We start from the raw sequence: 55177 nt of genomic DNA on the forward strand, positions 1-55177 counted from the left end.
CCGCCATCGCGGAAGGCCTCGCGCGAAAGATCGTCTCCCGCGAGGTTCCCGAGGTGCTCTCCGGCGCCACGATCTTCTCGCTCGACATGGGCGCGCTCCTCGCCGGCACGCGCTACCGCGGCGATTTCGAGGAGCGGCTGAAGGCGGTGGTCACGGAACTTGAAGAGCATCCCGACGCCGTCCTCTTCATCGACGAGATCCACACCGTGATCGGCGCGGGGGCGACCTCTGGCGGCGCCATGGACGCGTCCAACCTGCTGAAACCCGCGCTGCAGGGGGGCAAGCTTCGCTGCATGGGCTCCACGACCTACAAGGAGTTCCGCCAGCACTTCGAAAAGGACCGTGCCCTGTCGCGCCGGTTCCAGAAGATCGACGTGACAGAGCCTTCGGTCGAGGATTCCATCAAGATCCTCAAGGGCCTCAAGCCCTATTTCGAGGAGCATCACGCGATCAAGTACACCGGCGACGCGATCAAGTCGGCCGTGGAACTCTCTGCGCGCTACATCAACGACCGCAAGCTGCCCGACAAGGCCATCGACGTGATCGACGAGGCCGGGGCGGCCCAGCATCTCGTTGCGGAAAGCAAGCGCCGCAAGACCATCGGCGCGAAGGAGATCGAGGCCGTTGTGGCCAAGATCGCGCGTATCCCGCCCAAGAACGTCTCGAAGGACGATGCCGAGGTGCTGAAGGACCTCGAAGGCTCGCTGAAGCGCGTGGTCTTCGGCCAGGATGCCGCGATCGAGGCGCTCAGCTCGGCGATCAAGCTCGCCCGTGCCGGCCTGCGCGAGCCGGAAAAGCCGATCGGCAACTATCTCTTCGCCGGCCCCACCGGCGTGGGCAAGACCGAGGTCGCCAAACAGCTCAGCCAGATCCTCGGCGTAGAGATGCTGCGCTTCGACATGTCCGAATACATGGAGAAGCACGCGGTCTCCCGCCTGATCGGCGCGCCTCCGGGCTATGTCGGCTTTGACCAGGGCGGTCTGCTGACCGATGGCGTGGACCAGCATCCCCACTGCGTGCTGCTCCTGGACGAGATCGAGAAGGCGCATCCGGATGTCTACAACATCCTGCTGCAGGTGATGGATCACGGCAAGCTGACCGACCATAACGGCCGGACGGTGGATTTCCGCAACGTGGTCGTGATCATGACCTCGAATGCGGGTGCGCAGGAGCAGGCGAAAGAGGCCATCGGCTTCGGCCGCGACCGGCGCGAGGGCGAGGATACCGCCGCCATCGAGCGGATGTTCACGCCCGAGTTCCGCAACCGCCTCGACGCCGTCATCTCCTTCGCCCCGCTGCCCAAGGAGGTCATCTTCCAGGTGGTCGAGAAGTTCGTCCTGCAGCTCGAGGCCCAGCTTCTCGACCGCGGCGTGACCATCGAGCTCACGCCCGAGGCCGCCGCCTGGCTCGGCGACAAGGGCTACGACGACAAGATGGGCGCGCGTCCCCTGGGCCGCGTGATCCAGGAGCACATCAAGAAGCCGCTGGCAGAGGAACTCCTTTTCGGCAAGCTCGCCAAGGGCGGCCTCGTGCGGGTGGCGGTCAAGGACGGCGCCATCGACCTGCAGGTGCAGGAACCCGGCGCGCCCCGGCTCTCGTCGAAGAAGCCCCCGCTCCTCACCGCGGACTGACCTTCCGGCGCCGCGCGGCCCCTGCCGCGCGGCGCTGCACTGCGCCGCCGCCCTGGCGCACAGGACGTGCCCCCACCCCATGACCTCGCGCGCCCCGCTACATACGGCGGAGAGTTCGGCGCGCAACCATAGCGCGACCCGATCCGGACCCGGGGCCAGCCGCGAACCATCTCCGACGCCCCTGCCCTTCCCACGATGAAAGGAGCGCCGCGCCTCCTCCTCATCTGGCCGCGAAGTCTCCCTGTCCGGGGCGCAGCCCCCGCCGGATCGCCCCGGCGCAGCCGGGGCGAAACCGCGACTTTCCCCAACCGCGCGCCGGCCCTATGGTCCGCCCATGCGCCACCTCGCCCCCCTCGTCGCCCTCCTCGCGCTCCCGGCCGCAGCCGACATCGTCCTGGTTCAGCCGCTCGACTGCGCCCTGGGCGAAACCTGCTTCATCCAGAACTACGTCGACCTCGACCCCTCCCCCGCCGCCCGCGATTTCAACTGCGGGCCGCTGACCTACGACGGGCACAAGGGCACCGATTTCGCCCTCCACACTCTCGCCGACCTCGCCGCCTCTCCGCAGGTGCGCGCAGCCGCGGCCGGGACCGTGACCGCCACCCGCACCTCCGAGACCGACCGCGACATCTTCGCCCCCGACCCGCCCGAGGTGACCGGGCGGGAATGCCCCCTCGGGACCGTGGGCCTGACCGGGCAGACCGAATTTCCGCACCTGCACTTTGCCGTCCGCCGCGACGGGGCGGTCGTCGATCCCTTCGCCCCGGCCGCGCAGACCTGCGGCGCCGCGCCCTCAGACACGCTCTGGCAGGACCGCCCGCCTATACCCCCGGCGATCTCATCGCCGCCGGCTGGGCCGAGGCCGTCCCCGACTATGCCGCGATCAAGGCCGGAACCGCCGATCAATCGGCGATGCTCACCGCCAGTTCCCCGGCCCTCGTCTTCTGGGCCTATGCCTTCGGCGGGAGAGCGGGCGACCTCCTGCGCATCGCGATCACACGGGGCGGGGAAACGCTCGTGGAAAACGACTTCGTTCTCGAGCGCGACCAGGCCCAGTTCTTCCGGGCCACGGGCCGGCGCACGCCGGCGGGCGGCTGGCTCCCGGGCACCTACACCGCCACGGCCAGCCTCGTGCGGGACGGGACCTCCCTCGGAACCCTCACCGGCACCCTGACGCTGAACTAGCGCTCCGTCAGCTTCAGCTCGATCCGCCGGTTCGCCGCTCTTGCCTCTGCCGTATCGGCGGCAACCAGCGGGCGATGCTCGCCAAACCCCGCCGCGACCAGCCGTTCGGGCGGGAAGGACAGCGCCTCTTCCATGTAGCGTACCACCGACAGCGCGCGGGCCTGGCTCAGTTCCCAGTTGTCGGCATATTCGCCCTCGCCCGAGAGCGGCACGTTGTCCGTATGCCCGTCGACCCGGATCACCCAGTCGATCCCCTCGGGCACCTCGTCCGCGATGTCCTGCAAGAGGCCCACGATCCCGGCGATCTGCCCCTGCCCCGCCGCCGACAGCTCCGCGCTGCCCGGCGGAAAGAGCACCTCGGACGAGAAGACGAAGCGGTCGCCGACGATCCGCACATCCTCCCGGCCCTCGAGCAGCCGCCGCATCTCGCCGAAGAAGTTCGAGCGGTACTGCTCGAGGTTCTCCGCCTCCGCCGCCAGTCGCTCTGCCTCGGCCTCGGCCAGCTGGCGCGCCTCTTCCTCGGCCTCGCGCGCACGCCGCTCCGCCTGCGCCGCCCTGGCGAGCGCGGTGTTGAGCTGCGCGCCCAGCGCATCGACCTGCACCTCGGCGGTCCGGTCCGCCTCTTCGGCCAGATCGAGCAGCGCCTGAAGGGAGCCCACCTGGTCCCGCAACTGACGCACCTGCTCGTTCAGCAGCTGCACCTCGCGTTGCGCCTCGAGGCTCAGCTCCTCTTCCTCGCTGAGCTGCGCCGTCGCAGTCGCCAGCAGCGCCTCCCGCCGTCGCGCCTCGGTCCGCGCATCCTCCGCCGCCTGCTCCGCCCGGTTCTGCGCGGCCAGCGCCTCGGCGAGCCGCGTTTCGAGGTCCTGCTGCGCTGCTTCGAGCGCCGCCGTCTCGTCGCTCAGTTCGGCCTGGGAGAGGATCAGCTCCGCCAGCCGTTCCTCCAGCGAGGCCCGCTCCGCCGCCGCGGTGGAGGCCTCCACCCGGGCCGCGTCCCGCTCCGCCTGCAATGCCTCCTGAGCCAGCACAGCCGAGGCAAGCCGCCGCTCCGCCTCCCGTCGGTCCGCCTCGCTCTGTTCGAGCGCCGCACTCAGCGCCTCTTGCGCCGCCGCAAGATCGTCCTCGGCCAACTCCCGCGCGGTCAGAGCGGCCGCGAGGCGCGCGTCGAGCGAGGCCACCTGCGCCGACAGGTCTGTCGCGGCATCGGTCCCTTCGATGGCCCGGGCCAGCGCGGCGTTCACCTCGGCCTCGGCAGCCTCCCGCGCCAGCACCGCCGCCGCCAGCCGCTCCTGCATCTGCGCCCGGCTCAGTTCAGCGTCGCGCAGCGCCTCGTCCAGCGCCGCCCTGGCTGCCTGCAGGTCGCTGTCCGCCGCCTCGCCCGCCGCCAGGGCAGCGGCAAGACGGGCGTCCAGATCGTCGATCCGCGTCGCGGCTGCTGACAGCTCCTCGCCCAGCGTCTCCTGCAAGCCAATCGCGTCCGCCAGCCGGGAGGCCAAGGCCGCCTGTTCTGCCCGGGCCGCCTCGCGCTCCAGCACCGCCGAGGCGAGCCGGGTCTGCAGATCCGCGACCTCTGTCTCCGCCTCCGACAGCGCCGCCACCCGCTCCTCTTCCGAGGCCAGCATCGCCGCAAGCCGCGCTGACAGGTCCTCCGCCTCGGCCTCGGCACCCTCCCGCGCCAGAATAGCCGCCGCGAGCCGGTCGCGCAGCTCGGCTTCCGTTACCTCGGTCTCCTGCAACGCGGCCTCGGCCGCAGCCAGGGCGGCCTCCGCCTCCTCCCCTTCGGCGAGCGCCGCCGTCAGCCGCGCCGCCAGACCCTCGGCCTCCGCAGCCGCCGTTTCCCGGGCAAGAACCTCTTCAGCCAGTCGAGCCTGAAGCGCCGCCTCCGTCGTCTCCGCCCGCGCGATGGTGCGTTCCAGCAGCGCCTGCACCTGCGCCAGCCCCGCCGTCGCCTCCCCCTCCTCCGAGAGCGCCACCGCCAGACGCGCACTCAGCGAACTGCGCGCCGCCTCCGCCTCGTCCAGCGCCTCCCGCGCCGCCACCAACTCAGCCTCGTTGGCTTCGACGTCGAGAAGAACGGCCGCAAGTCGCGCTTCGAGTCGGCTCGCCTCCTCCTGCCGCTCGGCGGCCAGCGCCTCCGCCTGCCGCTGGGCCAGAAGGGCCGTTGCCAGCCGGCTGTCGAGATCGGCCTGCTCGGCGGCCATCGATGCCAGCGACGCCTCGGCCGCCTGCAGTTCCTCCTCGGTCGAGGACACGAGATCGAGCGCCGCCAGAAGCCGCGCGTCGAGCCGGTTACGCTCCGCCGACAGCCGCTGCACCTGCGCCTCCTGATCGGCCTGAAGCGCCAGCGCCGCCGACAGACGCGCGTCCAGATCCTCCCGCGCCGACCGGGCGGCGGCGAGGAGCGTCAGCGTCTCCTCCGCCTCGCGGCGCTGTTCCTCCAGCGCCAGCGTCATGGCGGTCAGCTCCGCATCCGCATTCTCGAGCCGCTCCCGCAGGGCCTCCGCCGCGGCGGCCTCCGCCAGCCTTTCCCGCTCCAGCTCCGACAGGGCCTCGGCATCCTCCGCACGCGCCGCCTCCAGAGAAGCCAGCGACTCCTCGGTCTCGGAGGCCTCGCGCCGCAGATCGGCCACCAGCGCCTCGAGCGCATCGCTGCGGGCGGCCGCCAGCCGAGCCTCCTCTGCGGTGGCGTCGATCTCGTCCCGCGCCTGTGCCAGCGCGAGGTTCAACGCCTCCTGCTCGGAAATCAGCTCTGCCTCCCGCGCCGCCGCGGCCTCGGAGGCGTTGACCAGCCTGTCCCTTTCGGCCGCGAGTTCGTCGCGCTCCTCGCTCAGGGCCTCGCTCTCGTCGGTCAGCGCCGCGATCCGGTCCTCCGCCGCGGAGCGATCGGCCAGAAGGCCCGCCACCTGCGCCTCGAAGGCGCTGATCGTCTCGGCCTGCTCGGCGATCTCGGCCTCGGCCATGTCACGGTCCCGACGCAGCCCCGCCACCTGCGCCTCGAGCCCCGCGATCCGGGACTCCTGGGCCGCGCGTTCCTCGCCCAGCGCGTCGAGCGACGAGCTGAGAGAGCCGACCTCCGCGGCCAGATTGGCAGACCGGTCCCGTTCGAGGCCCAGCGCGTTCGACAGGCTGGAGACCTGCTCGGTCAGTTCGACAATGCGGCTGTCCTGGCCCGTAATCGTCTCGCGCAGGGTGTATTGCAGCACCATGAAGATGGTGATGACGAACATCAGCACCAGCAGGAGCCCCGTCATCGCATCGACGAAGCCCGGCCAGATCGAAGCCTGGAAACGCGATCCCGACCTGCGGCTCAGTGCCATGCCGTCGTCTCTCCCCGGGGACCCGCCCGCGTCAGCTCTCGCGCTCCGGAGCCCTCTGCCGCACTGCACGGCCCAGGGCCGCGATATCCGTCCTGAGGTCGGCCATCACCTCCTGCCGCCCCGCCGCCATCTCCTCGAGAATGCGCAGAAGCTGGACGTCGATGCTCCTTAGCCGCATCCGGCTTTCCGCGTCGATCCCCTCGATGCCACTGTCGGCGATCACCTTTATGAGACGATCCTGCCCGTCGGCGACGCGGCCGAGCTGATCTCCCAGGGTGGTGCCGGTCTCCATCTTCTGCGCCAGCGCCTCCATCGCCCCGGCAAGTTCCCCCAACCGGTCCTCCACCGCCGCCCGGCCCTCGTCGGTGCGGGTGAACATGGTCTGGAGGAGCTCCATCTGTTCCGCGAGGTTGTCGATGACCTGCCCCATGACACCGGTCTCGCCGCTCTCCTCGCTGAGGCCGACCCGCGTCAGGGTCGACAGCCATTCCTCGAGCTCCCGGTAGAAGCGGTTCTGCCCGTGCCCGGCGAAGAGCTCCAGAAGCCCCAGCACCAGCGAACCCGCCAGCCCCAGCAGCGACGAGGCAAACGCGACGCCCATGCCGCCGAGTTGCGTCTGCAGCCCCTCCTGCAGCCGGTTGAAGATATCCGCTCCGCTCTCGCCTTCCTGCGCCGTCAGCGAGCCGATCGTCTGCACGAGCCCCGGAACCGTGGTGGCGAGACCATAGAACGTGCCCAGAAGACCAAGGAAGATCAGAAGGTTGACGATGTACCGCGTGATCTCGCGGTCCTCGTCGATGCGCTGGCTGACCGAGTCGAGGATCGAGCGCGTGGAGGTCGCCGACAGCTGCATCCGCGCCCCGCGCGAGCGCAGCAGCGTCGCAAGCGGCGCCAGAAGGCCGGGCGCCTGCGTCAGATCGTGCCCCGCCCGTTCCGCGGCAAACCCCTCGATCCACCGCACCGAGCGGATCAGCTGAGCCACCTGCCCGAAGACCGCGACGACGCCCACTAGGAACACGAGCAGGATGAACCCGTTGAGATACGGGTTCGCCAGGAACACCGGACCCACCCGGGGCAGAGCGAACCACACGCCCACGCCGACCAGAGCCAGCACGATCAGCATGGAGACGATCTGCCTCAGGGGCTGGCTGAACTGCGGCGTGGCCTCGACGGCCCGTTTTGCCATGACGGATCGGTCCCGGTTAGCTGCTGCCGCGATCATAGGGACCGCGACGGGTCAAGTCCAAACGCAATAGCGGAAATCCCGGGACTGTCACCCTGTCATCTCATCTCGCTCAGGCGCGCGACGAGCCAGTCCATGTCCGGATCATGGATGCCGAGCCGATCCAGCTGCGCCGCGGTATTGCGCAGATACTCCACGTTCGGTCCCCGCCCACCCGTCGCCCGTGCGATCATCTCGGCCTGTGTCTCGAGATCGAAGCTGACATATTGCCGATGCGCGGGGTCGATGACGTAGGCGAGCGCCGCAAGCCGGCGTCCGTCGGTCAGCAGAAGCTCCACATGCCGCTCGAGGTAGGCCGAGGAGATCAGCTCGCGCTCCCTCAGGTAGGCCAGCACCTCCGCCTCCTCGCCCTCCTTCGCCCTGAGGGCGAGCCCCGTGCAACTCGCGCCCTTCTGCTCGTCGAGCGCCAGCACGAGGCCCGGCTCTTCCTCGGTGCCCCGGTGATGGACCGACAGCATGCAGAACGACCGGTGATAATCGTCGAGATGGGCGAGCACCTCCTCGGCGGGCTCGAACCCCGGGTTCCACAGAAGCGAGCCGTATCCGAAGACCCACAGCGTCACGACATCCCTCCCCGTTCCGGCCAGACGCCCGACACCTGACACAAGACGCCCCGAGGCGACAGGGGAGCGGCGGACCGGGCCAGGATCACCGGTGCGCAAAAGGCGCCCCTTCAACCCTCGGTGCGCGACACCCCCCCGAAAGGCCCGCTGCCCATGCACCTGCCCCCTCTGGACGACCCCCCCGCTTCGCGGCACCTAGGGCCCATGATCCGCCTCATCCTCGTGACCGCGCTGGCAGCGCTTCTCTATGCCGGCTACTGGGGCCTCGGCGCCCGCGCAACGCTGGCCGACGCCCGCACCCTCGCCGAAGATCTCCGTGCAGCCGGCTGGGAGGTCGACTGGAGCGACATCTCCCTCCGCGGTTTTCCCTCGCGCCTCGACCTGACCGTCGAGGACCCCTCGGTGCGCCTGCCCGGCGGTGACGGCTGGCACGCCCCCTTCCTCCAGAGCCTGCAGCTCAGCTACAGCCGCGACCGCGCCATCCTTGTCTTTCCCGACCGCCAGACCCTGACCCTGTCGGGCACCGAGATCGCGGTGGAGGACACCGCCCTGCGCGCCAGCATCCGCGGGTCCGGGATCACCGCCGAGGCCGAGACCCTTGGCCTATCCTGGCCAGGCCACCGCGTGACGAGCGGCCCCGTCCTCGCTGCCTTGCGCCCCGAGCCGGGTGCGCCGGACACGCTCCAGCTCTACCTCCGCGCCGACGAGGTCCGGGTCGACGGCGTTCCGCTCGGCACGCTGCTGATCGAAGGGCGCGCCTTCCTCGAGCCCGGCGACGCCCTCCCGCCCGGCCTTGCCGGCATCGAGCTCACAAGGCTGGACACCGCCACATCCGCGGGCCGTGCCGCGCTTGCCGGAGCGGTCGCCGCGATCTCCCCCGCCGCTGCTGCCGAGGTTCAGCGGCAGTAGGCGTTCGAGCGGTATCGGGCGATGTCGAAATGGAAATGGTCGCGGTGTGCGGCATTGGAAGCGGGTCCCAGCACGGTCCCGAAGATGCCGCAGGCGGACGAGTGCATCGCCCGCAGCACCCGCCCCTCGGCCCGGTTCCAGTCCCTCAGGACGCTGATCTCGCGCCCATCCGCCAGCCTTACGGCGCCGATGTCGATGGCATTGCCGAAGGAATGCTCCGACAGCCGGGCATTCGGGTTGTTGTTGCGCCCGCGGCACGAATAGCTCGCCATCACATGCATCTGCACCGGACCGCCGCCCGCGCCCCCGACCGCGGGCTTCAGCCCGCGCTCCACCCAGTTCTTCAGGGCCACGGCCGTGGGGCAATTGATCATCGCGGGCGTGGACAGCCGCACGCCGGAGACCGACCGCACCCGGACCGCGTTCTCGATCCCGCAGCGTCCGGGGCCCGAGACCTGTCCGATCGTCTCGCCCTGGATCGCAAGATCGCCGCAGACCGCGCCCCGCCGGAGCTGCTCCTGCGCGCGCTCGGCCCGGGCGGTGATCTCCGGCGAGCGGTGCGGCGGACGGAGCGAGCGCGAAGGCGCCAGCGCACTCACGTTGACGTCGAACCAGTCGGGCTCCGCGTCCTCCGCCGGGCCGAACCGCGCCACGGCCGCCCCCGCGATCTCGGGGGCGGGCGGCGGCACCGTCTCCAGCTGCGCGGACTGTCGCGCCTGCGGCCGAACCGAGGAGTCGGGCGCCAGCGCCGTGACATCCACGTCGAACCAGGCGTCTGCCTCCGGCGTGGCGGACGCCTCCGGCCCGGACACCGTGTCCGGCGCGGCGGCAGCTTCCGGCGCCGCCGCCACCGGTCGCGCCGCGGGCGTCACCGGCGCGGCCGGAGCCGCCGCCGTTTCCCCGCCCCTGGCCTGCGGCCGCAGCGAGCTTTCCGGTGCGTCCGCCCGCAAGGGTCCCGTCGCCACAGCGAGAACCGCCATTCCGAGCCAAACCCGCCTCACCGCTTCGGCACCCGGCCGAAATCGGGCGCGTCGGTATCCTGCCCTGCCTCGACGATCCCCCTCCGGATCGCCCGCGTGCGGGTGAAATAGTCCTGCAGATGGGCACCGTCGCCCAGCCGGATCGCCCGCTGCAGCGCGAAGAGCTCTTCGGTGAACCGGCCCAGGATCTCCAGCGTCGCCTCCTTGTTGGTCAGGAACACGTCCCGCCACATGACCGGGTCCGAGGCCGCGATCCGGGTGAAATCCCGAAAGCCCGCGGCGGAATACTTCACCACCTCGCTGTCGGTCACCCGGCGCAGGTCGTCGGCGACCCCGACCATCGTGTAGGCGATAAGGTGCGGCGTGTGGCTCGTGACCGCAAGGACGAGGTCATGGTGGTCGGCGTCCATCCGCTCGGTCATCGACCCCATGCCCTGCCAAAGCCGCTCGAGCCGCGCCACCGCCGCCTCCTCCGCGCCCTCAGGCACCAGCAGGCACCAGCGGTTGTCGAACAGCGCGGCAAAGCCCGCCGTCGGCCCCGACTGCTCGGTCCCGGCCAGCGGGTGGGCCGGAACGAAATGCACGCCCTCGGGCATATGGGGCGCCACCGCCTCGATCACCGCCCGCTTGACCGAACCCACATCCGTCACCGTCGCCCCCGGCGCCAGCGCCGGCGCGATCTCCTCGGCCACCGCGCCCATGGCCCCCACCGGCACCGCGAGCACCACGAGGTCCGCGCCCTCCACCGCCTCCGCCGCCGTCTCGCAGACCCGGTCGCAAAGCCCGATCTCCCGCGCCTTGGCCCGGGTCTCGGCCGTGCGCGCATAGCCCGTGACCTCCCCGACAAGGCCGCCGCGCTTCATCGCCCAGAACATCGACGAGGCGATCAGCCCCAGCCCGATCAGCGCCACGCGCTCGTAGATCACGCTCATGCCGCCGCCGCCCGCCAGCCGCGGATCGCCGAGAGCACCCGGTCGCAATCGGCCTCGGTGCCCACGGTGATCCTCAGCGCCTCCGGCAGGCCGTAATTGGCCGTCTTCCGCACGATGATCCCCTCGCCGCGCAGATGCGCCTCGCAGGCCAGCGCCGCCTCCGGCGCGGCGAAACGCGCCAGCACGAAATTGGCATGGCTCTCGTCGCAGCCGAGGCCCATGGCGCGCAGCTCCGCCACCATGCGCGCGCGCAGCCGCGCGTTCTCCGCCAGCGTCCGCTCGGCGAAGGCGCGGTCGTTGACCGCCGCCTCCGCCGCCGCCAGCGCCGGTCCCGACAGGTTGAACGGCCCGCGCACCCGGTTCAGCACGCCGATGATCTCCGCCTCGGCATAGCCCCAGCCCACGCGCAACCCCCCGAGGCCGTAGAGCTTCGAGAAGGTCCGCGTCATCACCACGTTGCCGCGCGTGCCCGCCAGCGCGGCGCCCCCGTCGTACCCTTCGGCATATTCCGCATAGGCCCCGTCGAGCACCAGCAGACAGCTCTCCGGCAGTCCATCAGCCAGCCGCGCGGCGTCCGCGAGCGGGATCATGGTCCCCGTGGGGTTCGCCGGGTTGGCGATGATGACAAGCCGCGTGCGCTCCGTCACCGCGGCAAGGATGGCGTCCACGTCCACCACCCGCGCCCGCTCGGCCACCTCGACCGGGGTCGCCCCCGCCGCCAGCGCGCTGATGCGGTACATGGCGAAGCCGTGCTCGGTATGGATCACCTCGTCCCCGGGGCCCGCATAGGCCTGGCAGAGAAAGGTCAGGATCTCGTCCGAGCCCACGCCGCAGATGATCCGCTCCGGATCGAGGCCGTGCGCCCGCCCGATCGCTTCGCGCAGCGCGCGGTGGTCGGTGGGCGGATAGCGGTGCAGCTCGCCCGCCGCCGCCACCAGCGCGGCCTGCGCGCTCTCGGGCGGCCCGGCGGGGTTCTCGTTGGAGCTCAGCTTGAGCACCTCCGCCCGCCCCGGCAGATGGCTCGCCCCGCCCTCGTAGAGCGCGATTTCCATGATGCCCGGCTGCGGTGCGATACGGCCCATCTGCCTGTCCCCCAAGGTTCCGCGGCCGGATACAGCACGCCGCCTGTCGAGGCCAGTCCCCTCCCCGCCCTGGGCGCCGCCCCGCCGCCCCCCTTGATGCACGCTCCCGTGTGCAGGCCGGAGCCCCCTCCCTGGCCCCCTCCTCATCCGGCTTCAAATACTCCCTTTGGGGAGTGCCCCCTGCCCAGGCTCCCCTGTCGGCTGGCGGGGGCGCAGGATCACGGGGGGTGCAGGCGGGTGCCCGCTCCCTGGCCCCCTCCTCATCTGGCTTGAAATACTCCCTTCGGGAGCGCCGCCTGCCCCTCCTCCTCCGGCAGACGGGACGACCCCCGCCGTCACAGCCGGGCCAGCGCATCCCGTCCACAATTCTTCGGCTCGCAACGATCCTGGGGGTCCGGGGGTGAAACCCCCGGCGGGTCGCCACGCCGAAGGCGTGGCGAAACCGAAGCGGCGCCCCTCAGGGCACCAGCACGTTCCGGAAGGACCAGGGCTCTCCCTCGTCGAGCTCCTCGGGAAAGAGCCCGGGCCGGCCCTCGAGCGGGGTCCAGTCGGTGTAATGGGCCTCGACGGGGCCGAGGTAGGGCCGCTGGATCTCGAGACAGCGCGCATGGTCCATCTCGTCGGATTCGACGATCCCCGCCGCGGGGTTCTCCAGCGCCCAGACGAGACCCGCCAGAACCGCGCTCGACACCTGCAGGCCGGTGGCGTTCTGGTCGGGCGCGAGCCGCTTCGTCTCCTCGTTCGACAGCCGCGAGCCGAACCAGAGCGCGTTCTTCTCGTGCCCGAAGAGCAGCACGCCCAGCTCGTCGATGCCGTCCTCGATCTCGTCAACCCCGAGGATGTGATGCTGCGCCTGCTGACCGGTGCCGAACATCTCGTGCAGGCTCAGCACCGCGTCGTCGCAGGGGTGATAGGCATAATGGCAGGTCGGCCGGAACTCCGGCGCGTCGCCGGTCCCGACGGTGAAGTAGTCCGCGATGGAAATGGCCTCGTTATGGGTGACGAGAAAGCCCCATTGCGGGCCCGGCGTCGGGCACCAGGAATGGACGCGCGTGTTCGCGCCGGGCCGGTTCAGCCAGATCGCGGCGCGGCAGCCGTGGTCATGACGATGCCCGTCCTCTGGCATCCAGGTCTCGTGCGTGCCCCAGCCCAGCTCCGCCGGCTGATAGCCTTCTGCGATGAAGCCCTCCACCGACCAGGTGTTGACGAAGACCCCCGGCGGCTTCGGCAAGGCGCGCACCTGGGTGTCGCGCTCGGCGATATGCACGCCCTTGACGCCGAGGGACTGCATCAGCCGCGCCCAGCCCTCGCGGGTGGCGGGGACCGGGTCGTCCCGGCCGAGATCGCGGGCCAGCGTCAGCAGCGCCTCCTTGACGAACCACGACACCATGCCCGGATTGGCGCCGCAGCAGGAGACCGCCGTGGGACCCCCGGGGTTCGCCGCCTTCTCGTCGCGCACCGCCTGGCGCAGGGCGTAGTTGGTGCGTTCGGAGTTCGGGGCGTCGTCGAAATAGAATCCCGCCCAGGGCTCCACCACCGTGTCGATGTAGAGGACGCCCAGCGCCCGGCAGGCCCGGATCATGTCGAGCGAGGCGACATCGACCGAGAGATTCACGCAGACGCCCCGCCCGTCCGGAAAGACCTCCTCCAGCACCGCGCGGTGATTGTCCGGCGTCAGCGCCAGTTCGCGGAACGCGACACCCTTCTCCGCACAATAGGCCGCCACCGACGGATCCGGGTCGATCACCACCATCTGCGCGCGGTCGTAGTCGAAATGCCGCTCGATCAGCGGCAGCGTGCCCTTGCCGATGGATCCCATGCCGATCATCGCGATCGGCCCCTCGATGCGGGCGTGGACGGGATGGTCGGTCATGGGCGGTCCTTTCGCAGGGGCGGGCTGAAACGAAACGGGCCGCGCTCATCGCGCGGCCCGCAGGGTACAGTCGGGCGCGCCCGGATCAGTTCTGGGCGTAGTATTCGATCACGAGGTTGGGCTCCATGATCACCGGATAGGGCACATCGGTCAGGCCCGGGGTCCGGACGAAGGTCGCCGTCAGCTTGTTGTGATCCACCTCGAGATAGTCCGGCACGTCGCGCTCGGGCAGCTGGATCGCCTCGAGGATCGCGGCCATCTGCTTCGATTTCTCGCGGACCTCGATGACGTCGCCTTCCTTCACGCGGTAGGAAGGGATGTTCACGCGCTTGCCGTTCACGAGGACATGGCCGTGGTTCACGAACTGGCGGGCGGCAAAGATCGTGGCCACGAACTTCGCGCGGTACACGACGGCATCGAGCCGGCGCTCGAGCAGGCCGATCAGAAGCTCGCCCGTGTCGCCCCGGCGGCGCTCGGCCTCGCCGAAGATGCGGCGGAACTGCTTTTCGGTCAGGTCGCCGTAATAGCCCTTCAGCTTCTGCTTGGCGCGCAGCTGCAGGCCGAAGTCGGACATCTTGCCCTTGCGGCGCTGGCCGTGCTGGCCGGGGCCGTATTCGCGGCGGTTCACCGGGGACTTCGGGCGGCCCCAGATGTTCTCGCCCATCCGGCGGTCGATCTTGTACTTGGCAGAGGTGCGTTTGGTCACCGTCTGATCTCCTTCTTGCGTGAAGGGCGTTGTCCTCTGGCCGAAGCCCGACAGGCATCCCCTTGCGGGGGCCGCCAACACCAATGAGCGCGCCGCCTAGCCCGCCGGTGCGGCGCTGTCAACCGGCGAGGGCAGCCAAGAGCCTTGACCCGGGGGCCGCCAGAGCGTCAGGGTGACGCAGGTCCGCGCCACCGCCGCTTGCCGAAGGAGACGCCATGCCCCGCCCGTTACCCCGCCCTGTCCTCTGCGCAGCACTGTTCGCCCTATGCGCCCTGCCCGCCGCAGCGCAGGACCCCGACCCCGCCTGCGATCTCGGCACGCCCGAAGCCTGGTCCGCGGTCGCGGACCATTATGAGGGCTTCTGGATCATCGAGCACCAGTCCGGCTTTGTCGCGGCCGGCGGCATGGTGTTCCCGTTTCCACCCGCTGGCGACTCGGACGTGCTCGGCATCGACTACCGGCCTGACGGCAGCCTGATCGCCACCCACCCCGAGGCGCAACAGCCCCTGACCATGCGCTGGGCCGACGAACCGGTCTGGCATTTCGAGGCCGAGGCCGCAGAGGATGGCATTCCGGCACCGATGCTCAGCTCGCAGGATATCGAACTCGTCATGGGCTGCCCCAACGACCGGATGGCGCGCCTGATCGGCACATCCACCGCCGTCATCGACGGCGTGCAGATGGATTTCACCTACCGGCTCATGGTCGTCAGCGGCGACCTGATGTATGGCATCATGCATGTCGGCGGCATCGCCCGCGGCACCGAGTTCAACGCCTGGCGCACGGTGGCCCTCAGCCGCTGACCCCTTACGCCGCCCGCAGGATCGCCGCCTCCGGCGGCGTCAGCATCCGCCGCGCATAGTCCCCGAAGGCCAGCAGGTCGTGCTCCAGCTCCGGCACGAGGTCCAGAAGCCGCGAGCGGTCCCCCGCGCCCAGCGCGTCGAGACCAACCGACGCGGGGTGGAAACTCTCCGTGGGCACGTTGTTGGCAAAGACGATCTCGTGCCGCTCCAGCGCGAGGTGGATATAGGTCAGCTGCCGCACCGAACGGTCCACCAGAACCATCCGGTCGTCGATCAGGTCGCAGGCCCGCACCAGCACCTCGGAGGCGGCGAAGACCGCCTCCGCCCGCGGCCCGGTCAGCAGAACCCGGTGATCGGGCGACACCAGAAGCCCCTCGTCCGGCACATGCTCGCCCAGCGCGCCGGGCCGGAGCCGCACCGGCAGCAGCTCGGGCATCGCATGGAGCCGCGCGCCGGAAATGCGCCGCCGCCCGGTCCAGAGCACCGGTGCACAGCCGTTGTCCATGGTCTGGACGAGGTCGCCCTCGCCGATCTCCTCCACCGCCCTCGGCCCCCGATCCGTGCGGATCATGGTGCCGGGGGTGAAGCAGATCACCGATTTCGGCGGCGCCGACCGGTCCTCGCCGCGCGGGCCGAGGGCCGCGTCCACGACCCACAGATCCGTCTCCCGCGGAGGCGGATCCCCGAGGAACATGCACAGCGGCTTGCGCCGCGGCCCGGTGGGGATCACCGTGACCGTCCACCGCGCCCAGCCGTCGGTGACGGTGAAGCCCTCCTCCGCCAGCGGTGCGTCGTCCTCCAGCGCGTCGAGCCGGGTCGCCCCGCTCTCCGCCGCGCGCACCAGCTTCCTGACTGCGCCTGCCGCGCGGCGCCTGATCTCCGCCATGCCCGCCGCCGGCCCGAGGGGAAGTACCCCCGGAGGACCATCGACCCGTACCGTCTCTCCCATCCAGCGCCACGCAGCACCCGCCCGCATCGAATGGGAGGGAGCGGACGGTTGCCCGTCCAGCGCGGTCTGGGTCCAGGAGATGACGAACGTGCCCGAAACACTGTTCTTCATGCTCGATCAACCTGCCATGTGCCTCGCGCCCGCCTCTTTTCGGACGGTGCGCAACGTTACGTTAACAGACCGTTGTTCGAGCGATCAACCCGGAGCTCTGAAACGATTTCGAGAAGTGTGACTTAAGGGCCGTTCCTGCCTCAGAACCTGAAGTTCAGCTTCGCGGATCCCAGCGTCTGACCGTCGGGCTGTTCCGCATATTCCTCGCTGAGATAGGTGAGCCCGTAGAAGAACGACATGTCCGGCCCGAACTGCCAGTGGACTCCGGCGCGGGCCCGCAGCCGCTCGGGCTCCGCCGTCGCCCGGCCGCCGTCCGGCAGGTAGATGCTGTCCTCGATCCGGGTCCAGTCCGCGCCCGCGACCCAGCCGAACCCGCTGTCCCCGGTCTCGATCCCGCGGATCAGGTGGCCGGTGACATGGTCCCGCAGAAACAGGTCGCCCTGCATCGCGGCCCCGAGAACGATGTCGGCGCCCCCGCGCACCAGCGTCTCGGGTCCTCCCTGTGTCTCCACGAAAGGCCGCACGATCAGGACGTCCGAGGGCCGCAGGGGCAGCGCCACCTCCAGGGTGCCGTGGATCCTGGTATCGTTCTCGATCTCGTTGCCGTCCTGGCCCACGCGCGGCGCGTCGATGATCTCGTGAAACCAGTTCTGCCTGTCGGCCCATCCGGTCTGCGGTCCGCTGAACACGAGATCGGCGCCGAGGCTCACATCGAACGGCCCCCGCGCGAAATGGGTGTGGGCGCCTGCGGCGAAGAGACCGGCATAGAGCCGGGAGCGCGAACCCGTACCGTTGAGCCGCTCGGGCGCGATGATCTCCGATCGAAACCGGAAGTCGATCACGTCGAGAGGTCGCTCGGGCCGGGTTCCGGCCCAGCCCCGTCCCCGCACGATGGACCACTGATAGGACCCCGTGCGCCACCGGTCCGAGCCGTCGCCCAGTAAGTCGTTGTTGAACTGCCGGCCGAAACCCAGCGTCACGCGATCCTGCGCCGGAGCCGCGCTTGCGGCGGCGGCCAGGGCGAACGCGAGCGCGACGAGACGAATGCCCATACCCTCTCCACACTGTCGCCCCCCGGCATTCCGTGGTGTAACCCGGAAATGATGGCGGGAGCGAGGCGGCGGGCAGTCACGCCGCGCGCTATGGCGCCAGGGACACAGCGCCGGGGTCCGGCCGGTCCGCCGCGGCTTCGAGCGCCGGATAGCGCAGGCCGAGCGTGAGGCCCCTCGCGGCGAAGCTGATCAGAAGGCCGATCCAGAGCCCGTGATTGCCGAACGCCGCCATCAGGGGGACCACCGAGACAAGGTAGACCGCCGCCGACACGACCATCATGTTGCGCATGTCCGCGGTCCGCGTGGCGCCGATGAAGATCCCGTCCAGCATCCAGGCCGCCGCACCGACGAGCGGCGCCGCGATCATCCAGCCAAGGTAGGTCCGTCCGGCCTCGCGCACCTCCGGCGCGGTTGCCATCAGGTCGATCAGGACGGATCCGGCCAGCCAGAAGGTCGCGGCCAGCAGCACCCCAGCGCCCAGTCCCCAGAGACTTGTCAGCCCTGCCGCCCGGCGCAGAGCAACACGGTTGCGTGCGCCCATCGCCCGGCCCACCAGCGCCTCGGCGGCAAAGGCGAACCCGTCCAGCGCAAACGCCGTGATGTTGAGAAACTGCAAGAGGACCTGGTTTGCGGCCAATGTCACGTCGCCGAAATCGGAGCCCCAGAACAGGAAACTGACAAAGATCGCCTGAAGCAGCACCGACCGGATCAGGATGTCGGAGTTCACCCTTGCCATGTTGACCAGCCGCTCGCGGTCGAAGACCCGGGGCCAGTCCCGCCACGCCGGAATGCCGAAGGCGTCGCGGCAGAACCACAGGCCCAGCGCCAGCCCGGACCATTCCGCGAGGAAGGTGGCCACCGCCACGCCCTCGACGCCCCAGCCGAAGCCCAGCACGAACAGCAGGTCGAGCGCGATGTTCACCCCGTTCATCGCCACCTGGAGCACCAGCACAGCGCGCGTCCGCTCCTGCGCGATGAGCCAGCCGGTGATGCCGTAGATCGAGATCAGCGCCGGCGCCGACCAGACCCGGATCGCCATGTAGTCCCGGGCCAGCCCCTCCACCTCCTCCGAGGCCGGGGAAAGGGCGAAGGCGCCCCGGAACAGCGGCCCCTGCAGCACGATCACCGCAAGTCCCCCGACGAGGCCGGTGATCAGAACACGGGTCAGAAGGGCTGCGACCTCGCCCCGGTCCTCCGCGCCCAGGGCCTGCGCCGCAAGGCCGGCCGTGCCCATCCGCAGAAACCCGAAGATCCAGTAGAGCGAGGTCAGGATGATCGCGCCAAGGCCCACCGCCCCGATCGGGGCGGCCTCTCCCAGCTGACCGACCACGCCGGTATCGACGGCGCCCAGGATCGGCACCGTCGCATTCGACAGGACGATGGGCCAGGCGATCGCCCAGACCCGGGCGTGGGTCAGCGGCCCCGTGGCCTCAGCCATCTCCGCCCGGCTCCGGCGGCGGCATCAGGAAATGCCCCGTCGCCTGCGCGAAGAGCCGCGCGCGGTTGTCCTGCCAGCCTTCGACGTGGACGCTCGCAAAGCGCCGGCCCGACCTGTTCACCCTCGCTCGCGCATAGGCGTCCCGCGGCAGGCCCGGCCGCAGGTAGTCCACCGTCAGGTCGATCGTCTTCGGCCAGCGCGGCGGCGGCGCCGCGGGCTGCCCGTGCTCCATCCCCTCCCAGATCATCCCCCAGGCGAGTTCCACCAGCGCCGCGGTCTCCAGAAAGGCCGCCGTGACGCCCCCGTGCAGCGCCGGAAGCATGGGATTGCCGATGAGGCTCTCGTTGAAGGGCAGGATCGCCGTCAGCTCGTCGCCGCGCCGGTCGAAGCGGATGCCGAGAAACCGAAGGTAAGGTACTTCCGCCACCAGCGAGGCCAGCGCGGCGTCGCGCCTCTGCTTGATAACCTGCACGGGCTCCGGCCGCCTCATGTTCCCCGCTCCACCGTGAAGGCGCCCGTGGCCGCGGCGATCCGCACCCCATCCTCCTGCCGCGCCTCGGCGCGCACGAAAGCGACGCTCCGTGTCATGTGGTAGCACTCCGCCTCCGCGACGATCCCCTGCCCCGGCGCCGCCGCGCGCATGTAGTCGATCCTCAGATCGAGCGTCGCGGTCGAGAGCGGCGCCTCGGGATGGGTCAGCACGGCCGCCCCGCCGCAGGTGTCCATCAGGGTCGACACGGCGCCTCCATGGATCACTCCGGTTGCGGGATCACCGATCAGCCGCGTATCGTAAGCCATTGCGATGACGGCCCGACCGGGGCCCGCCTCCCGCATCACCATCCCGAGCAGCCCCGCGTGGGGGATTGCCCTCACGAAAGCCTCGGCGATCCGCCGGGCGCGCAGGTCAGGGTCCGTCGATTCCATGTCCGCCACCTTGCCCGCCCGGCCGCCATCCGCAACCTTCGGAAACACCGGGGCCGGCCAATGCGTTGCGGGAACGGATCAGGACCTGTAGCGTCAGTGTCAGAGAGGGCGCCGATGGACGATAGCCAGCCGCTGACCTTCAAGGAGATGTGCGCGACGTTCGACGTCACGCCTCGGACCTTGCGATACTACGAGTATATCGAGCTGCTCTCCCCGCACCGCGAAGGCCGCGCCCGTCTGTACGGCCCGCGCGAAGTGGCCCGCATGACCCTGATCCTGCGGGGGCGCCGCTTCGGGTTCAGCCTCGAGGAAATCCGCCAGTGGCTCCAGATCTACGACCAGGAGGGAACCGAGGCCCAGACCCGGGCATTCATCTCCATGGCCGACCGGAAGCTCTGCGAACTGGCCGAACAGTACCGCCAGCTCGATGCGACGGTGCTCGAACTGAGAACGCTTCGGGACGAAGCCGTCAGCACCATGAACGACCGCCCCGATCGCGAAACAAAATGACGTCACACGACCGTTACAAACAATGTCCTTTCGTGAGTTCTGACCGCATTCCATAGTGACGCCGCGTTCCTCGCGCTGAAAACGGTGGCGCGCTTGTAGTCCCGGTCCAGTCTGGTCACCTCACGGGTGTTAAGGACAGCGGTCCATTCGAATGCGAGCGACAGGACATGACGACTTCAGACGAGACGATGACGATCCGAGAGATGTGCGACAAGTACGAGGTCACCCCCCGCACGTTGCGGTTTTACGAGGCCAAGGAACTTCTGGCGCCGATCCGGCAGGGGCAGAAGCGGCTGTTCACACGCCGTGACCGGGCCCGTCTGACGCTCATCCTGCGCGGCAAACGGTTCGGGTTCAGCCTCGAGGAGATCCGGCAGCTGCTCGACCTCTACAACCCGGACAACAACCGGGTCCAGCTCGAGCGCGGTGGCGAAATGGGACGGCGCCATCTCGAGGAAATGGAGCGGCAGCGCGCCGAACTCGACCGGGCGATCGAGGAGCTCAAGCGCGAACTGGCAGAAGCCGACTCGCAACTGCAGGCACTGAAGAACGGCGCCGCAGCCTGAGGACGGAGGCGCGGACCGAGGGCGACAAGGGGACGCAATGCCAAGCTATACGCCGCCGCTCCGCGACATGGAGTTCGTGCTCCATGACCTTCTGCAGGTCGAGACCCTCGACATCCCCGGTTACGCCGAGCTCGACCGCGACACGACGCGGGCGATCCTCGGCGAGGCGGGCCGGCTCGCGTCCGAGGTGCTGGCCCCCCTGAACCCGGTCGGCGACCGCGAAGGTTGCCGGCTGGAGAACGGCGTCGTGCGCACGCCGCAAGGCTTCCGCGAGGCCTACGAGCGGATGCGCGACGGCGGCTGGATGGGACTCGACGCCGATCCGGCCTACGGTGGCCAGGGCATGCCCTACCTGATGAACTGCGCCACGGGCGAGATGTTCGTCTCGGCCAACATGGCCTTCAACATGTATCAGGGCCTGACCCACGGCGCCTATTCCGCGCTCCATGCCCATGGCACGGAGGACCAGAAGGCCACCTACCTGCCGAAGATGATCGACGGCGCATGGTCGGGCACGATGAACCTGACAGAGCCCCATTGCGGCACCGATCTCGGGCTGATCCGCACCAGGGCCGAGCCGCAGCAGGACGGCAGCTACCGGCTCACCGGCCAGAAGATCTGGATCTCGGGCGGCGAGCACGACCTTGCCGAGAACATCATCCATCTGGTGCTGGCGAAGATTCCCGGCGGGCCCGAGGGCACCCGGGGCATCTCGCTCTTTCTCGTGCCGAAATACCTCGTGAATCCGGACGGCAGCCTCGGCGACCGCAACGCGGTCACCTGCGGCGGGCTCGAGGAGAAGATGGGCATCCACGGCAATGCCACCTGCGTGATGAACTACGACGGCGCCACGGGCTGGCTCGTGGGCGAGACGCACAAGGGCCTGAAGGCCATGTTCACGATGATGAACGAGGCCCGGATCGGCGTCGGGCTCCAGGGCCTCGCGCAGGCGGCGGTGGCCTACGAGAACGCGCTCGGCTTCGCGCGCGAGCGGCTGCAGGGGCGCAGCGTGACGGGCGCGAAGCACCCCGGGGGTCCCGCCGATCCGATCATCGTGCATCCCGACGTGCGGCGCGGACTGATGGATCAGAAAGCCTTCGTGGAGGGCGGCCGCGCCTTCGCGCTGTGGGCCGCGCACATGATCGACCGGGGACATCTGGCCGGAGACGTCGGCGCACAGGGGCTGATTTCCCTGCTGACGCCGGTGGTCAAGGGGTTCCTGACCGACAGGGGCTTCGAGAGCTGCGTCGCGGCCCAGCAGACCCTCGGCGGCTCCGGGTTCACCCGCGACTGGGGGGTGGAGCAGTTCGTCCGCGATGCGCGGATCACGATGATCTACGAAGGCACCAACGGCATCCAGGCTCTGGACCTCGTGGGGCGCAAGCTGGCCTCGGACGGAGGGGCCCATGCCATGGCCTTCTTCGCCCTGGTGAAGGCCTGGTGCCAGGAGGCCAAGTCCGATCCGGAGATCGACGCGGATTTCGCGCAGCCCCTGAAGCAGGCCTCGAAGGAGCTGCAGCAGGCGGCCGCCTATTTCATGGCGCAGGCGCCCAGGAGCCCCGACGCGGCCCTGGCTGGGGCCCATGACTTCCTGCACATGACGGGCCATGTCTGCCTCGGCCTGATGTGGGGCCGCATGGCGCAGGCGGCGAAGACAGCCCTGGCCGCGGGCGCCACCGATCCCGGCTTCTACGAGGCGAAGATCGCCACGGGCCGCTACTACATGGCGCGCCATCTTCCGCTCGTGGCGACGCATCTGCGGCGGATCGAAAGCGGCGTCGAGCCGGTGATGGCGCTGGACGCCGCGGCCTTCTAGACTGCGCCCGCTCGACCGGCCCTGACAGGCCGGCTCGCGCCCGACGCCGCCCAGCCCGAGAGGTCTTCGCCGATGCCCAGACGTTTCCGCCTGACCCGCCGCTTCCCGGTCGCCATGACCGAGGACGGCTACCGCCGCCTGAAGCGGTTCAGCCAGGAAGCCGGGCTCGACGAGGGCGAGGCGCTCTCGTTCCTCTTCGAGAATTTCGACAGCGTGATCGACACCGACACCTTTGCGCACCGTCTTCGCCTCTTCAATTCGGAGCTGGAGGCGCGGAAGCGATGAGACCTGCGCCCGCCGCACCGTTCGGCCGCCTCCGGCGGAAGTATTTTCGGCCAGATGAGGACAGGGGTGTCGCCCCGCCCCGGGGTCGCATGTGCCGGTTTCCCGGTTTACCCCCGAGGCGGGGCTTCGTCACCTGGCGCGGTCATCGGCTCTCCAGCCTGTACCGCAGGACAGGCTTAACCCGGCCCGGGTTAACGCCGTCTTACCCCTCCTCATCTGGCCGAAAATACTCTCCTTCGGGAGCGGCCTCGCCCCTCCGCGCCGTGTCCGGAGCAGCGCCGTGACCCTGAGGCTCACCTGTTTCGGAGAGAGCGGCAACGCCTACAAGGTCGCCCTCGCGCTGGAGCTCATGGGCGAGACCTGGGCGCCCGTCCATGTCGATTTCTTTGCCGGCGAGACGCGCGGCCCGGAATACCGGGCGCTCAATTCCATGGGCGAGGTCCCGGTCCTGATCGACGGCGGCACGGTGGTCACGCAGTCGGGGCTGATCCTCGAGCATCTCGCCGCCCGCACCGGCAGGCTCGCCGGCCAGACGCCCGAGGCGCGCCGCGAGGTCCTGCGCTGGCTCTTCTTCGACGCCTCCAAGGTCTCGGGCCAGGCCGGACCGCTGCGCTTCAACATGAACTTCCTGCCCGAGGCGGAACGCGACGCCGGTGCCAACGCCTGGCTCTCCATGCGGCTCCATTCGGCGCTCAAGGTCATGGAGGCGCATCTCGCGCAGCACGACTGGCTCGCGGATCGCCACGTCACGATCGCCGATTGCGCCGCCTGCGGCTATCTCTTCTACGACGAGCCCTTCACCTTCGACCGCGCCGCCTGGCCCGCCATCGACGCCTGGCTTTCGCGAATCGCCGCCCTGCCCGGCTGGAAACACCCCTACGAGCTGATGCGCCGGGCCTTCCCGCCCTGCGCCCCGGAGGCCCCATGACCGACGCCTATATCTATGACGCCATCCGCACGCCCCGCGGCAAGGGCCGCGCGGACGGCAGCCTGCACGAGGTCACCTCGCTGCGCCTCTCCGCCCTCGTCCTCGACGAGCTCGTCGCGCGGAACGGCCTCGAGGGGCCGGTGATCGAGGACGTGATCTGGGGCAACGCCACCCAGGCCAGGGAACAGGGCGGCTGCCTCGCCCGCACCGCCGTCCTCGCCTCCGGCCTCGACGAGCGCATCCCCGGCCTCTCGATCAACCGCTTCTGCGCGAGCGGCCTCGAGGCCGTGAACCTTGCGGCGAACCAGATCCGGGGCGGCGCGGGGGAGGCCTATATCGCGGGCGGCGTGGAAAGCATGTCCCGCGTGCCCATGGGCTCGGACGGGGCGGCCATCGCCGTCGACCCCACCGTCGCCATGCGCCACTACTTCGTCCCCCAGGGCATCAGCGCCGACATCATCGCCACGACCTACGGCATCTCCCGCGACGACGCGGACCTCTATGCCGTCGAGAGCCAGAGGCGCGCCGCCGCCGCCTGGGAGGAGGGCCGCTTCGCCCGCTCGGTGATCCCCGTGCGCGACATCAACGGCCTGACGATCCTCGACCGCGACGAAGCCCTGCGCCCCGGCACCGACATGCAGGCCCTCGGCGCGCTAAAACCCGCCTTCAGGGACCAGGGCGAGACGATGCCCGGCTTCGACAGGGTCGCGCTGATGAAATACCCCCATCTCGAGCGGATCGAGCATATCCACCACGCCGGCAATTCCTCGGGCATCGTCGACGGCGCGGCGGGCGTGCTCGTCGCGAGCAAAGAATGGGGCGAGGCCCGCGGCCTGAAACCCCGCGCCCGCATCCGCGCCACCGCCCGCATCGGCACCGATCCCACGATCATGCTCACCGGCCCCGTCCCGGTGACAGAACGCATCCTCGCGCAATCCGGCATGACCACGCAGGACATCGACCTCTACGAGGTGAACGAGGCCTTCTCCTCCGTCGTCCTGCGCTTCCTGCAGGCCTTCGACGTGGACCACGACCGTCTCAACGTGAACGGCGGCGCCATCGCCATGGGCCATCCGCTGGGGGCCTCTGGCGCGATCATCCTCGGCACGCTCCTCGACGAGATGGAGCGCACCGACCGCGCAACCGGCCTTGCCACCCTCTGCGTGGCCTCGGGCATGGGTGCCGCCACCATCATCGAGCGCGTGTAGGGAGCCAGACCATGACCGATTTCCGCATGGAGAAAGACGGCGACATCGCGATCCTGACCTGGGATGCGGAGGGCCGCTCGATGAACGTCATGACCCGGGAGGCCTTCGCGGAACTCGACGCCCTGATCGACGCCGCCCTCTCCGACGACAGCGTCAAGGGCATCGTCCTGACCTCCGGCAAGACGGATTTCGCAGGCGGCATGGACCTCGCCACGCTGGCCAGCATCCGCGACGAGGCCGGAGACGCCCCGGCGCAAGCCCTGTTCGACTTCACCATGGCCGGGCACATGGCGCTCCGGAAACTCGAGCGCGCGGGCCTCGACCCGAAGACCAACAAGGGCGGAAAGCCCGTGGCCTGCGCCATCCCGGGCACCTGCGCCGGGATCGGCACCGAGATCGCGCTCGCCTGTCACCGCCGCTTCATGGCCGAAGGCCGCGGCAGGATCGGTCTGCCCGAGATCAAGGTCGGCCTCTTTCCGGGCGGCGGCGGCACGACGCGCTATTCCCGCATGGTGGGCGCGCTTCAGGCCGCGCCGGTTCTGCTCGAAGGCCGGATGCTCGATCCCAGGGCTGCGAAATCGGCGCAACTGATCGACGAGGTCGTCCCCGCCGAGGAACTGCTGGACAGGGCCAAGGACTGGGTCCGCACCGCCACCGACGCCGATATCGTGAAGCCATGGGACAAGAAGGACTGGAAGATGCCGGGCGGCGCGCCCTACCACCCGGCGGGCTTCATGACCTTCGTCGGCGCCTCGGCCATGGTCAACCACCAGACGCAAGGCGTCTACCCGGCGGCAAAGGCGCTCCTCTCGGCGATCTACGAGGGCGCGCAGGTTCCCTTCGACACCGCCCTGAAGATCGAGGCGCGCTGGTTCACCTCGGTCCTCATGGATCCGACGTCCTCGGCCATGATCCGCACGCTGTTCCTCGGCAAGCAGGCGCTGGAAAAGGGTGCGAACCGGCCCGAGGCGCCGGACCAGTCCGTCCAAAGGCTGGGCGTGCTCGGCGCGGGCATGATGGGCGCGGGCATCGCGCTCGTCGCCGCTCAGGCGGGAATCGACGTGGCTCTCCTCGACCAGAGCCGGGAGGCTGCCGAGAAGGGCCGCGCCTACACAGCCGATTACGCGGAGAAGGGCATCAAGCGCGGCAAGACCACCCCGGAAAAGGCCGAGGCCATGCTCGCGCGGATCCACGCCACCGATGACGTGGCCGACCTTGCGGACTGCGACCTCATCGTCGAGGCCGTCTTCGAGGACCCGACAGTCAAGGCGGAAATCACCGCCCGCGTCGAGGCGGTGCTGGGCGAAGAGGCGATCTTCGCGACGAACACCTCCACCCTGCCGATCACGGACCTTGCGAAAGCCTCGAAGCGCCCCGACCGGTTCATCGGCATCCACTTCTTCTCCCCCGTGGAAAAGATGATGCTGGTGGAGATCATCAAGGGCCGCGAGACCGGCGACCGCGCCGTGGCCAAGGCGCTCGACTTCGTGCGCCAGATCCGAAAGACGCCCATCGTCGTGAACGACGCCCGCTTCTTCTACGCGAACCGCTGCATCATCCCCTACCTCAACGAGGGCGCGCGGATGGTCACGGAGGGCGTGGCGCCCGCGCTGATCGAGAACGCGGCGAAACTGCTGGGTTTTCCGCTAGGTCCCCTGCAACTGATCGACGAGACCTCCATCGACCTCGCGGTGAAGATCTCCAAGGCGACGAAGGCTGCAATGGGCGATGCCTACCCCGCCGACATGGCCCCCGTGGACGAGCTGATGACCTGGCTCGCGGGCGAGGGCCGCATGGGCAGAAAGGCCGGCGCAGGCTTCTACGCCTATGACGACAAGGGCAAGCGCACGGGTCTCTGGCACGGCCTGGCGGACCGGCATGCGCCGGCGGCGACGCAGCCCGAGCTCACAGAGGTTCAGCACCGCCTGATGTTCGCGCAGGTGCTCGAAGCGGTCCGCGCCCTCGAGGACGGCGTGCTCATGGACATCCGCGAGGGTGACGTGGGCGCGATCCTCGGCTGGGGCTTCGCGCCCTGGTCCGGCGGGCCGTTCTCCTGGCTCGACCTGCTGGGGGCGCCCTACGCCGCCGCCCGCTGCGACGAGCTCGCCGCGCGCCATGGTGACCGCTTCGCCTGCCCCGCCCTCCTGAGGGAGATGGCGGAGCGGGGGGAGAGGTTCGACCGCCGCTTCACCGCCCCCGGCGCGGATGCCGCCTGATGGCCACGCCGGCGGGTCTCCTCCCCTGGAGCATCGTCGGCACCATCGCGGGAACCGCCATCTGCGTCACTCTTGCGGCCGCCGCCCTGGACCCGCCGCTCGCCACGGCGGCGGCGGCGGGGCTTGCCGTTGGCCTTGGCGGCACCGTCATGGGCGGCCTCGTCCCGGCCGGGGTCGCGGCGGCGGTGGCCCTCGCGGCCATCGCGCTCGGTCTCGCGGGTCTCGATCCGCGCCTTGCCGCGCTCGCCCTTGCCGCCCTCGCGGGCTGGGAGGCCCACAGGCGCGGCGGCCGCGCGGCGGTCTACGGCATCCTCGCCACGGTGATGCTCTCCGTCGCCCTGCGCGACGGCGCCGGCACCTTGCCCGCCCTCCTCGTCTTCGCCGCCGCCGCTGCGGCGGGGATCGCCGTCGCGCAGGCGCGTCGGCTCACCGGTCTCGCCGCCCCTCCCCCCGAGGACCGGCGCGGCGGCGTCCAGATCGCGCTCTTCCTCGCGCTCGGGCTCATGGCGTCCCTGACACTTGTGGGCAATGCCGGAGAGCCGCGCGCGGTCTGGATCCTCTACACCTTCGTCCTGCGCGCGCTCAGCCCCGTGGCCCTGCTGGCCGAGCGGACCCTCGTCTATGCCCTCGGCGCCTGCCTCGGGGCCGTGGCGGCGCTTGCGCTCGAGCTTCTCGGCCCGCCCGGGCTCTGGCCCACCCTCGCCATCGCCTCGGTGGCGGTCCTGGTCGGCCTGCGACGGGCGGCGCTGCTGTCGCCGGTGCCGGGTGCGCTCTTCACCCTCGCCACGCTCCTCGTGGTCGCGCCCACCCCCGCCCATGCCGTCTTCCGGCTGGAGGTGATCCTCCTGGTCGCCGCCATGGTCCTGGCCCTGGCCGAGGGCCTGCGCCGGGTGCTCGGGCCGAACCGGACAGCTGTCCAGAAATTGCCCGATTAACCCTTTTCCATATTCAGTTCAAAGACTTGCCGAAGGTTTCATCGTGTAACGCGGCGCAACCAGTGGCCCGGACCCCCTTTCCGAAGACCAGACTGACGATCCCCGTGACCGCGATCGGGGCAAACAAGTGCCGAATTGCGGAATTGCCAGGTCATTCCCCTGCAATACCTGGTCGGCTCTGCCGGCTGGTCAGCCGCCGGAAACGCCCGGAGGATCGAAGATGTAGCCGAAGCGCGCCACATCCTCGGCGCAGAGCTGAGCAACCAGCGCCGCATCCCCGTCCGAGTAGAACCCGCGCCAGTCCCGCGGGCGCCTGCTCTCGTTTGCCCGGCCCGGCGTCGGATCGAAACCGAGATGGACCGCGAGCGGAGCCAGGTCCGTCCCGAGGCACTCGAGGCGCACGAAGAGATCCGCCCGCTCCCGCCCTGCCCCGTCCCGCATCGCCGCACCATAGGGATTTGCCCGCAAAGCGGCCCGGGTTGCGGGGTGGTTCAGAAAGCCGGCAAACTCCTCCTGCCGCGCCAGAGTGACCGCGGGATGATCGAACCGCTGATCACGAAGCCAGTGGTAGTAGCTGACCATCCTGTCCCACGGGTTGCGGACGAGCGTGAAGACGAAAAGCCCGTCCAGTTCCTCCCGCCGGTAGAGACCCTCCGCCTCGGCCACCGTCGAGTGCTTCCACAGCCGGCCCGCCGTCTTCACCCCCCGGAGACGCCCCTTCCTGCGCCGCGCCTTCGGCGTGTCGCCGATCAGGATGTCGTCCGCCATGGCGCGCGCCTCCAGCGCAAGTGCCAGCGCCGTGCCGCCCGTCTTCGGGATGTGGACGAAGAGGTAGCGCCGCCCCCGGGAGAGGATCATCGAGCACTCAGAACCATTGCCCCGGCTCCATGAGCCCGAGATCGAGAAGCTGCTGGGAGCGCCAGGTGAAGGGCACGGAATTGTGCCACCAGAAGCTCTGGATATCGAAGGTGCTCCCTGGGTTGCGCTTCAGCGCCTTGGCGGTCCGGAACGAACAGACCGCCGCGGTCAGGCTGTGATGCCAGGGGCTGGCATAGGTGTTGTACTCGGCGATGTTGAAGGTGTGGTCCTCCCGCAGCTCCAGCCCCGGCTGAGCCCGGAACAGCGAGATCCGGTCGATCCTGCGCCGCGACGGCGGGACATGCTCCTCGAAACGCCAGCGCAGCCCGCCGAAGAAATCCATCTGACGGTCCAGATGGTTGTTCCAGCGGTCGGTCCGGTTCAGCGCGTAGTAGCCCGACCGGTCGAGATGGGCTTCGTCGATCGACACGGCGGAGGGGCAGCGACCGAGATCGCCGGCGTAGAGATCGATGACGTAGGTGAGGATCGTGTCGCGACGCTCCTCTACGCAGAAGGCCGTCATCTCTCCCACGGTCCGGGTCTCGCAGAACGGGTAGTACAGGAACTCGGCATTGTAGCAGTAGTGGAACCAGACCTTCGGAGCAGCGGCGATGCAGGTGTTGACGGCCCGCGTCAGCGCGCCTTCGGACAGCGTGTTGTAGCTGACGTGGTGGATCGTGGTTTCGAATTCCGGTTCGAGGTCGATCCCGTCGGGCACGAGCGCGGCGATGGTGCGGAACCCGCGAACGAGGAGGTTTCTCAGGGTACTTGCCACCTCGACCTGGTCCTCTATCAGGACGAGCGCGACCGGTCCCTTCTCGAGCGCGCCCGAAGAGGCGAAACTTTGCAGGCCGTCGTGACGCATCCGATGCTTTCTCCGGGAGGCGGAGGCACGCTGCCCGGCGGCGGCGTCCATTGCAAGGGCCGGGCGGCTTGGTTAGGACGGCCGGGTGCCCCGGAGGACACGATGACCGCCGAGAAGAAGCTCTACATCAAGACCTATGGCTGTCAGATGAACGTCTATGACAGCGAGCGCATGGCCGAGGTCATGGGCGGTCAGGGCTATGGCGTGACCGACGATCCCGCCGAGGCCGACATGATCCTCCTGAACACCTGCCACATCCGCGAGAAGGCCGCAGAGAAGGTCTATTCCGAACTCGGACGGCTGAAGCCGCTAAAGGCCGCGAAACCGGGCCTCAAGATCGGCGTGGCAGGTTGCGTGGCCCAGGCCGAGGGCGAAGAGATCCTCGCCCGGGCGCCGATGGTGGACCTTGTCGTCGGACCGCAGAGCTATCACCGGCTGCCTGCCATGGAACGTGCCGTCACCGGCGGGGCCAAGGCGGTCGACACCGACTTTCCTGTCGAGGACAAGTTCGAGGACATGTCCCGTCCGCGGATGCGAAAAGGGCCGACAGCCTTTCTGACCGTACAGGAAGGATGCGACAAGTTCTGTTCGTTTTGTGTGGTTCCCTACACTCGTGGGGCCGAGATCAGCCGGCCGGCGGACAGGATTATTCAAGAAGCGGCCCAACTCGTGGCCGCGGGCGTCCGTGAGATCACGCTTCTCGGCCAGAACGTGAACGCCTATCACGGACATGCGGGCGGGCTTGCCGGCCTGATCCGCGCGCTGGCAGGCATCGATGGGCTGGACCGTATCCGCTTCACCACGAGCCATCCCAACGACATGGATGACGCGCTGATCGAGGCGCATGGTGCCTGCGACAAGCTGATGCCCTATCTTCATCTGCCGGTTCAGTCCGGGTCGGACCGCATCCTGAAGGCGATGAACCGCAAGCACACCGCCGAAAGCTACCTGCGGCTGATCGACCGCCTGCGCGACGCGCGGCCCGATCTGGCCTTGTCGGGCGATTTCATCGTGGGCTTTCCCGGCGAGACCGAGGCCGATTTCGAGGATACGCTGCGGCTGGTGGAGGACGTGCGCTATGCGTCCGCCTATTCCTTCAAGTACTCCCCTCGTCCTGGCACGCCCGCGGCAGAACGCGACCAGCTGCCTGAGGACGTGAAGACCGAACGTCTCGCGCGCCTTCAGACCCTTCTGGCCCGGCAGCAGGCGGCCGCTCAGGACGCCATGATCGGGCGGACAGTCGGTGTGCTGTTCGAGAAGCGGGGCCGCATGGAAAGGCAGGTCGTCGGCAAGTCCGATCACCTCATGGCGGTCCATGCCGAAGGCCCGGACTCACTGATCGGCCGAATCGTTCCGGTGGAAATCGTTGCAACCGCGCCCCATTCCCTTGCAGGGCGCTGTGTCGGCGACGCCTGAACTGTTTCCCACAATCCCCCGACGCAACGTTACTTTTTCTCCTTGTCCACAGGTTGGAGCTGGGCATGTGTGGGGGTTGTTTCCGATTCCGACACAATATCTGGCGGATTCTCCTTCCCAACCGCGGAATATTGGTTAATCTTTTGAACACAATGGCTCTCTTGCGCGCGCGTGCATGCAAGGCGGGCCTGGGAGAACAGACCAAGAGGGACAAGCACCGTGGCGACCAGAACCTTGCACCGGGTCGCGAGAAGCATGGCGGCCGTTGCCGCCCTCGCGCTCTCGCTGACCGTGAGCGCGGACCGGGCCGAAGCTCAGACCGGCCCGGTCATCACCGGACAGATCGAATGGGGCGTTTATGTGGCTCCCGATGGCTGCATGCGCTGGTGGGCAGACGGCGGCCTCGAAGGCTACATGGTGACGCGGTTCCATCCGAACACCAACCGGCCCTATTGCCTGCAGACAACGACCTGCCTGACAGAAAGCACCGATGTGCTCTTTGCCACGGACAGCCATCACCTGACCGATGAGGGCCGGGCCCGGCTGGAACGGTTCTTCCGGACGGAGAACGCGTTCGGCTACGCCGTTTACGGCCATACCGACGAGCGCGCGAGCCACGCCTACAACCAGGCCCTTTCGGAGCGGCGTGCCAATTCGGTTGCGCAGGTCGCCCGCTCGGTCGGCGCGGTCGTCGAGGCGGTCGCGGGCTTCGGCGAGACCCGGCCGAGGGCGCAGGGCCACAACGAGCATGCCTGGCGACAGAACCGCCGCGTCGAAGTCGTCTGCTACCACCTTCCGGAGTGACAAGAACAATGTTCCGAATGTTGATCCCCGCCGGCCTGCTCCTGACCACGGTGGCAGGCTGTGCTGCACCGCCGCAGAACCCCGATCCAAACGGTACGGGGGCGCCGCTGATCGCGCGGGCGACCGACAGCGCCATCGTCAACAGGGATACGCTGAACGACAAGATTCCGGCGATCGCGGTCACCCCCGATGGCTGTCAGAACTGGATCCTGGATGACGGCGCCGAAGGTTATGCGGTCGAGCGGTTCGATCCCGTAGCCGGCACCGTCGTCTGCACGAACCGCCTGCCGCCCGGCGCGGTCATCGGCAACCCCTACACCAATCGCTTCCCCGACATCCTGCCCTGACCTCTCGGGAACCCGGGCCAGAGGGCCGCGGCTTGTGCCGCGGCCCTTTCCATTCCCGCGCTTGCGTCTTGCCGCACAAGTTGCCAGCATCGCTTCGAGCCTCTGACCCCGGGAGACGCGCTTGGTCACGACCACCCTGCCCCCGTCCCACGAGACGGTGCTCGAATTTCCCGACAATTTCCTGCTGATCGACCTCTGCGGCGAGTACGACCGAAATCTCGCCGATATCGAGGGCCGGCTTTCGGTGCAGATCCTCCGCCGGGGGAATCGCCTGACCGTCCTTGGCGAGGAAGGTGCCCGCGCAGCCGCAGCCGACACCCTGAACGCGCTCTATCAGCGGCTGGAGTCCGGCAAGAGCGTCGGCGCCGCCGAGATCGAACGCGAGATCCGCATGGGTGGCGACGAGGCCGGCGAAGCCGAGCAGATGGAGATGTTCCAAGGCGGACCGGTCGAGATCAAGACCCGCAAGAAGCTGGTGGAACCGCGCACCGAGGCCCAGAAAAGCTACGTCCGCTCGCTCTTCGAGCATGAACTCGCCTTCGGCATCGGGCCCGCGGGCACCGGAAAGACCTATCTCGCCGTTGCAGTCGGCGTGTCGATGTTCATCCAGGGCAGGGTCGAGAAGATCATCCTGAGCCGTCCGGCGGTGGAGGCCGGGGAACGCCTCGGCTTTCTGCCCGGCGACATGAAGGACAAGGTCGATCCCTACATGCAGCCGCTTTATGACGCGCTGAACGACTTCCTTCCGGGCAAGCAGGTCCAGAAGCTTATCGAGGAAAAGCAGATCGAGATCGCGCCGCTGGCCTTCATGCGGGGCCGCACCCTGTCGCGGGCCTATGTGGTGCTGGACGAGGCCCAGAACGCCACGCAGATGCAGATGAAGATGTTCCTGACCCGCCTCGGCGAGGGCAGCCGCATGGTGATCACCGGCGACCGTACGCAGATCGACCTGCCCCGCGGCGTCGGATCCGGCCTTGCCGACGCGGAACGCCTGCTGAAGCATATTCCGAAGATCTCGTTCAACTATTTCACCTCGAAGGATGTCGTGCGGCATCCCCTCGTGGCCGCGATCATCGAGGCGTACGACGCCGACGGATCATGACTCGGGCAGTGGCGCCCCCTGAAGTCGCGGCGCAGCGCGGGATGGACGAAAACGTCTGGCAGGTGATGCGGAAGAAGGACGCCGGGTCGCGCCATTCGGGACGCGGGGCGGTGCCCGATGCGCTGATCACCCACGGGATCGACCTTGGCGCGCGCGCCGAAACGATGCGGAATTGCTGAACGATGCCCGTCGAGATCTTGTGCGAGCACGAGCACTGGACGGGCCTGCCCCTGCAGGCCCTGGCAGAGACGGCAGCCACCGCCACCTTCGAGAGGCTTGGCCTCGACCCGGCGGTCTGGGAGATATCCCTCCTCGCTGCGGGAGATACGCGAATCGCCTCGCTCAACGCCGACTTCCGCGGCAAGCCCGCACCGACCAACGTTCTGTCATGGCCGTCAGAGGAACGTGGCGTGGTCATCGCCGGAGAGACCCCCGTGGCCCCCGATCCGGCCGATCCGGAACTCGGCGATATCGCGCTTGCATGGGAGACCATTGAGCGCGAGGCCCGTGACATGGGAAAGCCGATGGAGGATCATGTGATGCATCTGATCGTTCACGGTCTGTTGCATCTTCTGGGCTACGATCACGAACGTGACGCCGACGCCACCTTGATGGAGGGTCTGGAGTCGGAGATACTTGGCAACCTGGGTCTGCCGGACCCATATGGAACGTGACTGGGTGGAGGCGCCGGGATGGTCCCGGACAAGGCCGCCTTTTTGGTAGGAGAAAATGGGAGATTCGACCGAAGGGTCGTCCAGGGCAGCGCATGGCGCGCCTTCGGACCCCGATAGTAGCGGCGAGAGTCGGGGACTCTTCGCGCGCCTCTTTGATAGCCTCAGCCCGGCCACTGCGCCGCTGACGCCCATGAACGGCCATCACGATGTGCAGGGCATGTCTCCTGTGCCGGGCCTCGCAAGTCTGCGACAGCTTCGCGTCGAAGATGTCTCCGTGCCCGAAGCGGACATCCGCGCCGTGCCCGTCTCCGCCTCGAAGGAAGAGCTGCTGAAGGCATTCCGCACCTTCGGCAAGACCCGTCTGCCGGTGTTCGACGGCACGCTGGATACACCCGTCGGCCTTGTGCATCTGAAGGATTTCGCGCTGAAGCACGGCTTCAACGGCAATGGAGAGGCTTTCGACCTGCGGGCGATCCTGCGGCCGCTCCTCTACGTTCCGCCGTCGATGCCGCTTAGCGTCCTGTTGCAGAAGATGCAGACGGAGCGCATCCACATGGCCCTCGTGATTGACGAATACGGCGGGACGGACGGCCTCGTGACCATCGAGGACCTGCTCGAGCAGGTCGTCGGTGAGATCGAGGACGAGCACGACATCGAAGAGGCGAAGCTCTGGACGAAAGAGAGCGCCGACAGTTGGCTCGTCCGCGCCAAGACTCCGCTCGACGAGTTCGAGGCAGAGATCGGCCTCGCGCTGACCGAGCACGAGGAGATCGACGAGGAGGAGATCGACACGCTGGGCGGCCTCGTGTTCATGCTCGCCGGTCGTGTTCCGGCGCGGGGTGAGGTTGTGCAGCATCCCTCGGGCATCGAGTTCGACGTGATCGACGCCGACCCGCGCAGGATCAAGCGGATGCGGGTGCGACTGCCCGGCAAGGCCACAGGCTGACCGAAGGGTGAGAGACGAGTTCTGGATCGGCCCGCGCTGGCGCCGTTGGGTCGTTGGCCTCTCGCTCGGCGTCGTGGCGGCGCTGGGGCAGGCCCCGGTGGGCTGGCCGCTGGCGACCCTTCTAGCCTTTTCCGCAGTGTTCTGGCTGGCGGTGGCGGCCCCGAACCGACGCCGCGCCGCGGTCTTCGGCTGGCTCTTCGCGACCGGGCATTTTCTTCTCGCCCTGTCCTGGATCGTGGAGCCGTTCCTCGTCGATATCGCCCGCCATGGCTGGATGGCGCCTTTCGCTCTCTTTTTCATGGCTGGCGGTCTCGCGCTGTTCTGGGCGGCGGCCTTCGCCGCGGGCCTCGGCGGGGGCGCGCTGGGTCTTGCGGCTGCGCTGGGGCTCGCGGAACTGGGGCGGGCCTATCTCCTGACGGGCTTTCCATGGGCCCAGCCGGGCCATGGCTGGATCGACACCCCGGTGGCGCAGCTGGCGCAGATCGGCGGCGCGCTGGGCCTGACAGCGCTGACGCTGGGGATCGCCTCCCTGCCCGCGCTGCGCCTGTCGCGGCCTCTCCGGATCGCCTCGGCGGCCGGCGCCCTCGCCGTCGTCTGGCTGGGCGGTATGGCCCTTGACCGGAGTGCGCCTGTGCCCGCCGCCGACGCGCCTGTGGTGCGCATCGTCCAGCCCAATGCGCCGCAGGACGAGAAATGGGTCCCCGGCAGGGCGGAGATGTTCTTTGACCGCGCGCTCGGCTTCACTGCCGAAGGCGCGGCGCCTGATCTCGTCGTCTGGCCCGAAACCTCGGTGCCCTGGTTCCTGTCCGAGGCCGCGCCGGAACTTGCCCTGATCGCCGAGGCCGCCCGTGGGGCGCCTGCCATCGTGGGCATCCAGCGCAGCGAGTGGCCGCGGTTCTGGAATTCCCTCGCCGTGGTCGCACCCGACGGATCAGTCGCCGATGTCTATGACAAATCCCATCTCGTGCCCTTCGGCGAATACGTGCCCTTCGCGGGCCTGCTCGGGCGGTTCGGCATCCACGGTCTTGCCGCCAACGAGGGCGGCGGGTTCACCGCGGGTCCGGGCGGGCGGACGGTCGAGATACCCGGCCTTGGCCCCGCGCTGCCGCTGATCTGCTACGAGGGCATCTTCGCCGAGGAAGTGCGTGCGGTTTCCCCCCGCGCCGGGCTGATGGTGCTGATCACCAACGACGCCTGGTTCGGAGAGGTGTCGGGGCCCTACCAGCACCTCGTGCAGGCGCGGTTCCGGTCCATCGAGATGGGGCTGCCCATGGTCCGGGCCGCGAACACGGGCGTTTCGGCGGTCATCGACGCGCGCGGCGGGCTCGTCACCGCGATTCCGCTGGGTGAGGCGGGCTGGCGCGATGCGCCCCTCCCCTCCGCCCTCGCGCCGCCGCTTTATGCACGGCTGGGCGATCTGCCCCTCCTGGGCCTGCTGTTGCTTGGCTTTGCAGCCACACTCGTCCGGGTGCGCCGCCGTCACGATTGACGCTGCGCGCGGCCCTGCATAACCGGTCCAAATCCGCTGTCACAACGGCTTCCTGGCGTGACGGTCTGATAACAATGGAGCGCTTCACACATGTCCCGTCAGAACTACACCTTCACCTCGGAGTCCGTGTCCGAAGGTCACCCCGACAAGGTCTGCGACCGCATTTCGGACGCCGTCCTTGATGCGTTTCTGGCGGAAGAGGCCAATGCCCGTGTCGCCTGCGAAACCTTCGCCACCACGAACATGGTGGTGATCGGCGGCGAGGTCGGCCTTGCCGACCAGACCCGGCTCGCGGAGAAGATGGACCTGATCGCGGACATCGCCCGCGCGTGCATCCGCGACATCGGTTACGAGCAGGACAAGTTCCACTGGAACACCTGCCAGGTCCAGAACCTGCTGCATGAGCAGTCGGCCCATATCGCCCAGGGCGTCGACCGTGACGGCGCGGGGGACCAGGGCATCATGTTCGGCTATGCGACCGACGAGACCGACGCGCTGATGCCGGCGCCGATCCAGTATTCCCATGCCATCCTCCGGCGGCTCGCCGAGGTGCGCAAGTCCGGGCAGGAACCGACGCTGCGGCCCGATGCCAAGAGCCAGGTCTCGCTGCGCTACGAGGACGGCAAGCCGGTGGAGGTGACCTCGATCGTGCTGTCGACCCAGCATTCCGAGGAAAGCCAGACCTCCGACGACATCCGCGCCATCGTGGAGCCCTATATCCGCGAGGTTCTTCCGGAGGGCTTCCTGACCGAGAAGACGGAGTGGTGGGTGAACCCGACCGGCACGTTCGTGATCGGCGGGCCGGACGGCGACGCAGGGCTCACGGGGCGCAAGATCATCGTGGACACCTACGGCGGCGCGGCACCCCACGGGGGCGGGGCGTTCTCGGGGAAGGACCCGACGAAGGTGGACCGCTCCGCCGCCTATGCCGCGCGGTATCTCGCCAAGAACGTCGTGGCGGCGGGGCTGGCGCAGCGCTGCACGCTGCAGCTTTCCTATGCGATCGGCGTGGCGCGGCCGCTGTCGATCTATGTCGACACCCACGGCACGGGCGAAATCGAGCCGGCGGCGATCGAGCGGGCGATCCCGAAGGTCATGGACCTGACGCCGCGGGGCATCCGGGAGCATCTGTCGCTGAACCGGCCGATCTACCAGCGGACCGCGGCGTACGGGCATTTCGGCCGGGCGCCCGAGGAGGACGGCGGCTTCTCGTGGGAGCGGACGGACCTCGCCGAGGCGCTGAAGAAGGCGCTCTGAGACTGGCAGCGGGGCCGACCCGGCACGATTGCGGGGGCGTCCACACGTGGACGCCCTTTTAAGGACTTGATTTACAATAATATTCCGCAAGCCGTTGCGCAACGGGCAGCGCGCGCAGGCCATGGCGGAGAGCCTGCCGCCGACGAAAGGACTGGCCCTCCAGCGCCGCCATCTTGCCGCTGTCATTCAGGTACGGGCTGGGATAGCCTTCAGGGCCAAGTGGAGGCGGAGCAGGCCCCGGACGCGGAATGACGGCGCTGACGCGATACGCCCGGCTGGAGAGCCCGGGGCTGTGGCGCACCTCGGAGGAGGCGCAGCGGCAGAACGTGTTCGTGACGTTCGGCAACGCCACGCTCGTGATCTCCGACATGTCCGGACGGGTCCTGACCCACTGGTCCCTGCCCGCTGTCGCGCGGATGAATCCGGGCGTGGAGCCGGCGCTCTACGCGCCGGACGGCGACCCGGACGAGACGCTGGAACTGTCGGAACCCGACATGATCGAGGCCATCGAGACCGTGCGCCGGAGCCTTGCGCGGTCGCGCCCGCGACAGGGCCGGTTGCGCGTCGTGGGCCTGATGACCTCTGTCGCCGCCGTTCTGGCGCTCGGCGTGTTCTGGCTGCCGGGCGCGATGATCCAGCAGACTCTCACGGCCGTGCCCATGGTGAAACGGTCGGAGATCGGCGCCGCGCTTCTGGGGCATATCCAGCGCCTGACCGGCCCGGCCTGCCGCGAGCGGGCGGGCCAGCGCGCGCTTGCCGCCTTCGGCAACAGGCTGATCGGGGACGGGGCCGCGGGCGGGATCGTGGTGCTTCCGTCGGGCGCGGTGACCTCGCTCTACCTGCCCGGCGGGATCATCGTTCTCGGACGTCCCATCGTGGAGGGGCATGACGATCCGGCCCTCACGGCGGGCTTCATCCTCGCCGCCGCGGCGCAGCCGAGCGTGCGCGATCCTCTGGAAGCGGTGCTGCGGGACGCCGGTCCGGTGGCCACGTTCCGGCTCTTCACCACCGGGGACCTGCCCCCGGAGGTCCTCGCCTCCCACGCCATGTCGCTGCTCAACGATCCGCCCGCCCCCGCGCCGGCGGAGATCATGCTGCCGCTCTTCGAGACCGCCGGCGTTCCGACCGCGCCCTATGCCTATGCGCGCGATCGCTCCGGCGAGACGGTGCTGGACCTGATCGAGGCCAACCCGCTTGCCGGAGACAGGCCCATGCTGATCAGCGACGGCGACTGGGTGACGCTGCAGGCGATCTGCAGCGCCTGAGCCGAAGCGCCCTCAGAAATAGGGGCGCGCGAGGCCGCGAGCAGGGTTGACCCGCCCGTCGTCCCAGACGCTGCGATAGCCCGCGGGCGGGGACGCGATGCTGCGGGCCGGGTTCAGGACGGTCGGGTTGGAGGCGGGCACCGGCTGGCGGAACAGCGGCGTGGGCGCTGCCGCGGTGACCACCGGGGCAGCCACCGGGGCGGCGCGACCGGACAGGGTGGCCGAGACCGGCGCGGTCCGTGCGGAGGGCGCCTCGAGGTTCGAAGCCGGCACATCCGCCCGTGCGACCGAGCGCGACCAGGGTCCGCAGTCCAGCGGCGCGCCGATCTCCCTCAGGAACGCCTCCGCCTCTGCGCTGATCCCGGGGCAGGACGCGACACCCGGGACAGCGGCAGTCGTCCGGACCGGAACGGCCGAGAGCGGTGCCGAGATGGTCCGCGGCGGCGCCGAGGCGGGCGGTCGCGCCAGCGCGGTCACGGCGGGCGCCGTTCGCGGGCAGGCTACAGGCTCGCCAGTGGAGCGATCGAGGAAGGTTTCCCCCGTCTCGGCGATCCGGGCGCAGATCTCCGCCCGGGTCACCCGGACGGCCGTCGGACGGACCGCTTCGGGCGCGCGGGCCGGGGCGCTCACGGTGCGCTGGCTTCCGCCGCAGTTCACCGGCGCGCCCGTGCTGGCCACGACGAAGCCCTCGAGCGGTCCGCTCCGGCCGGCACAGACCTCCGAGCGCGTCAGGCGCCGGACCGGCGCAGCCTGGCGGGCCTCCGCCGCCGGCGCGGGACGCGCGGCAGGCTGGCTGCGTTCGGGCGTCCGGGGAACCTCGATGATGCGCGGGGGCGGGATCGGTGTGGCGGCAGCGGCCTGCCGGGGCGCGGCCTCGGGCGGCGTCAGGACCTGCGGTGCGGGCGCAGCGGCCTGGCGCGGTTCAGGCGCCGGTTCGACGACGGCGGGCGCGGGCTGAGGCGCCTCGGCAACCACGGGGGGCCGGATGGTGGCGGGGGACGGTCCGCAGATCGGCGTGCGGTCGGCGCCGACGCGGGGCACCCAGTTGACCTGTCCGGAAATGCCCGCGCGAATGTAGACGCAGCCGCGCCCGTCGACGTACTGACTGCCCTCGAAGCCCGGCGGCGGCGCCGGCTGCGGCGCCCCCCCCGTCCCGGACGACTGGGCCGCGCCACCCGACGCCATCATGATGCTGGCGACCACCGTCGCCAGAAAACCGGCATATCGCATCTGTGCCCCCACAGGTTTCAAACACAGACTGTCGGAGCAATTGTTTCTTGTAAAGAGATCGATGGCTTATTTCGTGCCATACATGCGGTCGCCCGCATCCCCTAGCCCCGGGACAATATATCCACGGTCATCGAGGAAGTTATCCACAGCCGCTGTCACGATCGGCACGTCGGGATGGGCCTCCTTCATCCGCGCGACGCCTTCGGGCGCGGCCAGGAGGCACAGGAAGCGGATGTTGCGCCCTCCGGCCTTCTTGATGAGATCCACCGCCGCCGCGGAGGAATTGCCGGTCGCGAGCATCGGGTCCACCGCGATGGTCAGCCGGTTCCCGAGATCCGAGGGGAGCTTGCAGTAGTATTGCACCGGCTGGAGCGTCTCCTCGTCGCGGTAGAGCCCGATGAAGCCGACGCGGGCGGCGGGAACGAGTTCGAGCACCCCGTCGAGCAGGCCGTTGCCCGCCCGCAGGATCGACACGAGCGCGAGTTTCTTGCCCTCGATGGCGGGCGCGGACATGGCGCAGAGCGGGGTTTCGATCTCCTTCGTGGTCATCGGCAGGTTCCGCGTGACCTCGTAGGCCAGAAGGTGGCTGATCTCGCGCAGGAGCTGGCGGAAGGTCTTGGTCGAGGTGTCCTTTTCCCGCATCAGCGTCAGCTTGTGCTGCACCAGCGGGTGATCGACGATGGTCAGGTGGTCTGTCATTTCGGTCCCTCGAGCAGCTTTCCGATCCGCGTCTTGGTCTCCGCGTCGCAGAAGGCGGCGTCAAGGGCGGTCCGGTTCAGCTCTGCGAACTCTTCCGCGCCCCAGCCGAAGGCCCGCTCCAGCCCCTCGTATTCGCGGGTCATGGTGGTGTGGAAGAACGGCGGATCGTCGGTTGAGACGGTGACGCGCACGCCCTTGTCGCGCAGGCGGGCGATGGGATGGCCGGCCCAGCCGCCGGAGGTGGCCTCGAGGACCACGTTGGAGCCGGGGCAGACCTCGAGCACGGTGCCGGCCTCGGCGAGGCGCTCGACCAACGCCGGGTCGCGGATCGCGTTCACGCCGTGGCCGATGCGCGCGGGCGCAAGGTCGCGCAGGGTGTCGGCGACCATGTCGGGGCCGCCCCATTCGCCCGCGTGGCAGGTCAGGTGCAGCCCCGCCTCGCGGGCGCAGTCGAAGGACCAGGCATAGTCGCCGGGCCGGCCGACGAGTTCCGCCCCGGCCATGCCGTAGCCGGTGAGGAAGGCGCCTTTCGTCTCGGCGGCGCAGATCGCGGGGGCGCGGGCCTTCTCGGGACCGAAATGGCGGATCGAGGTGACGATGGCCTTGAGCGTGATGCCGAATTGCGCCTCGGCCTCGGCGGCGGCCTCCTCCATGGCGGAGAGGTAGTCGCGCCAGGCGCCGACATCCCCCCCGCCGCAGAAATCGGGGGAGACGAAGGTCTCGGAATAGACGACGCCGTGGGCGGCGCTTTCCTCGAGCACGGCGAGGGTCAGGCGGCGGTAGTCCTCCGGGGTGGTGATGACGGTGCAGGCGGCCTCGTAGACGGTCAGGAAATGGTCGAAGTTCTCGTAGGCGTAGCTGCCGTCCTCGGTGAAGATGCGCGACAGGTCGGTCTTCTTTTCGGCGGCGAGGCCGCGGATGAAGGCGGGCGGCGCGGCGCCCTCGAGGTGAAGATGCAGTTCGACCTTGGGAAAGCTCTGCCAGCTCATGGGCTTGGTCCTTGAATGGGGCGAGGGGTGAGCGTCAGCCGGGACGGCGCGAGCGGCCGGGGCCACGGGCGGGCACGCCGAGGTGATCCGCGACGGTGGCGGCGACATCGGCGAAGGCCATGAGGCCCAGCTCCGCCGGGCCGAGGCCGTGGGCCAGCACGGGCACGCGCTCGCGGGTGTGGTCGGTGCCGGCCCAGGTGGGATCGTTGCCGTGGTCGGCGGTGACGAGGATCAGGTCGCCGGGCCGCGCCGCCGAAAGCAGGCGGCCAAGCTCGGCGTCGAACCATTCGAGATGGCGCCGGTACCCCGCCACGTCGCGGCGATGGCCGTACTCGCTGTCGAACTCGACGAGATTGGCGAAGGTCAGGCTGCCCTCCTCCGCCTCGTCCATCAACCGGTGGAGATGGCCCATCAGCGCGGCATCCGGGCCTTTCACCACGTCCGTGATCCCGCGCATGGAGAAGATGTCGCCGATCTTGCCCACGGCATGGACGGGCCGCCCGGCCCCGGCCGCCCAGTCGAGGAGCGTCGGCGCGGGCGGGGCGATCGCGAAGTCGCGCCGGCGCGGCGTGCGGGTGAAGCTGCCGGGCGCGCCGACGAAGGGCCGGGCGATGACCCGCCCGACCTTCATCGCGTGCAGCATGGGGGCAAGGCCCCGGCAGAGGTCGAGGAGACGGTCGAGACCGAAGGCCTCCTCATGCGCGGCGATCTGGAAGACGGAATCGGCGGAGGTGTAGCAGATGGGCCAGCCGGTCCTCAGGTGCTCTTCGCCAAGCCGGGCGATGATCTCCGTCCCCGAGGCATGGCAATCGCCGAGGATGCCGTCGGTGCCGGCAAGGCGGCAGGCCTCCTGCCGCACCTCTTCGGGAAAGGCCGGGCGGGTGTCGGGGAAATAGTGCCAGTCCCAGGGCACGGGCACGCCCGCCAGTTCCCAATGCCCCGACGGCGTGTCCTTGCCCGGAGAGACCTCCGTCGCGGCGCCCCAGGCCCCTTCGGGCGCAGTGGTGGCGAGACCCGCGTCGGTCACGCCCGAGGCCAGCGCGAGCGCCGCGCCAAGGCCCAGCCGGTCCATGACCGGCACGTCGAGCCCCTCGGCGCGGGCGATGTGGGCGACGGTGTTGGCGCCGGTATCGGGCAGATGGCCGTTGAAGAAGCGGTCCGCGTCCGGGGCGCCGCCGATGCCCACGCTGTCGATGACGATGAGAAAGGCGCGGGTCACGGATCGACCCGCCCGTGAACCAGCGGCGGACCCTCGAGCGCGCTGTCGCGGATCGTGATGGCGGCAAGGATGCGGTGGGCGGCGGCTTCCGCCTCGGCCTCGTCGCGGGCGTGAAGGATGCAGAGCGGTGTGCCGCGCTCCACCCGGTCGCCCAGAGAGACGACCTCGGTCAATCCGACGGCGGGATCGACGCGATCCGTCTCCACCGCCCGGCCCCCGCCGAGACCGACGACGGCGAGGCCCAGCACCTCTCCGTCGATGGCGGCGACATGGCCGGAGACCGGCGCGGGCACCTCTCCGACCACGGGGGCGGCGGGCAGATGGGTGCGCCAGTCCTCGGCCATGTCGGGCGGGCCGCCCATTTCGGCCACCATCCGGGCGAACCTCTCGAGCGCGGCGCCCGAGGCGATGGCCCCGGCGATCCGATCCTCGCCCTCGGCGTCTGTGCCCGCCACCCCGGCCAGCGCCAGAAGCCGCCCGCCGAGGATCACCGTCAGGTCATGAAGCCGGGGCGCGGCGGCGCGGTTGCCCGAGAGGACATCCATGGAGGCCGCGACCTCCACCGCGTTGCCGAGGGCGGGGGCGAGCGGCTGGTTCATGTCGGTGATCAGCGCCGCCGTCGGGCAGCCCGCGCCGTTGGCCGTGCCGACAAGGGATTCGGCAAGGGCCTGGGCCTCTGCAGGCGTCTTCATGAACGCGCCGGAGCCGACCTTGACGTCGAGAACGAGGCCCCCAAGCCCGGCGGCGAGCTTCTTCGACAGGATCGAGGCGGTGATGAGGTCGATGGATTCGACGGTCGCCGTAACGTCGCGCACGGCATAGAGCCTGCGGTCGGCGGGCGCGATCCGGCCCGTGGCGCCCACGATGGCGCAACCCGCCACACCGACGATGCGCCGAAGGTCGGCCTCGGACACCTGGGCGGAGACGCCGGGGATCGCCTCCATCTTGTCGAGCGTGCCCCCGGTATGACCAAGCCCCCGGCCCGAGATCATCGGGACATGGACGCCGCAGGCCGCGAGGGCGGGCGCAAGGACGAGGCTGACGCAATCGCCCACGCCGCCCGTCGAATGCTTGTCGAGGACGGGCGCGTCCAGATCCCAGGCGAGGACATCGCCCGAGTCCCGCATCGCGGCGGTCAGCGCGACCCGGGCCTCTTCTCCCAGCCCGCCCAGGCAGACGGCCATGGCGAAGGCCCCCGCCTGGGCGTCGCTGACCTCGCCGCTCGCAAGGCCCCGGGCGAACCACGCGAGTTCGCCTGCAGACGGCGGCTCTCCGTCGCGGACCTTTCGGATGACATCCCGCGCCGACATCAGACGCGGCTCATCTGGTCCGTGTTGAAAGCGCCGGGGAGCAGGTCCCCGACGGTGGTGCGCAAGGTCGCGCCATCGGTGGTGGCAAGGGTGACGGGCACGTCTGCCGCGGCGAATTCCGCCAGCTTCTGGCGGCAGCCGCCGCAGGGCGAAACCGGAACCGGGCTGTCGGCGATGACGGCGACCTCGGCAATGCGCAGATCGCCCGCGGCGATCATCGCGGCGATGGCGCCGGCCTCGGCGCAGGTGCCCTCGGGATAGGCGGCGTTCTCCACGTTGCAGCCGCGATAGACCGCGCCCGAGTCCGCCCGCAGCGCGGCCCCCACCTTGAACCGAGAATAGGGGGCATAGGCGTGTTCCCGCACGGCGCGGGCCTCGTCGATCAGGGACATGAACGGACCTCCGGATGACGTCAGACACTCCCCCGCCATGCCCCCGGATGCAAGGGCCGGCGGAACCGTCGCGGCGTCGCGCAGGTTGGCACGGGTAAAAGAGGAGTCCCCCGAAGATGAATCCGACAAGCAAGACCGTCCTTAACGATGCTCAGCCCGCCTCGCCCGAGGGGCCGATGCGGCCCGAGCAGGCGCGCCGGTTGCAGGTGCTCTGCGCCGAGCTGATGGAGGAATACGACGAGAGCCTGAACGCGGCGCAGGCGGAAGAGCGGATCGAGGCTCTGGAGCGCCTGAAAGAGGAGAGGAAGGACCGGACATGAGCACCAAGACCCCCCCGTCCGTCATGTACACGGCCGCCACCCACGGGCAGGCCTCGGAGGCGCCGATGACCGATGTGCAGCGCCAGAAGCTGCGCGAACTGGCGCTCGAGGCGGACGAGCCCATGGACGGCGAGCTCACGCAGCTGCAGGCGCAGAAGCGCATCGCAGCGCTGGAGGAGATGCTGGGCCGCTGAGGCAGCGTTTGCCTTGCGGCGCACGGTTGGATAAGTCTCCCGTCGAACTGGTTTAACGTTAAACCATCTCACGGGGGACCGGCGATGAACGAGCAGACGCGGGAGGCGCTGCGCAAGGCGGCGCTCGATTATCACCGGTACCCGAAGCCCGGAAAGCTGGAGATCCGGGCGACGAAGCCGCTGGCGAACGGCCGCGACCTTGCCCGCGCCTATACGCCCGGTGTGGCGGAGGCCTGTCTCGAGATCGTGGCCGACCCGCAGGCGGCGCGGGACGTGACCTCGCGCGGGAACCTCGTGGCGGTGGTCTCGAACGGCAGCGCGGTGCTGGGCCTCGGCAATATCGGCGCTCTGGCGTCGAAGCCCGTGATGGAGGGCAAGGCGGTCCTCTTCAAGAAGTTCGCCCAGGTGGACTGTTTCGACATCGAGATCGACGAGACCGATCCCGAGAAGCTGGCGGAGATCATCTGCGCGCTGGAGCCCTCGTTCGGGGCGATCAACCTCGAGGACATCAAGGCGCCCGACTGTTTCGTGGTGGAACGCATCTGCCGGGAGCGGATGAACATTCCGGTCTTCCACGACGATCAGCACGGCACCGCGATCGTGGTGGGCGCCGCCGCGACCAACGCGCTGAAGGTCGCGGGCAAGCGGATCGAGGAGGTCAAGGTCGTCTCCACCGGCGGCGGGGCGGCAGGGATCGCCTGCCTCAACATGCTGCTGAAGCTGGGGCTGAAGCGGGAGAACGTGTGGCTGTGCGACATCCACGGGCTCGTGCACCATGGGCGCGCGGCCGACATGACGCCGCAGAAGGCGGAATACGCGCAAGGCACCTCGGCTGCCACGCTGGCCGAGGTGATCGAGGGCGCGGACATGTTCCTGGGGCTCTCGGGGCCGAACGTGCTGACGCCGGAGATGGTGGGGCGGATGGCCGCGAAACCGATCATCTTCGCGCTCGCGAACCCGGCGCCGGAGATCCTGCCCGATCTCGCCCGCGAGGTGGCGCCCGATGCGATCATCGCCACGGGCCGGTCGGATTTTCCGAACCAGGTCAACAACGTGCTGTGCTTTCCCTTCATCTTCCGCGGCGCGCTCGACGTGGGCGCGACGGAGATCAACGACGAGATGAAGATCGCCTGTATCGAGGGGATCGCGGCGCTGGCCCGCGCGACCACCAGCGCCGAGGCAGCGGCGGTCTACCATGGCGAGCGGCTAACCTTCGGGCCGGACTACCTGATCCCGAAACCCTTCGATCCGCGGCTGATCGGCACCGTCGCCTCGGCGGTGGCGAAGGCGGCGATGGAGACAGGCGTCGCGACGCGGCCGCTGGAAGACCTCGACGCCTACCGGCGGGGGCTCGACGGGTCGGTGTTCCGCTCCGCGCTCCTGATGCGGCCGGTTTTCGAGGCGGCGGCGACGGCGGCGCGGCGCATCGTCTTCGCCGAGGGCGAGGACGAGCGGGTGCTGCGCGCGGCGCAGGCGATCCTCGAGGAGACGCCCGAACAGCCCATCCTGATCGGCCGGCCCGAGGTCATCTCCGCGCGCTGCGAGCGCTACGGGCTGACGATCCGCCCGGGAGAGGACTTTCACATCGTCAACCCGGAGGACGATCCGCGCTACCGGGAATACTGGGAAACCTATCACAATCTGATGTCGCGCCGGGGCGTGACGCCCGATCTCGCCCGGGCGATCATGCGCACGAACACCACCGCCATCGGCGCGGTCATGGTGCACCTGGAGCAGGCCGACAGCCTGATCTGCGGCACCTTCGGCCAGTATCTCTGGCACCTGAACTACATCTCCCACATTCTTGGCACCAACCGGCTGCGCCCGGTGGGTGCGCTGTCGCTGATGATCCTCGAGGACGGGCCGCTCTTCATCGCGGACACCCAGGTCCACCCCGAACCCACGCCCGAGCAGATCGCCGAGGCCTGCGTGAGCGCCGCACGGCATGTGCGCCGCTTCGGCCTCGAGCCCAACATCGCGCTCTGCGCCCATTCCAGCTTCGGCAATCTCGACACCGAGACCGGCCGCCGGATGCGCGCGGCCCTCGCCGTGCTCGACGGCATGGACACGGATTTCGCCTATGAGGGCGAGATGAACGTCGATGCCGCCCTCGACCCGGAACTGCGCGGGCGCACCCTGCCCGGGAACCGCATGGAGGGGGCCGCGAACGTTCTGGTCTTCCCGAGCGCCGATGCCGCCTCGGGCGTGCGCAACATCCTGAAGATGAAGGGGAACGGCCTGGAAGTGGGGCCGATCCTCATGGGCATGGGCAACCGCGCCCATGTCGTGACCCCGGCGATCACCGCACGGGGCCTTCTGAACATGGCGGCCCTCGCCGGAACGCCGGTGGCCCATTACGGCTGAGGCGGCTCCACCGGAATGAGCGCCCCGTCCTGCCAGATGAAGACCCTGTCGCAGGGCGTCTGCGCCTCGGGACAGGCGGGACTGCCGGCGTCGTAGGTGACGACGAAGGCGGGCGCCTGGCGGGCGGACATGTAGACATCCTCGAAGGCGGGGACGAAGCGCCCGTCCTCGCGCCCGAGATAGAGACGGGTCAGGCAACTCGCGGTATCGCAGTAGAGGCCCGCCGCCGCGTCGCAGACGGCGCCGGAATAGCTGACCTCCATGTCCGGGATGCCGTCTCCGTCGAAATCCTCGCGGCGGACGAAATCCTCCCGCACCTCGACAAACCCGCCGCCCCGCTCGGCGCAGGCGCCCTCGATCTCCTGCAGGACCAGCGCCGCGGGGTCGCTGACGGAGCCGTCCTCGGCCACGAGAGGGCCGGCGGGCGGGCTGTCGGCTTCCGGCACCCTCTCCGCCGCGGCAGGGTCATCCGGATCGGACCCGGCCGCCGCTTCGGGCGCGGTCTCCGGGTCGGCATCAGGCGCGGCCACGGCGGGCGCTTCGGGCTCCGCTTCCGGGGCGATGACGGGTGGTGCCTCCGGCCCGGCGCCGTCGCTGTCGTCATGGGGATCGGGCGGCACATCCACCGGCGGCGCGGCGGGAACGACGACGAGAAGGTCCTCGGGATCGGCCGGGATGACCTCGATCATGTCGTCCGGTGCGGGTGTCGCGGCCTCTTCGAGCGGCATCGCAAGGGGGCAGGCCTCCAGCGCCTCGCCGATCGGCCCGAAGGACCCCTCGAGCGTGAAAGGGCGCACGGCGCGGATCGGGCGGTTCACGATCGTGAAGGAGCCCTCCCTGCCGTTCCGGAGCCGCTCGATCAGCCGGGCGTCGCGGTCCGCGTCGTAGGGCGCGTAGTACTGACCGGGCGCATCCTCGAGCGGCGCCATCACGATCCCGCCCGCGTCGCGCAGGTTCACGGTCCACATGGCCTCGACGACCGGCTGCACCTCGGCCTCCGTCAGCCGGACGCGAAAGCCGAGGGGACCGCCATCGGGACAGGCCAGTTCGAGGCAGAAGTACCCGCCTTCGGCGATCTCACCGAAGGGGCAGACTCGTGCCCCTGTCCAGCCCTCGGCCTGGAAGCTTTCCCACTGGCCCTGGGCCATGGCCGGAACGGGCAGCGCGAGAGCCAGCAGCATCAGCTTGAAGCGCATGGTGTCCTTTCCGCCGTCACTCGGCCATCCGTCCCAGGGTCAGGGCCGACAGGGGGCAAGCCCGGGTCCGCCCCTGCAGCTTTAGCGCCATCATGTCGCAATCCCTTGCCCGGCGGTTCGGCGCGGGCGTAAGACACCCTCAGGGACAGGAGGATACCATGGGATACAGCGACGTCTACGCAGCCTGGCAGGCCGATCCGGACGCGTTCTGGATGGATGCCGCGAAGGCGATCGACTGGGTCCGGCCACCCTCCAAGGCGCTGTTCGACGAGAAGGCGCCGCTGTACGAATGGTATTCCGACGGGCTGGTGAACGGCTGCTGGAACGCCGTCGACCGCCATGTGGAGGCGGGGCGCGGCAACCAGGCGGCGATCATCTGGGACAGCCCCGTCACCCATACCAAGCGCGAGATCAGCTATTTCGAGCTGCGCAACCGCGTGGCGACGCTGGCCGGCGCCTTGCGCGCCAAGGGCGTGGAGAAGGGCGACCGCGTCATCATCTACATGCCGATGATCCCCGAGGCGCTCGAGGCGATGCTGGCCTGTGCGCGGCTGGGGGCCATTCATTCGGTCGTCTTCGGGGGGTTCGCCGCGCACGAGCTGGCGGTGCGGATCGACGATGCGAAACCGAAGGCGATCATCGCAGCCTCCTGCGGGATCGAGCCGGGTCGGATCGTCCATTACAAGCCGCTGCTCGACGGCGCGCTGAAGGAGGCGACGCATCAGCCGGACTTCTGCGTGATCTTCCAGCGCGAGCAGGAGGTGGCGCATCTGGAGGAGGGGCGCGATTTCAACTGGCATGGCTTTCAGTACGGGGTGGAACCGGCGGAATGCGTTCCGGTGGAGGGGAACCACCCGGCCTATATCCTCTATACCTCGGGCACGACCGGCGCGCCGAAGGGCGTGGTGCGGCCCACGGGCGGGCATCTCGTGGCGCTGAACTGGACGATGAAGAACGTCTACAACACCGAGCCCGGAGAGGTGTTCTGGGCCGCCTCGGACGTGGGCTGGGTCGTGGGGCACAGCTATATCTGCTACGCGCCGCTGGTGCACGGGAACACGACGGTGGTGTTCGAGGGCAAGCCCGTGGGCACGCCTGACGCCGGCACCTTCTGGCGTGTGATCGAGGAGCACAAGGTGCGCACCTTCTTCACCGCGCCCACGGCGTTCCGGGCGGTGAAGCGGGACGATCCGAAGGGCGAGATGGTGAAGGACTACGATCTCTCGCGGCTCCGGGCGATCTACCTCGCGGGCGAGAGGGCGGACCCCGACACGATCGAATGGACGAAGGCGACGACGGGAAAGCCGGTCTACGATCACTGGTGGCAGACGGAGACCGGCTACACCATCGCGGGCAACCCGGTGGGGATCGAGCCGCTTCCGGTGAAGCTGGGCTCTCCGACCGTTCCCATGCCGGGCTATGACGTGCGCATCCTGGGCGAGGACGGGCACGAACTGCCCGCCGGGGAGCTGGGGGCCATCGCGGTGAAGCTGCCGCTGCCGCCGGGCACGCTGCCGACGCTGTGGAACGCGGAGGAGCGGTTCCGGAAGTCCTACCTCGAGCATTTCCCCGGCTATTACGAGACCGGGGATGCGGGGATGAAGGACGCGGACGGCTATCTGTGGATCATGGCCCGCACCGACGACGTGATCAACGTGGCGGGGCACCGGCTGTCCACGGGCGGCATGGAGGAGGTCCTGGCCGGGCATCCCGATGTCGCGGAATGCGCTGTGGTCGGCGTGGCGGACGAGCTGAAGGGGCAGCTGCCGATGGGCTTTCTCTGCCTCAACAAGGGTTGCGACCGGCCGCACGGGGAGATCGTGAAGGAATGCGTCGCCAAGGTCCGGCAGGAGATCGGGCCTGTGGCGGCGTTCAAGCTGGCCGTGGTGGTGGACCGGCTGCCGAAGACGCGGTCGGGCAAGATCCTGCGCGGGACGATGGTGAAGATCTGCGACAATGCCGAGTTCAGGCCGCCTGCGACGATCGACGATCCGGCGATCCTGGACGAGATCCGGGAGGCAGTCCGGCCGCTGGGCTACGGAGGCTGACAAGGCGGGGGCGGTTTCACGTTGAAACCGCCCCTATCCCGTTGAAATCAAGTTCTGATCCGGATTTCGCGGCGGATTGTCGCAGGCCCGTCAGAAGCCGTGCAGGAACAGGATGCCGGTCTGCCCGCCGCGCTGGACGATGCGGCCGGTCGTGTTCCGGCCCGACTGGAACAGCGCCGCGACATTGCCGCAGCCCGATTGCGCGATTTCGCCGGTGTGGCCCCTGCCCCGCTGCTCGATCAGCGCGCGGTCGCAACCGCCCTGGCTGATGCGGGCGGCGTTGTCGATGCCGCGCTGGGTGACATGGCCATTGGCCTCGATGTCCTTGTGGAGCGTGTAGACGGCGAGCCCCATCCGCACGAGGGCGACTTCCTCGGCGGTGCGGGGATTGACGGTGAGGCCGAGATAGCCGTCTGCCGCGGCGGGGGAGGCCAGGGCAAGGGGGGAGACGGCGAGCGCGGCGGCGGCGAGAAGAGGGCGGAGCATGGCAGTGATCCTTCCTTGGGTCGGGAAACGTGGAGGTGTCAGCCTCCTGCGGGGCAGACGAAGGTGTCTCCGTCCACGGTGACGGTAAGCTGGCCCTGAAGGCCGGAGGCCCGGCCCGAGAGCTGTGCCGAGCCGAGGTCGGCGCTTTCGCCCGCGGCGAGGGTGAACGCCCCGCCCTGGCGGATGTCGGCGCTGTTGCCGCCGCCGGTCCGGCTGACGGAGAGGTCATAGCGGCCGGACGCGGCCTCGCGGGCCTCGATGCGGCCGGCGACGGTCACCATTCCGCGGCTTTCCGACAGGACGAGACTGCAGGCGACGGGGGCCTTCGGGTCCTTGCCGGTCTTGGCGGTGGCGCCGGTGGTGGCGCCGAGAGGCACCGCGCAGGCGGCGGCGAGAACGAGCGCCGAGCCGGCGGCGATCCGGAGTGTATTGGTCATGACGTGGCTCCTGTGGCGAAGGGTGAGGGGTTGGACGGTGCGCGCCGGGACTGGGGGAGGACGCGCACCGCCCGCCGGGCCGCCCCGATCAGTCCTGAATGATCGCGGCGACGTTTCCGCGCCCGACCTGGGTCGTGTGCGCGCTGTTCTTGTGGCCGCCCTGGATCACGGCGGTGACGTTGCAGCGGCCCTGCTGGATCGCGTCGACGTTGTGTCCGGTCCCGTACTGGGACACGCCCATGGCGTTGCAGCGGCCGCGCTGCTGGGTGATCGCGGCGTTGTGGTTGCCGGACTGGCCGATCACGGTGCGGTTGCGCCCGCCGTCCTGGAAGCTGACGGAATTGTTGCCCCAGCCGTTCTGGCGGACGGTGAGCCGCTGGTTGAAGCCCGACTGCGCGCCGCCGATGTCGTTCCAGTTGCCGAACTGCTCGAGCGTGACGCGGTTGCCGTCGGCCATGGCGGGCGCCACGCCCCCGGCGGAGAGGGCGATGGCGAGGGTGGCGGTCTTGATCAGGGTGGTGAAGGTCATCGTCTGGTCCTCTTGGTCTGACAGCGCGTCCATCCGGAGCGCAGGCGGTGGGTTTCCGGCCTGCCCTTCCGTCCCGCTTGAGGGGGCGGCGAGGGCCGGTGAGACGATCAGGCGGCGAGTGACGGAAGCAGACAATAACGCCGCCGGGCTATCGGCTGACGCTACGTCCGAGGGGCGATGACGGGCGCCCGCTATCGGATAGCGATGGGGTCACGTCTTTGGAATAATGGAGTTTTCGGGCCGGGCGGCAGCGCCGCGGCGCAGCGGCCTCAGACGAACTGTTCCTGGAGCAGGCGCTCTTCCAGCCCGTGCCCGGGATCGAAGAGCAGGCGATGACAGACGTCCGGCGCGCTCTCGATCTCGACATACCGCACCGAGCCCACGGTGCGGGAATCGGCATCGGCCATCACCGGGCGCTTGTCCGCCTCGAGCACGTCGATCCGCACCCTGGCGCCCTTGGGGATCAGCGCCCCGCGCCAGCGGCGGGGGCGGAAGGCGGCGACGGCGGTGATCGCCAGCACCTCGGAGCCGATGGGCAGGATCGGGCCGTGGGCGGAATAGTTGTAGGCGGTGCTGCCGGCGGGCGTGGCCACGAGCGCGCCGTCGCAGACAAGCTCGGGCATGCGTTCGCGCCCGTCCACGTTGATCGCCAGCCGCGCGGCCTGCGGCCCCTGCCGCAGGAGCGAAACCTCGTTGATCGCCAGCGCCTCCTGCATCCCGTGAGCCACGGTCTGCGCCCGCATCCGGAGGGGATTGATCTCGGCGGTCTCGGCCTCGGCCAGTCGTTCCATCAGCCCGTCGGGGGCGTATTCGTTCATCAGGAACCCCACCGTGCCCCGGTTCATCCCGTAGACCGGCGCGGGCAGGTCCTGCGTGCCGTGCAGCGTCTGGAGCATGAAGCCGTCGCCGCCGAGCGCCACGATGATGTCGGCCTTGTCGAGCGGGTGATCGCCATAGCGCCGGGCGAGCAGGGTCTGGGCCTCCTGCGCGATGGGGACGGGGCTCGCCAGGAAGGCGAGGCGGGGGGCGGTCATGGCTATGGTCCTGACGGGGCTGCCTGTTTCCAAGGCACCCTGCCCCGCCGCTCATCGGAAAGGCAAGCCGCCGATAGCGGCGCGGCGGGGGCGCGTCCCGCTGCGCTGTGTCGCATTTGCCCTGTCTCCCCTTGCTCGGGGACTGTATGAGGGCACATTCCGCAGGAATACCCGGACCGAGACGGAGACAGACATGAACGCCCGCACCCGCGACGACGGTTTCTTCACCGAACGCCTGGCAACCCGAGACCCCGAGATCTGGTCCGCCATGGAAAAGGAGCTCGGTCGGCAGCGCAACGAGATCGAGCTGATCGCCAGCGAGAACATCGTCTCGGCCGCCGTGATGGAGGCCCAGGGCGGCGTGATGACGAACAAGTACGCCGAGGGTTATCCGGGCCGGCGCTACTACGGCGGCTGCCAGTTCGTGGACATCGCCGAGGAGCTGGCGATCGAGCGCGCCAAGAAGTTGTTCGGCTGCGGCTTCGCCAACGTGCAGCCGAACTCCGGCAGCCAGGCGAACCAGGGCGTGTTCACCGCGCTGCTGCAGCCCGGGGACACGATCCTCGGCATGAGCCTCGATGCGGGCGGGCACCTGACCCATGGCGCGAAACCGAACCAGTCGGGCAAGTGGTTCAACGCGGTGCAGTACGGCGTGCGCCAGCAGGACAACCTGCCGGATTACGACCAGATCGCGGAACTGGCGCTGGAGCACCGGCCGAAGATGATCATCGCGGGCGGCTCGGCCATTCCGCGCATCCTCGACTTCGCGAGGTTCCGCGAGATCGCGGACAGCGTGGGGGCGTATCTGCTGGTGGACATGGCGCATTTCGCGGGGCTGGTGGCGGCGGGGCTCTACCCCTCGCCCTTCCCCCATGCCCATGCCGCGACCACGACGACGCACAAGACCCTGCGCGGCCCGCGCGGCGGCATGATCCTGACGGACGACGAGGCGCTGGCGAAGAAGTTCAACTCCGCCATCTTCCCCGGCATCCAGGGCGGCCCGCTGATGCATGTGATCGCGGCCAAGGCCGTGGCTTTCGGCGAGGCGCTGCGGCCGGAGTTCAAGACCTACCAGGAACAGGTGGTCAGGAACGCCCAGGCGCTGGCGGATCAGCTGATGAAGGGCGGGCTCGACATCGTCACGGGGGGCACGGACAGCCATGTCATGCTGGTGGACCTGCGGCCCAAGGGCGTGAAGGGCAACGCGACCGAGACCGCGCTCGGGCGGGCCCATATCACCTGCAACAAGAACGGCATCCCCTTCGATCCCGAGAAGCCGGCGGTGACCTCGGGCATCCGGCTCGGCTCTCCGGCGGGGACGACGCGGGGATTCCTCGAGCCCGAGTTCCGGCAGATCGCCGACTGGATCGTCGAGGTGGTGGACGGGCTTGCCGCCAACGGCGAGGAGAACGCCGCGGTCGAGGACAAGGTCCGCGCCGAGGTCGAGGAGCTCTGCGGGCGCTTCCCGGTCTACCCTGCGCTGTGACGGAGCTTCGTGTCGATACATACGGCGAGGGGCAGCCGCGGCGGCTGCTCCTCGTGCACGGG

General features: G+C 69.4%; 54 protein-coding genes and 1 riboswitch (2 of these 55 only partly in view). Of the genes, 28 read left to right on the forward strand and 26 right to left on the reverse strand.

Annotated features, from left to right (window positions below; genetic code table 11):
* Both clpA and EAT49_RS21770 read left to right on the forward strand, forming a co-directional pair.
* Positions 1 to 1631, forward strand: the 3' portion of a protein-coding gene (gene clpA / locus EAT49_RS04370) for an ATP-dependent Clp protease ATP-binding subunit ClpA (RefSeq protein ID WP_123641071.1). Its footprint begins 697 nt before the window's first position; only the last 1631 of its 2328 coding nucleotides appear in the window; its start codon lies off the left edge, out of view; the stop codon is at positions 1629 to 1631.
* Positions 1632 to 2543: 912 nt separating this feature from the next.
* Positions 2544 to 2816, forward strand: coding sequence for a hypothetical protein (locus tag EAT49_RS21770; RefSeq protein ID WP_342773816.1), 273 nt, complete (start codon positions 2544 to 2546; stop codon positions 2814 to 2816).
* On the opposite strand, the gene EAT49_RS04380 is transcribed toward EAT49_RS21770, so the two are convergent.
* The 3 genes from EAT49_RS04380 to EAT49_RS04390 form a co-directional block, all read right to left on the reverse strand.
* Positions 2813 to 6130, reverse strand: coding sequence for a peptidoglycan -binding protein (locus EAT49_RS04380; protein ID WP_123641072.1), 3318 nt, complete (start codon positions 6128 to 6130; stop codon positions 2813 to 2815). The genes EAT49_RS21770 and EAT49_RS04380 overlap by 4 nt on opposite strands.
* 31 nt (positions 6131 to 6161) lie before the next feature.
* Positions 6162 to 7316, reverse strand: a complete 1155-nt coding sequence (locus EAT49_RS04385; protein WP_123641073.1) for a biopolymer transporter ExbB — start codon at positions 7314 to 7316, stop codon at positions 6162 to 6164.
* A 95-nt stretch (positions 7317 to 7411) separates the two neighbouring features.
* The gene (locus EAT49_RS04390) at positions 7412 to 7936 is read right to left on the reverse strand and encodes a gamma-glutamylcyclotransferase (protein ID WP_185020635.1); all 525 of its coding nucleotides are present in this window, start codon (positions 7934 to 7936) and stop codon (positions 7412 to 7414) included.
* Positions 7937 to 8140: 204 nt separating this feature from the next.
* On the opposite strand from EAT49_RS04390, the gene EAT49_RS04395 reads away from it, so the two are divergent.
* Positions 8141 to 8845, forward strand: a complete 705-nt coding sequence (locus tag EAT49_RS04395) for a DUF2125 domain-containing protein (RefSeq protein ID WP_185020636.1) — start codon at positions 8141 to 8143, stop codon at positions 8843 to 8845.
* Here the strand turns inward: EAT49_RS04395 and EAT49_RS04400 are convergent.
* The 5 genes from EAT49_RS04400 to rpsD form a co-directional block, all read right to left on the reverse strand.
* Positions 8833 to 9825: an extensin-like domain-containing protein gene (locus EAT49_RS04400; protein WP_246003759.1), complete on the reverse strand. Its 993-nt coding sequence runs from the start codon at positions 9823 to 9825 to the stop codon at positions 8833 to 8835. The genes EAT49_RS04395 and EAT49_RS04400 overlap by 13 nt on opposite strands.
* Before the next feature lie 17 nt (positions 9826 to 9842).
* A complete protein-coding gene (locus tag EAT49_RS04405; protein WP_123641076.1) occupies positions 9843 to 10757 on the reverse strand; it encodes a prephenate/arogenate dehydrogenase family protein in 915 nt (304 codons plus the stop codon).
* Entirely contained in the window at positions 10754 to 11839 is a 1086-nt protein-coding gene (hisC, locus tag EAT49_RS04410) for a histidinol-phosphate transaminase (RefSeq protein ID WP_123641077.1), read from the reverse strand. Before hisC ends, EAT49_RS04405 begins: the two co-directional genes overlap by 4 nt.
* Positions 11840 to 12296: 457 nt before the next feature.
* Positions 12297 to 13712 carry a homospermidine synthase gene (locus tag EAT49_RS04415; RefSeq protein ID WP_123641078.1) on the reverse strand — a complete coding sequence of 472 codons (1416 nt, stop codon included), beginning with the start codon at positions 13710 to 13712 and terminating at the stop codon, positions 12297 to 12299.
* A gap of 85 nt (positions 13713 to 13797) precedes the next feature.
* Complete coding sequence (gene rpsD / locus EAT49_RS04420) at positions 13798 to 14418, reverse strand: 30S ribosomal protein S4 (protein WP_123641079.1); 621 nt, start codon at positions 14416 to 14418, stop codon at positions 13798 to 13800.
* Positions 14419 to 14633: 215 nt separating this feature from the next.
* On the opposite strand from rpsD, the gene EAT49_RS04425 reads away from it, so the two are divergent.
* On the forward strand, positions 14634 to 15221 hold the full coding sequence (locus EAT49_RS04425; RefSeq protein ID WP_123641080.1) for a hypothetical protein: 588 nt from the start codon (positions 14634 to 14636) through the stop codon (positions 15219 to 15221).
* A 4-nt stretch (positions 15222 to 15225) separates the two neighbouring features.
* On the opposite strand, the gene EAT49_RS04430 is transcribed toward EAT49_RS04425, so the two are convergent.
* The 5 genes from EAT49_RS04430 to EAT49_RS04450 form a co-directional block, all read right to left on the reverse strand.
* Positions 15226 to 16281, reverse strand: a complete 1056-nt coding sequence (locus EAT49_RS04430) for a Hint domain-containing protein (protein ID WP_123641081.1) — start codon at positions 16279 to 16281, stop codon at positions 15226 to 15228.
* A 140-nt stretch (positions 16282 to 16421) separates the two neighbouring features.
* Positions 16422 to 17333: a lipid A-modifier LpxR family protein gene (locus EAT49_RS04435; RefSeq protein ID WP_246003760.1), complete on the reverse strand. Its 912-nt coding sequence runs from the start codon at positions 17331 to 17333 to the stop codon at positions 16422 to 16424.
* Positions 17334 to 17421: 88 nt separating this feature from the next.
* The gene (locus EAT49_RS04440; protein WP_123641082.1) at positions 17422 to 18771 is read right to left on the reverse strand and encodes an MATE family efflux transporter; all 1350 of its coding nucleotides are present in this window, start codon (positions 18769 to 18771) and stop codon (positions 17422 to 17424) included.
* On the reverse strand, positions 18764 to 19261 hold the full coding sequence (locus EAT49_RS04445; protein WP_123641083.1) for a PaaI family thioesterase: 498 nt from the start codon (positions 19259 to 19261) through the stop codon (positions 18764 to 18766). The genes EAT49_RS04440 and EAT49_RS04445 overlap by 8 nt, the downstream gene beginning before the upstream one ends.
* Positions 19258 to 19695: a PaaI family thioesterase gene (locus EAT49_RS04450; protein ID WP_123641084.1), complete on the reverse strand. Its 438-nt coding sequence runs from the start codon at positions 19693 to 19695 to the stop codon at positions 19258 to 19260. The genes EAT49_RS04445 and EAT49_RS04450 overlap by 4 nt, the downstream gene beginning before the upstream one ends.
* Positions 19696 to 19809: 114 nt before the next feature.
* Between EAT49_RS04450 and EAT49_RS04455 the strand changes: the two genes are divergently transcribed.
* The 8 genes from EAT49_RS04455 (at position 19810) to EAT49_RS04490 (ending at position 28159) form a co-directional block, all read left to right on the forward strand.
* Positions 19810 to 20205: a MerR family transcriptional regulator gene (locus EAT49_RS04455; RefSeq protein WP_123641085.1), complete on the forward strand. Its 396-nt coding sequence runs from the start codon at positions 19810 to 19812 to the stop codon at positions 20203 to 20205.
* A 167-nt stretch (positions 20206 to 20372) separates the two neighbouring features.
* A complete protein-coding gene (locus tag EAT49_RS04460) occupies positions 20373 to 20771 on the forward strand; it encodes a MerR family transcriptional regulator (protein ID WP_123641086.1) in 399 nt (132 codons plus the stop codon).
* A gap of 37 nt (positions 20772 to 20808) precedes the next feature.
* Complete coding sequence (locus EAT49_RS04465; RefSeq protein ID WP_123641087.1) at positions 20809 to 22587, forward strand: acyl-CoA dehydrogenase C-terminal domain-containing protein; 1779 nt, start codon at positions 20809 to 20811, stop codon at positions 22585 to 22587.
* A 72-nt stretch (positions 22588 to 22659) separates the two neighbouring features.
* Positions 22660 to 22872: a hypothetical protein gene (locus EAT49_RS04470; RefSeq protein WP_123641088.1), complete on the forward strand. Its 213-nt coding sequence runs from the start codon at positions 22660 to 22662 to the stop codon at positions 22870 to 22872.
* 280 nt (positions 22873 to 23152) lie between these two features.
* Complete coding sequence (locus EAT49_RS04475; protein ID WP_123641089.1) at positions 23153 to 23800, forward strand: glutathione S-transferase family protein; 648 nt, start codon at positions 23153 to 23155, stop codon at positions 23798 to 23800.
* Entirely contained in the window at positions 23797 to 25008 is a 1212-nt protein-coding gene (locus tag EAT49_RS04480) for an acetyl-CoA C-acetyltransferase (RefSeq protein ID WP_123641090.1), read from the forward strand. Before EAT49_RS04475 ends, EAT49_RS04480 begins: the two co-directional genes overlap by 4 nt.
* 11 nt (positions 25009 to 25019) lie before the next feature.
* Positions 25020 to 27224 carry a 3-hydroxyacyl-CoA dehydrogenase NAD-binding domain-containing protein gene (locus EAT49_RS04485; RefSeq protein WP_123641091.1) on the forward strand — a complete coding sequence of 735 codons (2205 nt, stop codon included), beginning with the start codon at positions 25020 to 25022 and terminating at the stop codon, positions 27222 to 27224.
* Positions 27224 to 28159, forward strand: coding sequence for a hypothetical protein (locus EAT49_RS04490; RefSeq protein ID WP_123641092.1), 936 nt, complete (start codon positions 27224 to 27226; stop codon positions 28157 to 28159). The genes EAT49_RS04485 and EAT49_RS04490 overlap by 1 nt, the downstream gene beginning before the upstream one ends.
* Positions 28160 to 28348: 189 nt before the next feature.
* Here the strand turns inward: EAT49_RS04490 and EAT49_RS04495 are convergent, their stop codons facing one another.
* Together EAT49_RS04495 and EAT49_RS04500 are read right to left on the reverse strand one after the other, a co-directional pair.
* Entirely contained in the window at positions 28349 to 29017 is a 669-nt protein-coding gene (locus tag EAT49_RS04495) for a sulfotransferase family 2 domain-containing protein (RefSeq protein ID WP_123641093.1), read from the reverse strand.
* A gap of 7 nt (positions 29018 to 29024) precedes the next feature.
* Entirely contained in the window at positions 29025 to 29882 is an 858-nt protein-coding gene (locus EAT49_RS04500) for a hypothetical protein (protein WP_123641094.1), read from the reverse strand.
* A gap of 102 nt (positions 29883 to 29984) precedes the next feature.
* Between EAT49_RS04500 and miaB the strand changes: the two genes are divergently transcribed.
* From miaB to EAT49_RS04545, 10 genes are all read left to right on the forward strand, one after another.
* Positions 29985 to 31298 (forward strand): tRNA (N6-isopentenyl adenosine(37)-C2)-methylthiotransferase MiaB, encoded by a 1314-nt coding sequence (gene miaB, locus EAT49_RS04505; RefSeq protein ID WP_123641095.1) that lies wholly within the window; start codon positions 29985 to 29987, stop codon positions 31296 to 31298.
* 255 nt (positions 31299 to 31553) lie between these two features.
* Positions 31554 to 32102: an OmpA family protein gene (locus EAT49_RS04510; protein WP_123641096.1), complete on the forward strand. Its 549-nt coding sequence runs from the start codon at positions 31554 to 31556 to the stop codon at positions 32100 to 32102.
* Between the two features lie 17 nt (positions 32103 to 32119).
* The gene (locus EAT49_RS04515) at positions 32120 to 32449 is read left to right on the forward strand and encodes a hypothetical protein (RefSeq protein ID WP_123641097.1); all 330 of its coding nucleotides are present in this window, start codon (positions 32120 to 32122) and stop codon (positions 32447 to 32449) included.
* A 121-nt stretch (positions 32450 to 32570) separates the two neighbouring features.
* On the forward strand, positions 32571 to 33551 hold the full coding sequence (locus tag EAT49_RS04520; protein ID WP_123641098.1) for a PhoH family protein: 981 nt from the start codon (positions 32571 to 32573) through the stop codon (positions 33549 to 33551).
* A 41-nt stretch (positions 33552 to 33592) separates the two neighbouring features.
* A complete protein-coding gene (locus EAT49_RS21055) occupies positions 33593 to 33730 on the forward strand; it encodes a hypothetical protein (protein ID WP_185020638.1) in 138 nt (45 codons plus the stop codon).
* 3 nt (positions 33731 to 33733) lie between these two features.
* On the forward strand, positions 33734 to 34225 hold the full coding sequence (gene ybeY / locus EAT49_RS04525; protein ID WP_123641099.1) for an rRNA maturation RNase YbeY: 492 nt from the start codon (positions 33734 to 33736) through the stop codon (positions 34223 to 34225).
* 55 nt (positions 34226 to 34280) lie between these two features.
* Entirely contained in the window at positions 34281 to 35171 is an 891-nt protein-coding gene (locus EAT49_RS04530) for a transporter associated domain-containing protein (RefSeq protein ID WP_123641100.1), read from the forward strand.
* 7 nt (positions 35172 to 35178) lie between these two features.
* On the forward strand, positions 35179 to 36660 hold the full coding sequence (gene lnt, locus EAT49_RS04535; RefSeq protein ID WP_123641101.1) for an apolipoprotein N-acyltransferase: 1482 nt from the start codon (positions 35179 to 35181) through the stop codon (positions 36658 to 36660).
* A gap of 33 nt (positions 36661 to 36693) precedes the next feature.
* A riboswitch (SAM-SAH riboswitch) is annotated at positions 36694 to 36742 on the forward strand.
* 8 nt (positions 36743 to 36750) lie between these two features.
* Positions 36751 to 37917 (forward strand): methionine adenosyltransferase, encoded by a 1167-nt coding sequence (gene metK / locus EAT49_RS04540; protein WP_123641102.1) that lies wholly within the window; start codon positions 36751 to 36753, stop codon positions 37915 to 37917.
* Between the two features lie 248 nt (positions 37918 to 38165).
* A complete protein-coding gene (locus EAT49_RS04545; protein ID WP_123641103.1) occupies positions 38166 to 39182 on the forward strand; it encodes a hypothetical protein in 1017 nt (338 codons plus the stop codon).
* Positions 39183 to 39194: 12 nt separating this feature from the next.
* Here EAT49_RS04545 and EAT49_RS04550 read toward each other — a convergent pair whose 3' ends face one another.
* The 6 genes from EAT49_RS04550 to EAT49_RS04575 form a co-directional block, all read right to left on the reverse strand.
* Positions 39195 to 40412, reverse strand: coding sequence for a hypothetical protein (locus EAT49_RS04550; RefSeq protein ID WP_123641104.1), 1218 nt, complete (start codon positions 40410 to 40412; stop codon positions 39195 to 39197).
* A gap of 66 nt (positions 40413 to 40478) precedes the next feature.
* Entirely contained in the window at positions 40479 to 41111 is a 633-nt protein-coding gene (upp, locus tag EAT49_RS04555; protein ID WP_123641105.1) for a uracil phosphoribosyltransferase, read from the reverse strand.
* Entirely contained in the window at positions 41108 to 42100 is a 993-nt protein-coding gene (locus EAT49_RS04560) for an adenosine deaminase (protein ID WP_123641106.1), read from the reverse strand. The genes upp and EAT49_RS04560 overlap by 4 nt, the downstream gene beginning before the upstream one ends.
* Positions 42101 to 42134: 34 nt before the next feature.
* On the reverse strand, positions 42135 to 43319 hold the full coding sequence (locus EAT49_RS04565) for a phosphopentomutase (RefSeq protein ID WP_123641107.1): 1185 nt from the start codon (positions 43317 to 43319) through the stop codon (positions 42135 to 42137).
* Positions 43316 to 44629, reverse strand: a complete 1314-nt coding sequence (locus EAT49_RS04570; protein WP_123641108.1) for a thymidine phosphorylase — start codon at positions 44627 to 44629, stop codon at positions 43316 to 43318. Before EAT49_RS04570 ends, EAT49_RS04565 begins: the two co-directional genes overlap by 4 nt.
* The gene (locus EAT49_RS04575; protein ID WP_123641109.1) at positions 44629 to 45021 is read right to left on the reverse strand and encodes a cytidine deaminase; all 393 of its coding nucleotides are present in this window, start codon (positions 45019 to 45021) and stop codon (positions 44629 to 44631) included. The genes EAT49_RS04570 and EAT49_RS04575 overlap by 1 nt, the downstream gene beginning before the upstream one ends.
* 116 nt (positions 45022 to 45137) lie before the next feature.
* Between EAT49_RS04575 and EAT49_RS04580 the strand changes: the two genes are divergently transcribed.
* From EAT49_RS04580 to EAT49_RS04590, 3 genes are all read left to right on the forward strand, one after another.
* Positions 45138 to 45341 carry a DUF3072 domain-containing protein gene (locus EAT49_RS04580; RefSeq protein ID WP_123641110.1) on the forward strand — a complete coding sequence of 68 codons (204 nt, stop codon included), beginning with the start codon at positions 45138 to 45140 and terminating at the stop codon, positions 45339 to 45341.
* Positions 45338 to 45535 carry a DUF3072 domain-containing protein gene (locus EAT49_RS04585; protein WP_123641111.1) on the forward strand — a complete coding sequence of 66 codons (198 nt, stop codon included), beginning with the start codon at positions 45338 to 45340 and terminating at the stop codon, positions 45533 to 45535. The genes EAT49_RS04580 and EAT49_RS04585 overlap by 4 nt, the downstream gene beginning before the upstream one ends.
* A gap of 84 nt (positions 45536 to 45619) precedes the next feature.
* Positions 45620 to 47899, forward strand: a complete 2280-nt coding sequence (locus EAT49_RS04590; protein WP_123641112.1) for an NADP-dependent malic enzyme — start codon at positions 45620 to 45622, stop codon at positions 47897 to 47899.
* Here EAT49_RS04590 and EAT49_RS04595 read toward each other — a convergent pair.
* On the reverse strand, positions 47890 to 49095 hold the full coding sequence (locus EAT49_RS04595) for a hypothetical protein (RefSeq protein WP_123641113.1): 1206 nt from the start codon (positions 49093 to 49095) through the stop codon (positions 47890 to 47892). The genes EAT49_RS04590 and EAT49_RS04595 overlap by 10 nt on opposite strands.
* 158 nt (positions 49096 to 49253) lie before the next feature.
* On the opposite strand from EAT49_RS04595, the gene prpE reads away from it, so the two are divergent.
* Positions 49254 to 51143: a propionate-CoA ligase PrpE gene (gene prpE / locus EAT49_RS04600; protein WP_123641114.1), complete on the forward strand. Its 1890-nt coding sequence runs from the start codon at positions 49254 to 49256 to the stop codon at positions 51141 to 51143.
* A 90-nt stretch (positions 51144 to 51233) separates the two neighbouring features.
* Here the strand turns inward: prpE and EAT49_RS04605 are convergent, their stop codons facing one another.
* From EAT49_RS04605 to EAT49_RS04620, 4 genes are all read right to left on the reverse strand, one after another.
* Positions 51234 to 51629 (reverse strand): hypothetical protein, encoded by a 396-nt coding sequence (locus EAT49_RS04605; protein WP_123641115.1) that lies wholly within the window; start codon positions 51627 to 51629, stop codon positions 51234 to 51236.
* Between the two features lie 38 nt (positions 51630 to 51667).
* Positions 51668 to 52066 (reverse strand): curli-like amyloid fiber formation chaperone CsgH, encoded by a 399-nt coding sequence (csgH, locus tag EAT49_RS04610; RefSeq protein WP_123641116.1) that lies wholly within the window; start codon positions 52064 to 52066, stop codon positions 51668 to 51670.
* A gap of 88 nt (positions 52067 to 52154) precedes the next feature.
* Positions 52155 to 52595 (reverse strand): curlin, encoded by a 441-nt coding sequence (locus tag EAT49_RS04615; RefSeq protein WP_185020639.1) that lies wholly within the window; start codon positions 52593 to 52595, stop codon positions 52155 to 52157.
* Between the two features lie 269 nt (positions 52596 to 52864).
* Positions 52865 to 53629 carry an NAD kinase gene (locus EAT49_RS04620; RefSeq protein ID WP_123641118.1) on the reverse strand — a complete coding sequence of 255 codons (765 nt, stop codon included), beginning with the start codon at positions 53627 to 53629 and terminating at the stop codon, positions 52865 to 52867.
* Between the two features lie 193 nt (positions 53630 to 53822).
* On the opposite strand from EAT49_RS04620, the gene glyA reads away from it, so the two are divergent.
* Both glyA and EAT49_RS04630 read left to right on the forward strand, forming a co-directional pair.
* Positions 53823 to 55115 carry a serine hydroxymethyltransferase gene (gene glyA / locus EAT49_RS04625; protein ID WP_123641119.1) on the forward strand — a complete coding sequence of 431 codons (1293 nt, stop codon included), beginning with the start codon at positions 53823 to 53825 and terminating at the stop codon, positions 55113 to 55115.
* Positions 55112 to 55177: the start of an alpha/beta fold hydrolase gene (locus tag EAT49_RS04630; RefSeq protein ID WP_123641120.1), read on the forward strand. The gene runs 669 nt beyond the window's last position; the window shows 66 of its 735 coding nt (coding positions 1-66); the start codon lies at positions 55112 to 55114; the stop codon falls past the right edge of the window. Before glyA ends, EAT49_RS04630 begins: the two co-directional genes overlap by 4 nt.

Origin of the sequence: Histidinibacterium lentulum (genome assembly GCF_003789055.1) — a bacterium.
GTDB lineage: Bacteria > Pseudomonadota > Alphaproteobacteria > Rhodobacterales > Rhodobacteraceae > Oceanicola > Oceanicola lentulus.

Excerpts from the sequence above, each read along its gene's own strand:
- EAT49_RS04580 (WP_123641110.1), top strand. The coding sequence starts at position 45,138 with ATGAATCCGACAAGCAAGACCGTCCTTAACGATGCTCAGCCCGCCTCG.
- EAT49_RS04490 (WP_123641092.1), top strand. The coding sequence starts at position 27,224 with ATGGCCACGCCGGCGGGTCTCCTCCCCTGGAGCATCGTCGGCACCATC.
- upp (WP_123641105.1), bottom strand. The coding sequence starts at position 41,111 with ATGACAGACCACCTGACCATCGTCGATCACCCGCTGGTGCAGCACAAG.
- EAT49_RS04495 (WP_123641093.1), bottom strand. The coding sequence starts at position 29,017 with ATGATCCTCTCCCGGGGGCGGCGCTACCTCTTCGTCCACATCCCGAAG.
- EAT49_RS04425 (WP_123641080.1), top strand. The coding sequence starts at position 14,634 with ATGCCCCGCCCGTTACCCCGCCCTGTCCTCTGCGCAGCACTGTTCGCC.
- EAT49_RS04385 (WP_123641073.1), bottom strand. The coding sequence starts at position 7,316 with ATGGCAAAACGGGCCGTCGAGGCCACGCCGCAGTTCAGCCAGCCCCTG.
- EAT49_RS04380 (WP_123641072.1), bottom strand. The coding sequence starts at position 6,130 with ATGGCACTGAGCCGCAGGTCGGGATCGCGTTTCCAGGCTTCGATCTGG.
- EAT49_RS21055 (WP_185020638.1), top strand. The coding sequence starts at position 33,593 with ATGGACGAAAACGTCTGGCAGGTGATGCGGAAGAAGGACGCCGGGTCG.
- EAT49_RS04465 (WP_123641087.1), top strand. The coding sequence starts at position 20,809 with ATGCCAAGCTATACGCCGCCGCTCCGCGACATGGAGTTCGTGCTCCAT.
- EAT49_RS04440 (WP_123641082.1), bottom strand. The coding sequence starts at position 18,771 with ATGGCTGAGGCCACGGGGCCGCTGACCCACGCCCGGGTCTGGGCGATC.
- EAT49_RS04470 (WP_123641088.1), top strand. The coding sequence starts at position 22,660 with ATGCCCAGACGTTTCCGCCTGACCCGCCGCTTCCCGGTCGCCATGACC.
- EAT49_RS21770 (WP_342773816.1), top strand. The coding sequence starts at position 2,544 with ATGCTCACCGCCAGTTCCCCGGCCCTCGTCTTCTGGGCCTATGCCTTC.
- EAT49_RS04395 (WP_185020636.1), top strand. The coding sequence starts at position 8,141 with ATGATCCGCCTCATCCTCGTGACCGCGCTGGCAGCGCTTCTCTATGCC.
- hisC (WP_123641077.1), bottom strand. The coding sequence starts at position 11,839 with ATGGGCCGTATCGCACCGCAGCCGGGCATCATGGAAATCGCGCTCTAC.
- EAT49_RS04450 (WP_123641084.1), bottom strand. The coding sequence starts at position 19,695 with ATGGAATCGACGGACCCTGACCTGCGCGCCCGGCGGATCGCCGAGGCT.
- EAT49_RS04590 (WP_123641112.1), top strand. The coding sequence starts at position 45,620 with ATGAACGAGCAGACGCGGGAGGCGCTGCGCAAGGCGGCGCTCGATTAT.
- EAT49_RS04405 (WP_123641076.1), bottom strand. The coding sequence starts at position 10,757 with ATGAGCGTGATCTACGAGCGCGTGGCGCTGATCGGGCTGGGGCTGATC.
- EAT49_RS04500 (WP_123641094.1), bottom strand. The coding sequence starts at position 29,882 with ATGCGTCACGACGGCCTGCAAAGTTTCGCCTCTTCGGGCGCGCTCGAG.
- EAT49_RS04455 (WP_123641085.1), top strand. The coding sequence starts at position 19,810 with ATGGACGATAGCCAGCCGCTGACCTTCAAGGAGATGTGCGCGACGTTC.
- EAT49_RS04430 (WP_123641081.1), bottom strand. The coding sequence starts at position 16,281 with ATGAAGAACAGTGTTTCGGGCACGTTCGTCATCTCCTGGACCCAGACC.
- ybeY (WP_123641099.1), top strand. The coding sequence starts at position 33,734 with ATGCCCGTCGAGATCTTGTGCGAGCACGAGCACTGGACGGGCCTGCCC.
- EAT49_RS04445 (WP_123641083.1), bottom strand. The coding sequence starts at position 19,261 with ATGAGGCGGCCGGAGCCCGTGCAGGTTATCAAGCAGAGGCGCGACGCC.
- EAT49_RS04435 (WP_246003760.1), bottom strand. The coding sequence starts at position 17,333 with ATGGGCATTCGTCTCGTCGCGCTCGCGTTCGCCCTGGCCGCCGCCGCA.
- EAT49_RS04560 (WP_123641106.1), bottom strand. The coding sequence starts at position 42,100 with ATGAGCTGGCAGAGCTTTCCCAAGGTCGAACTGCATCTTCACCTCGAG.
- metK (WP_123641102.1), top strand. The coding sequence starts at position 36,751 with ATGTCCCGTCAGAACTACACCTTCACCTCGGAGTCCGTGTCCGAAGGT.
- EAT49_RS04570 (WP_123641108.1), bottom strand. The coding sequence starts at position 44,629 with ATGTCGGCGCGGGATGTCATCCGAAAGGTCCGCGACGGAGAGCCGCCG.
- EAT49_RS04530 (WP_123641100.1), top strand. The coding sequence starts at position 34,281 with ATGGGAGATTCGACCGAAGGGTCGTCCAGGGCAGCGCATGGCGCGCCT.
- EAT49_RS04515 (WP_123641097.1), top strand. The coding sequence starts at position 32,120 with ATGTTGATCCCCGCCGGCCTGCTCCTGACCACGGTGGCAGGCTGTGCT.
- EAT49_RS04620 (WP_123641118.1), bottom strand. The coding sequence starts at position 53,629 with ATGACCGCCCCCCGCCTCGCCTTCCTGGCGAGCCCCGTCCCCATCGCG.
- EAT49_RS04615 (WP_185020639.1), bottom strand. The coding sequence starts at position 52,595 with ATGACCTTCACCACCCTGATCAAGACCGCCACCCTCGCCATCGCCCTC.
- glyA (WP_123641119.1), top strand. The coding sequence starts at position 53,823 with ATGAACGCCCGCACCCGCGACGACGGTTTCTTCACCGAACGCCTGGCA.
- EAT49_RS04545 (WP_123641103.1), top strand. The coding sequence starts at position 38,166 with ATGACGGCGCTGACGCGATACGCCCGGCTGGAGAGCCCGGGGCTGTGG.
- EAT49_RS04575 (WP_123641109.1), bottom strand. The coding sequence starts at position 45,021 with ATGTCCCTGATCGACGAGGCCCGCGCCGTGCGGGAACACGCCTATGCC.
- EAT49_RS04480 (WP_123641090.1), top strand. The coding sequence starts at position 23,797 with ATGACCGACGCCTATATCTATGACGCCATCCGCACGCCCCGCGGCAAG.
- csgH (WP_123641116.1), bottom strand. The coding sequence starts at position 52,066 with ATGACCAATACACTCCGGATCGCCGCCGGCTCGGCGCTCGTTCTCGCC.
- EAT49_RS04485 (WP_123641091.1), top strand. The coding sequence starts at position 25,020 with ATGACCGATTTCCGCATGGAGAAAGACGGCGACATCGCGATCCTGACC.
- miaB (WP_123641095.1), top strand. The coding sequence starts at position 29,985 with ATGACCGCCGAGAAGAAGCTCTACATCAAGACCTATGGCTGTCAGATG.
- EAT49_RS04415 (WP_123641078.1), bottom strand. The coding sequence starts at position 13,712 with ATGACCGACCATCCCGTCCACGCCCGCATCGAGGGGCCGATCGCGATG.
- prpE (WP_123641114.1), top strand. The coding sequence starts at position 49,254 with ATGGGATACAGCGACGTCTACGCAGCCTGGCAGGCCGATCCGGACGCG.
- EAT49_RS04605 (WP_123641115.1), bottom strand. The coding sequence starts at position 51,629 with ATGCTCCGCCCTCTTCTCGCCGCCGCCGCGCTCGCCGTCTCCCCCCTT.
- EAT49_RS04585 (WP_123641111.1), top strand. The coding sequence starts at position 45,338 with ATGAGCACCAAGACCCCCCCGTCCGTCATGTACACGGCCGCCACCCAC.
- EAT49_RS04595 (WP_123641113.1), bottom strand. The coding sequence starts at position 49,095 with ATGCGCTTCAAGCTGATGCTGCTGGCTCTCGCGCTGCCCGTTCCGGCC.
- EAT49_RS04510 (WP_123641096.1), top strand. The coding sequence starts at position 31,554 with ATGGCGGCCGTTGCCGCCCTCGCGCTCTCGCTGACCGTGAGCGCGGAC.
- EAT49_RS04550 (WP_123641104.1), bottom strand. The coding sequence starts at position 40,412 with ATGCGATATGCCGGTTTTCTGGCGACGGTGGTCGCCAGCATCATGATG.
- EAT49_RS04460 (WP_123641086.1), top strand. The coding sequence starts at position 20,373 with ATGACGACTTCAGACGAGACGATGACGATCCGAGAGATGTGCGACAAG.
- EAT49_RS04400 (WP_246003759.1), bottom strand. The coding sequence starts at position 9,825 with ATGGCGGTTCTCGCTGTGGCGACGGGACCCTTGCGGGCGGACGCACCG.